Origin of the sequence: Janthinobacterium sp. FT14W, from assembly GCF_009208755.1 — a bacterium.
In the GTDB taxonomy this organism is placed as follows: domain Bacteria; phylum Pseudomonadota; class Gammaproteobacteria; order Burkholderiales; family Burkholderiaceae_D; genus Janthinobacterium; species Janthinobacterium violaceinigrum.
This window is the reverse complement of the sequence record NZ_WFLL01000020.1, coordinates 1-55,103: the sequence shown is the minus strand read 5'-3', so window position 1 is coordinate 55,103 and position 55,103 is coordinate 1. Positions and strand designations below refer to the sequence as shown.

Annotated in this window: 56 protein-coding genes and 4 tRNA genes (1 of these 60 running past the window's edge); 37 read left to right on the top strand and 23 right to left on the bottom strand. The window is 64.9% G+C overall.

Annotation, left to right across the window (positions count from 1 at the left end):
* The 11 genes from GCN74_RS15035 to GCN74_RS14985 all read left to right on the top strand — a co-directional run.
* A protein-coding gene (locus GCN74_RS15035; protein WP_152257431.1) for an NADPH-dependent FMN reductase crosses the window boundary here: on the top strand, window positions 1-84 show its 3' portion. The gene continues 474 nt to the left of window position 1, outside the view; the window shows 84 of its 558 coding nt (coding positions 475-558); its start codon lies beyond the left edge, outside the window; the stop codon is at window positions 82-84.
* Window positions 85-236: 152 nt separating this feature from the next.
* A complete protein-coding gene (locus GCN74_RS15030; protein WP_152257430.1) occupies window positions 237-1,811 on the top strand; it encodes a sensor domain-containing diguanylate cyclase in 1,575 nt (524 codons plus the stop codon).
* 134 nt (window positions 1,812-1,945) lie between these two features.
* On the top strand, window positions 1,946-2,467 hold the full coding sequence (locus GCN74_RS15025) for a hypothetical protein (RefSeq protein WP_152257429.1): 522 nt from the start codon (window positions 1,946-1,948) through the stop codon (window positions 2,465-2,467).
* Between the two features lie 55 nt (window positions 2,468-2,522).
* Window positions 2,523-2,951 carry a hypothetical protein gene (locus tag GCN74_RS15020; protein WP_152257428.1) on the top strand — a complete coding sequence of 143 codons (429 nt, stop codon included), beginning with the start codon at window positions 2,523-2,525 and terminating at the stop codon, window positions 2,949-2,951.
* 112 nt (window positions 2,952-3,063) lie between these two features.
* Window positions 3,064-3,438 (top strand): hypothetical protein, encoded by a 375-nt coding sequence (locus GCN74_RS15015; RefSeq protein ID WP_152257427.1) that lies wholly within the window; start codon window positions 3,064-3,066, stop codon window positions 3,436-3,438.
* 1 nt (window position 3,439) lies between these two features.
* Window positions 3,440-4,810, top strand: coding sequence for a TolC family protein (locus GCN74_RS15010; protein ID WP_226939053.1), 1,371 nt, complete (start codon window positions 3,440-3,442; stop codon window positions 4,808-4,810).
* 2 nt (window positions 4,811-4,812) lie between these two features.
* On the top strand, window positions 4,813-6,195 hold the full coding sequence (locus GCN74_RS15005) for a multicopper oxidase family protein (RefSeq protein ID WP_152257425.1): 1,383 nt from the start codon (window positions 4,813-4,815) through the stop codon (window positions 6,193-6,195).
* Between the two features lie 183 nt (window positions 6,196-6,378).
* The gene (locus tag GCN74_RS29645) at window positions 6,379-8,034 is read left to right on the top strand and encodes a methyl-accepting chemotaxis protein (protein ID WP_152257424.1); all 1,656 of its coding nucleotides are present in this window, start codon (window positions 6,379-6,381) and stop codon (window positions 8,032-8,034) included.
* Window positions 8,035-8,105: 71 nt separating this feature from the next.
* The gene (locus GCN74_RS14995) at window positions 8,106-8,879 is read left to right on the top strand and encodes a transporter (RefSeq protein WP_226939052.1); all 774 of its coding nucleotides are present in this window, start codon (window positions 8,106-8,108) and stop codon (window positions 8,877-8,879) included.
* 93 nt (window positions 8,880-8,972) lie between these two features.
* A complete protein-coding gene (locus tag GCN74_RS14990; RefSeq protein WP_152257423.1) occupies window positions 8,973-9,482 on the top strand; it encodes a hypothetical protein in 510 nt (169 codons plus the stop codon).
* 20 nt (window positions 9,483-9,502) lie between these two features.
* Window positions 9,503-10,801, top strand: a complete 1,299-nt coding sequence (locus GCN74_RS14985) for an NAD(P)/FAD-dependent oxidoreductase (protein WP_152257422.1) — start codon at window positions 9,503-9,505, stop codon at window positions 10,799-10,801.
* A gap of 41 nt (window positions 10,802-10,842) precedes the next feature.
* Here the strand turns inward: GCN74_RS14985 and GCN74_RS14980 are convergent, their stop codons facing one another.
* On the bottom strand, window positions 10,843-11,358 hold the full coding sequence (locus tag GCN74_RS14980) for a DUF6265 family protein (RefSeq protein WP_152257421.1): 516 nt from the start codon (window positions 11,356-11,358) through the stop codon (window positions 10,843-10,845).
* A 149-nt stretch (window positions 11,359-11,507) separates the two neighbouring features.
* On the opposite strand from GCN74_RS14980, the gene GCN74_RS14975 reads away from it, so the two are divergent.
* Entirely contained in the window at window positions 11,508-12,107 is a 600-nt protein-coding gene (locus GCN74_RS14975) for a hypothetical protein (RefSeq protein WP_152257420.1), read from the top strand.
* A gap of 27 nt (window positions 12,108-12,134) precedes the next feature.
* Here the strand turns inward: GCN74_RS14975 and GCN74_RS14970 are convergent, their stop codons facing one another.
* The gene (locus GCN74_RS14970) at window positions 12,135-12,848 is read right to left on the bottom strand and encodes a sensor histidine kinase (protein WP_152257419.1); all 714 of its coding nucleotides are present in this window, start codon (window positions 12,846-12,848) and stop codon (window positions 12,135-12,137) included.
* Window positions 12,849-13,160: 312 nt separating this feature from the next.
* Between GCN74_RS14970 and GCN74_RS14965 the strand changes: the two genes are divergently transcribed.
* The gene (locus GCN74_RS14965) at window positions 13,161-13,556 is read left to right on the top strand and encodes a hypothetical protein (protein ID WP_152257418.1); all 396 of its coding nucleotides are present in this window, start codon (window positions 13,161-13,163) and stop codon (window positions 13,554-13,556) included.
* 71 nt (window positions 13,557-13,627) lie between these two features.
* Here GCN74_RS14965 and GCN74_RS14960 read toward each other — a convergent pair whose 3' ends face one another.
* Together GCN74_RS14960 and GCN74_RS14955 are read right to left on the bottom strand one after the other, a co-directional pair.
* Window positions 13,628-14,611: a diguanylate cyclase domain-containing protein gene (locus tag GCN74_RS14960; protein ID WP_152257417.1), complete on the bottom strand. Its 984-nt coding sequence runs from the start codon at window positions 14,609-14,611 to the stop codon at window positions 13,628-13,630.
* Window positions 14,612-14,944: 333 nt separating this feature from the next.
* Entirely contained in the window at window positions 14,945-17,428 is a 2,484-nt protein-coding gene (locus GCN74_RS14955; RefSeq protein WP_152257416.1) for an ATP-binding protein, read from the bottom strand.
* Between the two features lie 483 nt (window positions 17,429-17,911).
* On the opposite strand from GCN74_RS14955, the gene GCN74_RS14950 reads away from it, so the two are divergent.
* The 3 genes from GCN74_RS14950 to GCN74_RS14940 all read left to right on the top strand — a co-directional run bounded on the left by GCN74_RS14950 (window position 17,912) and on the right by GCN74_RS14940 (window position 18,299).
* Window positions 17,912-17,988, top strand: a tRNA-Arg gene (locus GCN74_RS14950).
* Window positions 17,989-18,070: 82 nt separating this feature from the next.
* Window positions 18,071-18,147, top strand: a tRNA-Arg gene (locus GCN74_RS14945).
* A 75-nt stretch (window positions 18,148-18,222) separates the two neighbouring features.
* Window positions 18,223-18,299 (top strand) — tRNA-Arg (locus tag GCN74_RS14940).
* Window positions 18,300-18,420: 121 nt separating this feature from the next.
* Here the strand turns inward: GCN74_RS14940 and GCN74_RS14935 are convergent.
* Entirely contained in the window at window positions 18,421-20,571 is a 2,151-nt protein-coding gene (locus tag GCN74_RS14935; protein ID WP_152257415.1) for a hypothetical protein, read from the bottom strand.
* A 283-nt stretch (window positions 20,572-20,854) separates the two neighbouring features.
* Between GCN74_RS14935 and GCN74_RS14930 the strand changes: the two genes are divergently transcribed.
* Window positions 20,855-20,931 (top strand) — tRNA-Arg (locus GCN74_RS14930).
* A gap of 55 nt (window positions 20,932-20,986) precedes the next feature.
* On the opposite strand, the gene GCN74_RS14925 is transcribed toward GCN74_RS14930, so the two are convergent.
* Window positions 20,987-21,859 (bottom strand): helix-turn-helix domain-containing protein, encoded by an 873-nt coding sequence (locus GCN74_RS14925; protein ID WP_152257414.1) that lies wholly within the window; start codon window positions 21,857-21,859, stop codon window positions 20,987-20,989.
* Between the two features lie 115 nt (window positions 21,860-21,974).
* Here GCN74_RS14925 and GCN74_RS14920 point away from each other — a divergent pair, with 115 nt between their 5' ends.
* Entirely contained in the window at window positions 21,975-22,946 is a 972-nt protein-coding gene (locus GCN74_RS14920; RefSeq protein WP_152257413.1) for a phytanoyl-CoA dioxygenase family protein, read from the top strand.
* Window positions 22,947-23,040: 94 nt separating this feature from the next.
* Window positions 23,041-24,186: an alpha-hydroxy acid oxidase gene (locus tag GCN74_RS14915; protein ID WP_152257412.1), complete on the top strand. Its 1,146-nt coding sequence runs from the start codon at window positions 23,041-23,043 to the stop codon at window positions 24,184-24,186.
* Here GCN74_RS14915 and GCN74_RS14910 read toward each other — a convergent pair.
* From GCN74_RS14910 to GCN74_RS14895, 4 genes are all read right to left on the bottom strand, one after another.
* Window positions 24,183-24,695 (bottom strand): AAA family ATPase, encoded by a 513-nt coding sequence (locus GCN74_RS14910; protein WP_152257411.1) that lies wholly within the window; start codon window positions 24,693-24,695, stop codon window positions 24,183-24,185. The genes GCN74_RS14915 and GCN74_RS14910 overlap by 4 nt on opposite strands.
* Window positions 24,696-24,889: 194 nt before the next feature.
* Window positions 24,890-25,549: a hypothetical protein gene (locus GCN74_RS14905; protein WP_152257410.1), complete on the bottom strand. Its 660-nt coding sequence runs from the start codon at window positions 25,547-25,549 to the stop codon at window positions 24,890-24,892.
* 72 nt (window positions 25,550-25,621) lie between these two features.
* A complete protein-coding gene (locus GCN74_RS14900) occupies window positions 25,622-26,395 on the bottom strand; it encodes a CPBP family intramembrane glutamic endopeptidase (RefSeq protein WP_193317095.1) in 774 nt (257 codons plus the stop codon).
* Window positions 26,396-26,403: 8 nt separating this feature from the next.
* Window positions 26,404-28,002 carry a sensor domain-containing diguanylate cyclase gene (locus GCN74_RS14895; protein WP_193317094.1) on the bottom strand — a complete coding sequence of 533 codons (1,599 nt, stop codon included), beginning with the start codon at window positions 28,000-28,002 and terminating at the stop codon, window positions 26,404-26,406.
* 138 nt (window positions 28,003-28,140) lie between these two features.
* On the opposite strand from GCN74_RS14895, the gene GCN74_RS14890 reads away from it, so the two are divergent.
* The 5 genes from GCN74_RS14890 (at window position 28,141) to GCN74_RS14870 (ending at window position 30,345) form a co-directional block, all read left to right on the top strand.
* On the top strand, window positions 28,141-28,704 hold the full coding sequence (locus tag GCN74_RS14890) for a GNAT family N-acetyltransferase (RefSeq protein WP_152257407.1): 564 nt from the start codon (window positions 28,141-28,143) through the stop codon (window positions 28,702-28,704).
* A complete protein-coding gene (locus GCN74_RS14885; protein WP_193317093.1) occupies window positions 28,701-29,048 on the top strand; it encodes an SMI1/KNR4 family protein in 348 nt (115 codons plus the stop codon). The genes GCN74_RS14890 and GCN74_RS14885 overlap by 4 nt, the downstream gene beginning before the upstream one ends.
* A 15-nt stretch (window positions 29,049-29,063) precedes the next feature.
* Window positions 29,064-29,603 carry a GNAT family N-acetyltransferase gene (locus GCN74_RS14880; protein WP_152257406.1) on the top strand — a complete coding sequence of 180 codons (540 nt, stop codon included), beginning with the start codon at window positions 29,064-29,066 and terminating at the stop codon, window positions 29,601-29,603.
* Window positions 29,600-29,722 carry a hypothetical protein gene (locus GCN74_RS29550; RefSeq protein WP_264372890.1) on the top strand — a complete coding sequence of 41 codons (123 nt, stop codon included), beginning with the start codon at window positions 29,600-29,602 and terminating at the stop codon, window positions 29,720-29,722. Before GCN74_RS14880 ends, GCN74_RS29550 begins: the two co-directional genes overlap by 4 nt.
* A gap of 134 nt (window positions 29,723-29,856) precedes the next feature.
* Entirely contained in the window at window positions 29,857-30,345 is a 489-nt protein-coding gene (locus tag GCN74_RS14870; RefSeq protein WP_152257405.1) for a hypothetical protein, read from the top strand.
* Window positions 30,346-30,411: 66 nt separating this feature from the next.
* Here GCN74_RS14870 and GCN74_RS14865 read toward each other — a convergent pair whose 3' ends face one another.
* Genes GCN74_RS14865 through GCN74_RS14855 form a run of 3 tightly spaced genes read right to left on the bottom strand, consistent with a single transcriptional unit; the run spans window position 30,412 to window position 32,794 of the window.
* The gene (locus GCN74_RS14865) at window positions 30,412-30,867 is read right to left on the bottom strand and encodes a hypothetical protein (RefSeq protein WP_152257404.1); all 456 of its coding nucleotides are present in this window, start codon (window positions 30,865-30,867) and stop codon (window positions 30,412-30,414) included.
* Window positions 30,864-31,835 carry a D-2-hydroxyacid dehydrogenase gene (locus GCN74_RS14860; protein ID WP_152257403.1) on the bottom strand — a complete coding sequence of 324 codons (972 nt, stop codon included), beginning with the start codon at window positions 31,833-31,835 and terminating at the stop codon, window positions 30,864-30,866. Before GCN74_RS14860 ends, GCN74_RS14865 begins: the two co-directional genes overlap by 4 nt.
* Entirely contained in the window at window positions 31,832-32,794 is a 963-nt protein-coding gene (locus GCN74_RS14855; protein WP_152257402.1) for a LysR family transcriptional regulator, read from the bottom strand. The genes GCN74_RS14860 and GCN74_RS14855 overlap by 4 nt, the downstream gene beginning before the upstream one ends.
* Before the next feature lie 147 nt (window positions 32,795-32,941).
* Here GCN74_RS14855 and GCN74_RS14850 point away from each other — a divergent pair, with 147 nt between their 5' ends.
* The 6 genes from GCN74_RS14850 (at window position 32,942) to GCN74_RS14825 (ending at window position 40,976) form a co-directional block, all read left to right on the top strand.
* Window positions 32,942-33,154 (top strand): hypothetical protein, encoded by a 213-nt coding sequence (locus GCN74_RS14850; protein ID WP_152257401.1) that lies wholly within the window; start codon window positions 32,942-32,944, stop codon window positions 33,152-33,154.
* Window positions 33,151-34,011, top strand: a complete 861-nt coding sequence (locus GCN74_RS14845) for an alpha/beta hydrolase (RefSeq protein ID WP_152257400.1) — start codon at window positions 33,151-33,153, stop codon at window positions 34,009-34,011. The genes GCN74_RS14850 and GCN74_RS14845 overlap by 4 nt, the downstream gene beginning before the upstream one ends.
* A 282-nt stretch (window positions 34,012-34,293) precedes the next feature.
* Window positions 34,294-35,538 (top strand): efflux RND transporter periplasmic adaptor subunit, encoded by a 1,245-nt coding sequence (locus GCN74_RS14840; protein WP_152257399.1) that lies wholly within the window; start codon window positions 34,294-34,296, stop codon window positions 35,536-35,538.
* Window positions 35,539-35,540: 2 nt separating this feature from the next.
* On the top strand, window positions 35,541-38,741 hold the full coding sequence (locus GCN74_RS14835; protein WP_152257398.1) for an efflux RND transporter permease subunit: 3,201 nt from the start codon (window positions 35,541-35,543) through the stop codon (window positions 38,739-38,741).
* Between the two features lie 50 nt (window positions 38,742-38,791).
* Window positions 38,792-40,234: an efflux transporter outer membrane subunit gene (locus GCN74_RS14830; RefSeq protein ID WP_152257461.1), complete on the top strand. Its 1,443-nt coding sequence runs from the start codon at window positions 38,792-38,794 to the stop codon at window positions 40,232-40,234.
* 175 nt (window positions 40,235-40,409) lie between these two features.
* Complete coding sequence (locus GCN74_RS14825) at window positions 40,410-40,976, top strand: fasciclin domain-containing protein (protein WP_193317092.1); 567 nt, start codon at window positions 40,410-40,412, stop codon at window positions 40,974-40,976.
* A gap of 79 nt (window positions 40,977-41,055) precedes the next feature.
* On the opposite strand, the gene GCN74_RS14820 is transcribed toward GCN74_RS14825, so the two are convergent.
* From GCN74_RS14820 to GCN74_RS14780, 9 genes are all read right to left on the bottom strand, one after another.
* Entirely contained in the window at window positions 41,056-41,322 is a 267-nt protein-coding gene (locus GCN74_RS14820) for a hypothetical protein (RefSeq protein WP_152257397.1), read from the bottom strand.
* A gap of 43 nt (window positions 41,323-41,365) precedes the next feature.
* Window positions 41,366-41,710, bottom strand: a complete 345-nt coding sequence (locus GCN74_RS14815) for a hypothetical protein (protein ID WP_152257396.1) — start codon at window positions 41,708-41,710, stop codon at window positions 41,366-41,368.
* 115 nt (window positions 41,711-41,825) lie between these two features.
* The gene (locus GCN74_RS14810) at window positions 41,826-42,845 is read right to left on the bottom strand and encodes a serine hydrolase domain-containing protein (protein WP_152257395.1); all 1,020 of its coding nucleotides are present in this window, start codon (window positions 42,843-42,845) and stop codon (window positions 41,826-41,828) included.
* 228 nt (window positions 42,846-43,073) lie between these two features.
* Complete coding sequence (locus GCN74_RS14805; RefSeq protein WP_152257394.1) at window positions 43,074-43,415, bottom strand: hypothetical protein; 342 nt, start codon at window positions 43,413-43,415, stop codon at window positions 43,074-43,076.
* 39 nt (window positions 43,416-43,454) lie between these two features.
* Window positions 43,455-43,787 carry a hypothetical protein gene (locus GCN74_RS14800; protein WP_152257393.1) on the bottom strand — a complete coding sequence of 111 codons (333 nt, stop codon included), beginning with the start codon at window positions 43,785-43,787 and terminating at the stop codon, window positions 43,455-43,457.
* Between the two features lie 223 nt (window positions 43,788-44,010).
* Window positions 44,011-44,322, bottom strand: a complete 312-nt coding sequence (locus GCN74_RS14795; RefSeq protein ID WP_077406305.1) for a hypothetical protein — start codon at window positions 44,320-44,322, stop codon at window positions 44,011-44,013.
* A gap of 395 nt (window positions 44,323-44,717) precedes the next feature.
* Window positions 44,718-47,024: a PAS domain S-box protein gene (locus GCN74_RS14790; protein WP_193317091.1), complete on the bottom strand. Its 2,307-nt coding sequence runs from the start codon at window positions 47,022-47,024 to the stop codon at window positions 44,718-44,720.
* 84 nt (window positions 47,025-47,108) lie between these two features.
* Window positions 47,109-47,336 (bottom strand): hypothetical protein, encoded by a 228-nt coding sequence (locus tag GCN74_RS14785; RefSeq protein ID WP_152257392.1) that lies wholly within the window; start codon window positions 47,334-47,336, stop codon window positions 47,109-47,111.
* A gap of 57 nt (window positions 47,337-47,393) precedes the next feature.
* Window positions 47,394-48,383, bottom strand: a complete 990-nt coding sequence (locus tag GCN74_RS14780; protein WP_152257391.1) for an SDR family oxidoreductase — start codon at window positions 48,381-48,383, stop codon at window positions 47,394-47,396.
* Between the two features lie 126 nt (window positions 48,384-48,509).
* Here GCN74_RS14780 and GCN74_RS14775 point away from each other — a divergent pair, with 126 nt between their 5' ends.
* The 6 genes from GCN74_RS14775 to GCN74_RS28755 all read left to right on the top strand — a co-directional run bounded on the left by GCN74_RS14775 (window position 48,510) and on the right by GCN74_RS28755 (window position 51,991).
* Window positions 48,510-49,079: a TetR/AcrR family transcriptional regulator gene (locus tag GCN74_RS14775; protein WP_152257390.1), complete on the top strand. Its 570-nt coding sequence runs from the start codon at window positions 48,510-48,512 to the stop codon at window positions 49,077-49,079.
* Between the two features lie 78 nt (window positions 49,080-49,157).
* Window positions 49,158-50,798, top strand: coding sequence for a SulP family inorganic anion transporter (locus tag GCN74_RS14770; RefSeq protein WP_152257389.1), 1,641 nt, complete (start codon window positions 49,158-49,160; stop codon window positions 50,796-50,798).
* Window positions 50,795-51,184, top strand: a complete 390-nt coding sequence (locus tag GCN74_RS14765; protein ID WP_152257388.1) for an Imm1 family immunity protein — start codon at window positions 50,795-50,797, stop codon at window positions 51,182-51,184. Before GCN74_RS14770 ends, GCN74_RS14765 begins: the two co-directional genes overlap by 4 nt.
* Window position 51,185: 1 nt before the next feature.
* Window positions 51,186-51,458, top strand: a complete 273-nt coding sequence (locus GCN74_RS14760) for a hypothetical protein (protein WP_152257387.1) — start codon at window positions 51,186-51,188, stop codon at window positions 51,456-51,458.
* On the top strand, window positions 51,448-51,825 hold the full coding sequence (locus GCN74_RS14755) for a DUF2750 domain-containing protein (RefSeq protein ID WP_152257386.1): 378 nt from the start codon (window positions 51,448-51,450) through the stop codon (window positions 51,823-51,825). The genes GCN74_RS14760 and GCN74_RS14755 overlap by 11 nt, the downstream gene beginning before the upstream one ends.
* Window positions 51,818-51,991 (top strand): hypothetical protein, encoded by a 174-nt coding sequence (locus tag GCN74_RS28755; protein ID WP_193317090.1) that lies wholly within the window; start codon window positions 51,818-51,820, stop codon window positions 51,989-51,991. Before GCN74_RS14755 ends, GCN74_RS28755 begins: the two co-directional genes overlap by 8 nt.
* A gap of 4 nt (window positions 51,992-51,995) precedes the next feature.
* Here the strand turns inward: GCN74_RS28755 and GCN74_RS14750 are convergent, their stop codons facing one another.
* Window positions 51,996-52,475, bottom strand: coding sequence for a GNAT family N-acetyltransferase (locus GCN74_RS14750; RefSeq protein WP_152257385.1), 480 nt, complete (start codon window positions 52,473-52,475; stop codon window positions 51,996-51,998).
* Between the two features lie 203 nt (window positions 52,476-52,678).
* Between GCN74_RS14750 and GCN74_RS14745 the strand changes: the two genes are divergently transcribed.
* Window positions 52,679-55,103: PAS domain-containing hybrid sensor histidine kinase/response regulator (locus GCN74_RS14745; RefSeq protein ID WP_152257384.1), on the top strand; the 2,425-nt coding region annotated here is incomplete at its 3' end.

Genomic DNA, 55,103 nt, shown 5'->3' with positions numbered 1-55,103 from the left:
ATCGGCCCGGCCAGCCTGGGCTTCTTCCAGGGCTGGATGCAGCGCTATGTGGACTGGGTCAGGAAGCACGCCATCCACGCTTGATGCAGGTCAAGGCGGCAGCGCCCTGCGTTGCCGCTTGTACACATTCTTTGACCATTGATGCCAAGATTTCAATATTGGCACGGGTGTCTCGGTATAATGCGCCCTTTCTTTAGCGCAATACTTTCTTCCTACTCCCCATTTTTGCCGACGCCATGTGGACTAAACCTGTTCTGCGCATGAATTTGCGCCGCTTGATCGTGCTCGTGGCCTTTGCCAGCGCCCTGGTGTCCCTGGCCAATACCTTTTATGCCAGCTACAGCGTGCAGCGCCAGCTGCTGATCGATACCACCCTGGAGGCGAACCACGCGTATGCGAGCAAGCTGGCCAGCACGGCCGAGGATTTCCTGCAGTCGGCGCGCCAGCAGCTGGCCTACAGCGCGGGCGGCCTGCCGTCGCGCATGGACGACGACGCCTGGCTGACGGGCGAGGCGCAGCGCCTGCGCCTGCAGACGAACAGCTTCAATTCCGTGCTCATCGTCGATGCCCAGGGCAAGGTGCTGGGCGTGTCGCCGGAAACCCTGGCCCTCAAGCACCGCACGCTCGATTCGGCCGGCGCCGTGCAGGCGCTGCGCGAGCGGCGCCCGCTGGTGACGCAGCCCTACGTCTCCTCGGCCGGCAACCTGGTGGTCTTCATTTCGCACCCCATCGTGGGCAAGGATGGCCGCTATCTCGGTTATGTGGGCGGCAGCATCTACCTGAAACAGAAAAACATCCTGTACACCATGCTGGGCCAGCATTACTACCGCGACGGTTCCTACCTGTACGTGGTGGACCAGAAGCGGCGCCTGCTGTACCACCCGGACCCGGAGCGCCTGGGCGACCTGGCGGGCCGCAATGAAGTGATCGACGCCATCATCGCGCAGCAGGGCGGCGGCAACCGGCGCATGTACAACAGCCTGGGCGTGGACATGCTGGCCGGCTATGCCGTCATGCCGTCGACGGGCTGGGGCATCGTGGCGCAGCGGCCGACGGCCATGACCCTGGCCCCGCTGAATCAGCTGATGGCCGATACGGTGTGGCATTCCCTGCCCATCGCCTTGCTGAGCCTGCCATTCATCTGGTGGCTGGCCAGCCTGATTTCGCGGCCGCTGGTGCAGCTGGCCGAGGGCGCGCGGCGCATGGACTCTCCCGGCACGGCCGAGCACATCGCCGCCATCCGCTCCTGGTACGTGGAAGCGGCGCAGATCAAGAAAGCCTTGCTGAAGGGCCTGGCGCTGCTGCAGACCAAGATCGGCAAGCTGAAGACGGACGTGCAGACGGACCCGCTGACGGGCCTGTCGAACCGGCGCGGCATGGCGGCGGCGCTGGACGATTGGCAGGCGCAGGCGCGGCCGTTTTCCGTCATCGCCATCGATATCGACCACTTCAAGCAAGTCAACGACCGCTGGGGCCATGCCGTGGGCGACGACGTCATCCTGCGCCTGGCGCAGCTGATGCGCGCCTGTTCGCGCGATGCCGACGTGCTGTGCCGCAATGGCGGCGATGAATTCATCATGCTGCTGCCCGACGCCGACCTCGATGTGGCCATGCAGGTGGCCGAGCGCCTGCGCGCCAAGGTGGCCACCGCCGTGATTCCCGGCGCGGGCGCCATCACGGTCTCGCTGGGCGTGGTCTCGTCGTCGCACGGGGAGCGCAGCACGGATGCCGTGCTGCTGGCCGCCGACGCGGCTCTGTACGTGGCCAAGGAAAACGGCCGCAACTGCGTGGGCATCACGGAGCCTGCCTGACGGTATTGCCGTACGGCATGAACTGATCCCCTGTTTTCTGTTGCATCTGAGCCTGTCGCGTTTGCCCGCCAGCGCTTACCATGTGGCCCTACAATGCATAAGGACGGCGGCTGGCATGGCAGGGATGAATATTGATGACGTTTGAGCAAGAACCTGGCATCCGCTGCGACGTCGATGGACGGCCCCACGCGCTGGCCTTGCTCGGCTGCCGCGAACTCAACTACGGCCAGCGCAGCGAGCTGCCGCTGCGCCCGTTTCGCCTGTGCGTGCCGGAAACGGCGCTGGCGGGCCTGCTGGACGAGCCGTTCAACAGTTTTATCCAGACTTGCCGCGAAGACGACTTGCAGTACGAGCAAAGCGACTTGCCCGAACTGAAGCAGGCCGGCTACCCCGACATCACGGCCATGCTGGCGGGCCACCGGCCCCTGCTGGCCGGGATGCTGTACGACTTCATGATTTTCGACCTGATGACGGCCATCGGCCGCGCCAGCGGCTACCGCTCACCCGATGCCCGCTATTGGGGCGACGTGGAGACGGCCGACCGGCGCGCCTATTTCACCGTCAATCAAGTGCACACCGTGTCGTTTGCGGACGGCCACGCCGTGTTCGAGGGGGAAGGCTATTACGGCGCGTATGTGATCTGGCTCACGCATTGAGCGGATGGCAAATGGGACTTGACCTTCCTCATGTGGGAAGGTTTATAGTCGTGCCATGAACCGTGCCTTTTTCCGCTTTCTCGCCCGCTCGCTGCTCTGGCTGCTGGCCGTCACGCTGCCCTTGCAGGGCTTTGCGTCGGCCATGCGCAGCTGCTGCCTGGACGAGCTGGCGGTTGCCGTCGCGGCCGTGCACGCGCCCGCCCAGGCGCAAACGCCCCAATGCCATGACATGGGCGACATGGCCATGCAGGATCAGCCGATGCAGATGAAGATGGCCATGGACGATGGCGGCGCCACGCAGCATGGCCACGATTGCAGCAACCATGGCGCCTGCACCGTGGGCGCCACGGCGCCGCCCGGCATGCCCGCCTTGCAGGCCCTGACCCTGCGCGCGCCGCCTCCGGCGCTGGCGCCCGATTCCCTGTTCGCCGGGCATATCCCGTCCGGCCTGGAACGCCCCCCGAGAAGCACGCGCTCCGCCTGACCGCCCGTGAACCCGGCGGTGCGGCCGCTGCACGTCCATCCGGCCGTGCTGGCCGCGCCCCCCGTTCCACCTGCGCGCCCGCCGCGCCATCCCCCGTCATTCGAGGAATACCATGAAATACCTGTTCAGCCTTGCGCTGGCCGCCGGCGTTGCATTGCCCGCGCTGGCCGCCAGTGCCGCCAGCCCGGCCGCCGCAACGCCAAGCCCATCCGCCCCGCAAGAGGCGCAAGCGCCAGTGCCGGCCACCATTTACCGCTCCGCCTTCGCGGGCTACCGTCCCGCCGCCGACGACGAGGCCACGCCCGACCAGGCCTGGCGCGCCGTCAACGACAAGGCCGGCAAGGCCGGCGGCCACATGGGCATGATGAAGATGGAAGGCCACAAGATGCAAGGCCACAAGATGGAAGGTCATGCCATGCCGATGGATCATGCCCAGCCCAAGCCGGCGGACAAGCCCGCCCCGCAACACCAGCATGAAGGACACTGACATGGCCCGCTTTACAAAATCAACTTGTTTGACGCCGCTGGCGCTAGCGGCCGTCCTGCTGCTGGGCGGCTGCGCCAGCTTCAGCCAGGATGGCGGCATGCAGACGGTGTCCGCGCTGGCCGATGCCCGCACGGGCGCCCCTGCGGCGCTGGCCGGCGAGGGCGGCGAAGCCAAGCTGGCGCAGCTGCTGGCCCAGCCCCTGGACGCCGACAGCGCCGTGCGCATCGCCCTGATGAACAACCAGGACATGAAGGTGGCGCTGGCCCGGCTGGGCGCATCCGAGGCGGACCTGGTGCAAGCGGGGCGCTTGCGCAACCCGGGCCTGTCGTTCGGCCGTTCGCACGGCAGCCACGGCAATGAAATCGACCGCGGCGTCAGCTTCGACCTGGCTGGCTTGCTGACCATGCCGATGCGCGTGAACATCGAGCGGGGCCGTTTCGAGCAAGCCAAGCTGCAGGCCGCCAGCAGCGCCGTGCAGCTGGCGGCCGACACGCGCCGCGCCTACTTCCATGCCGTCGCCGCCGTGCAGACGGAAGCGTTCATGCAGCGGGCGCTCGTGTCGGCCGAGGCGGGCGCGGAACTGGCCACGCGCCTGCAGCAGGCGGGCAACTGGAGCCGCCTGGACCAGGCGCGCCAGCAAGTGTTCTACGCGGACGCCGTCGGCGACCTGGCCCGCGCGCGCCACCAGGCCACGGCCACGCGCGAGCACCTGACGCGCTTGCTGGGCCTGTGGGGCGGGCAGACCGGCTTTACTTTGCCGTCGCGCCTGCCCGACTTGCCGGCCCAGGCCGTTGATGCGGGCAGTATCGAGGCGCAGGCCATGGAGCAGCGCCTCGACGTGCAGATGAGTAAACTCGACGCGCACGCCACGGCCAGCGCGCTGGGCCTGTCCAGGGTGACGGGGGTCGTCAATGTGCTCGACGTGGGCTATACCAACAAGAGTACGAGCGAGGCGCCGCGCGAAAACGGCTACGAGGTGTCGCTGGAGCTGCCCCTGTTCGACTGGGGCACGGCGCGCAACGCCCGGGCGCAGGCGCTGTACGAGCAGTCGCTGCAGCGCACGGCGGGCACGGCGGTGCGTGCCCGCTCGGAAGTGCGCGAGGCGTATTCCAGCTACCGCACGGCCTACGACCTGGCGCGCCACTACCGCGATGAAGTCGTGCCGCTGCGCAAGACCATTTCGCATGAAGTATTGCTGCGCTACAACGGCATGCTGGCCAGCGTGTTCGAACTGCTGGCCGATGCGCGCGAGCAGGTCGCCAGCGTCAACGGCGCCATCGAAACCCAGCGCGATTTCTGGATCGCCCAAACGGCATTGCAATCGGCCATCAATGGCAGCGGCCCAGGTGCGGCAACTGCGGCAAAGGAATAATGATGATTACACGTAGAAACTTTTTCATGAATGCGGGCGCTGTCGCCCTCAGTGCCGCGGCTGTCAGCCGCGTGGGCGCGGCCTCGTTGCCGGAAGCCGTCAGCATGGCCGGCGCGGACACGAAGGCGCCGCCGCCCCCGCCGAACGGGCGGCCGTACAACCCCGTCGTCACCCTGAATGGCTGGTCCCTGCCTTGGCGCATGAACAACAACGTCAAGGAATTCCACCTGGTGGCCGAACCCGTCGTGCGCGAGCTGGCGCCCGGCATGATGGCCAACCTGTGGGGCTACAACGGCCAGTCGCCGGGCCCCACCATCGAAGTGGTGGAGGGTGACCGGGTGCGCATTTTCGTCACCAACAAATTGCCGGAACACACCAGCGTGCACTGGCATGGCCAGCGCTTGCCGAACGGTATGGATGGCGTCACGGGCCTGACCCAGGCGGGCATTCCTCCCGGCAAGACCTTCGTGTACGAATTCGTTGCCAAGCGCCCCGGCACCTTCATGTACCACCCGCATGCGGATGAAATGACGCAGATGGCCATGGGCATGATGGGATTCTGGGTCACGCACCCGAAAGACCCGAATTTCATGAAGGTGGACCGCGATTTCGTCTTCTTGCTCAGCAACTATGACATCGATCCGGGCAGCTACACGCCCAAGATCATGACCATGACGGATTTCAATTTGTTCACCTTCAACAGCCGCGTCTTCCCCGGCATCGACCCCATGGTGGTGCGCCAGGGCGACAAGGTGCGCGTGCGCGTGGGCAATCTCACCATGACCAACCACCCGATCCACATGCATGGCCACGAATTCGAGGTGACGGGTACGGATGGCGGCTGGACGCGCCCCGAATCGCGCTGGCCCGAAGTGACGACGGATATCGCCGTGGGCCAGATGCGCGCCGTGGAGTTCACGGCCACGGACCCGGGCGACTGGGCGTTCCACTGCCACAAGTCGCACCACACGATGAATGCCATGGGGCATGACGTGCCCACCATGATCGGCGTCGACCACCAGGGAGTGGCGGCGAAGATCAACCAGCTCGTGCCCGGCTACATGGTGATGGGCGAACGGGGCATGGCCGATATGGGCGAGATGCAGATGCCGATCCCCGACAACACCTTGCCGATGATGGCGGGCGACGGCCCGTTCGGCGCCATCGGCATGGGCGGCATGTTTACCACGGTGAAGGTGCGCAAGGACCAGAAGCCGGGCGACTACCGCGATCCGGGCTGGTACACGCACCCGGCCGGCAGCGTGGCGTATGAATGGACGGGCGCCTTGCCGGAACCCGTGCGGGGCCAGGGCGCGGGCAAAGCGTCGGCCAAGGGCAGTGTGGAAATGACGGTGCGCAAGCCGGCCGGCCACAGCGGGCATTAATTCTCCGCATTACTGGAAATCAGCGCGCGGCTTGCCTAGCACGGCAAGCCGTTGCGTATGTTGCTGTATATCAAGGAATTGTTGTTTGGTGACAATCCGAGCATTTTTTTCCCTGTTTTTTCTTTATATTCAAGCCAGTACGCTCCAGTTACATCGAGTATCGGCCAGTCTAGGGGAGAAATCATGTTGAACCGGATGAAGGTGGGAACGCGCTTGTTGGCGGCATTTTTCTGTGTGGCGCTGATGGGGGCTATCGTGGCCGGCATCGGTATCTTCAACATGGGCAAGATCGATGCCATGGCGGGGCAGATGTACCACAGCGAATTGCTGGGTCTGTCGTACATCAAGGAAGCCAATATCGCCTTGATCAAGGTGGGCCGCGCCCGTGGCAATTTCTTGCTGGCCACTAGCGCCGAGGAGCGCGCCACGCGCCAGGCGGACATCGCCAAATTCATCGACATGAATAAGCGCTATCTGGCCAAGGCGGAACCGCTGTTCGTCACGCCGGCCGCCAAGGAGCTGTTTGCCCGCTTTGCCGCCGTCGAAGCGGAATACATTACCACCATGCAGCAGGCGCTGGCCTTGGCCGCGGCCGAGCCGCTGGCCCAGCGCAGCGCGCAGCTGACGGATCTGCTCAACAAGACGCGCCTGCATGCCGACGAACTCGACGGTGTGCTGGACAAGCTGTCGCTGCAGAAGGAAGAGCGCGCCAGGGCGGCGGCCGTGCAGGCGTCCGGCGTGTACCAGGCCAGCCGCAGCTTCATGATTGCGCTGGTGCTGGGCAGCGTGGCGGCCGGCCTGGCGCTGGGAGCGCTGATCACGCGCGGACTGACGCGCCAGCTGGGCGGCGAACCGGCGTATGCCGTCAAGATCGCGGGCGCCATCGCCGAGGGCGACCTCACCGTGGATATCCGCACGGCCGGCCACGACGGCACCAGCTTGCTGTTTGCCATGAAAACCATGCGCGACAAGCTGGTGGGCATCGTCAGCCAGGTGCGTTCGGGCACGGATACCATCAACACGGCGTCCGGCGAAATCGCCCAGGGCAACCTCGACTTGTCTTCCCGCACGGAAGAGCAGGCCAGCTCGCTGGAAGAAACGGCGTCCTCGATGGAACAGCTGACGTCGGCCGTGCGCCAGAATGCGGACAATGCGCGCCAGGCCAATGTGCTGGCCGGCGCCGCCTCCGAGGTGGCCGGCAAGGGCGGCGCCGTGGTGGGGCAGGTGGTGCAGACGATGGAATCGATCAACGCGTCCTCGCGCAAGATCGTCGACATCATCAGCGTCATCGACAGCATTGCCTTCCAGACCAATATTCTGGCCTTGAACGCGGCCGTGGAAGCGGCCCGGGCAGGCGAGGAGGGGCGCGGCTTCGCCGTCGTGGCGTCCGAAGTGCGCAACCTGGCGCAGCGCTCCGCCAGTGCGGCCAAGGAAATCAAGACCCTGATCGGCGACTCCGTCGAGCAGGTGGAAATCGGCTCCAGGCTCGTGCATGACGCGGGCAGGACCATGGATGAAGTGGTTGCCAGCGTGCGCCAGGTGGCCGACATCATGCAGGAAATCACGGCCGCCAGCGCCGAGCAAAGCGCCGGCATCGAGCAAGTCAACCAGGCCGTGCTGCAAATGGACCAGGTGACGCAGCAGAATGCGGCCCTGGTGGAAGAGGCGGCGGCCGCCGCCGAATCGCTGCAGGACCAGGCGCAGACCTTGACGGAACTGGTGGGCGTGTTCCGTCTGCATGCTCAGGCGCAACAACTGGCCGTGGCGCCGGCCAGCAATGTCACGCCGCTGCGCCGGCCGGCGCCGGCCGTCAGGCAGGGTGTGCGGCGCCTGGCTTGATCGCGCGCCACGGACGCACGGGCTTGGTGGTAGGCTGTCGGTATTGCGCGTTTGCCACTTCCGGGTTTCCCATGCCGTCTTCTTACCTGCCGCTGTTTTGCTTGTCTCTGCTGTTGTCGTCCCTGGCGCCCCTGGCGCAGGCGCAGGACGGCGACCCCGTCCTGCCTTACCGGCCTTCCGTGGCCAGTCCCGCTCAGCTGCCCGTGCCGGGCCAGCTGGAATTCGAGGCTGGCGGCCTGCTGTCGAAAACGGACGGCACGCGCCGCGCCAGCCTGCCGTACACGTTCAAACTGGCGTTCACCCCCGAATGGGGCTTGCTGCTCGAAGGCGAGGGCTTTGTGCGCGCGCGCGATGACACAGGGCGCCGCGAAACGGGCGTGGGCGACACGACCATCGTGCTCAAGCGCGCCTTTGTGCTCGACAGCGCCACGGCGCTGGGCCTGGAACTGGGCTGGAAGTTGCCGACGGCCAAGGACAGCATTGGCAGCGGCAAGAGCGACGTGTCGCTGAACGGTATTTTCAGCCGCGACCTGGGCGCCGTGCACATGGACGCCAACCTGAACGCCACGCGCCTGGGGGCTGCCGACCCTGGCGCGGGCACGATGCAAACGGGCTGGGCGGCATCCTTTTCCACGCCCGTCAGCGCGCGCTGGGGCGCCACGGCGGAAGTGTCGGGCACGCGCTTGCGCGGTGCGCCGGCCACCGCGCAGCTGCTGCTGGCGGCCACCTACAGTCCCACGCCGCGGCTGGCCATCGATATCGGCATGGCGCGCGGCTTGACGGCGGCATCGCCGGACTGGTCGCTGTTCAGCGGCTTGGTCGTGCCTTTGGGCAAGCTGTGGTGAGTTTGCCACGGCCATCCCTATGTGTCCTTGCGAACAAACTAGTTGACGCGCAAGGTCTACAATGAAGGCATAACTGATAAAAGGAGTGTCCTCATGAAAAACCTGATTCTCGCCGCCGCCTTGCTGTCGGCCGCCACCGCCGCTGTTGCCCAGGTTGGCGTTTCCGTCACCGTGGGCCAGCCAGGCTTTTACGGACGCCTCGACATAGGCGACTATCCCGCGCCCCAATTGATCTACGCCCAGCCCGTCATTGTGCAGCGCCCCCAATACTATTCGGCCGCCCCGATCTACCTGCGCGTGCCGCCCGGCCATGCGAAACACTGGTCCAAGCACTGCCGCAAGTATAATGCCTGTAACCAAGAGGTATATTTCGTCCAGGATAGTTGGTATAACAACCAGTATGTGCCCCGTTACCGCCAGCAGCATGGCGACCATGGCCGTCCCGATTACGGCGACCGCGGCCGTCGTGACGACAAGCACTTTGACAAGCACTTTGACAAGCATGATGACAAGCGCGACAAGCATGAAGGCAAGCGCGACAAGCATGACGACAATCCGGGCAGGGGTCATGGCAATGGCAATGGCAACGGGCGCAGGGACTAAACACGCAAGCAGGAGGATCTTTGCATAGTAAAATCGTTATCGTAGGCGGGGGCGCAGGGGGCCTGGAGCTGGCCTGCAAACTCAGCCGCAAGCTCGGTGCCGGCCAGGTGACCCTGGTCGACAGCCGCCTGTACCATATCTGGAAGCCGTCGCTGCATGAAGTGGCAGCCGGCACCCTGGACATCCACCAGGAGGGCCTGTCGTACCAGATGCTCGCGCATGACAATGGTTTCACCTATGTCTACGGGCCCTTGATCGCGCTCGACGCGGGCTCGAACAGCCTCACCGTGGGCGCCATCGCCACCGACAAGGATGAGCTGCTGCTGCCGCAGCGGCAAGTCAGCTACGACCAGCTGGTGCTGGCCGTGGGCAGCACCTCGAATTACTTCGGCGTGCCCGGCGCCAAGGAAAACACGATTTCCCTGAATGCCACGGAAGACGCCGAACGTTTCCGTCTGACCCTGCTCAAGCTGCTGGCCATGGCCGAGCAGCGTCAGGGCGACGCTGGCCATCCGGGCGTCGACATCGTCATCATCGGCGGTGGCGCCACGGGCGTGGAACTGGCGGCCGAACTGCGCGAAGCGAGCGGCGTGTATGCCGCGTATGGTTTTCAGAATCTCAACGCCATCAAGGATGTGCGCATCACTCTGCTCGAAGGGGCGCCGCGCATCCTGGCGCCGCTGCCCGAGCGCGTCTCCATCGCCGCCTCGAAGCTGCTGTACCAGCATGGCATCACGGTGGTGACCGATACGCGCGTCACCACCATCGAGGCCGACAAGGTGACGGTGGCCAGCGGCACCAGCTATGCGGCCGACATCTGCGTGTGGGCGGCCGGCATCCGCGCGCCCGAGTTTTTGTCCACCCTGGGCTTGCCGACCAACCGCGCCGGCCAGCTGGAAGTGACGGGCATGCTCAATGTGCAGGGCCACGCGAATATCTTTGCGCTGGGCGACTGCGCCGCCTGCGCGGGACCGGACGGCAAGCTGGTGCCGCCGCGCGCCCAGGCTGCCCACCAGCAAGCCGACTACCTGCTGAAGACCTTCCTGCTGCAGGCGAAGGGCAAGCCGGCGCAAACGAAGCCGTATGAATACCTGGACTACGGTTCGCTCGTGTCCTTCGGCCGCACCACCTCGGTGGGCACCCTGATGGGTTCCCTGAAGGGCCTGAGCTGGTTCGTCGAAGGTTTCGTTGCGCGCATGATGTATGTGAGCCTGCACCTGATGCACCACAATGCCGTGCTGGGCAGCGTGCGCACGGCCGTCATGGCCATGGGCCGCTTCCTGATCAAGCGCAGCACGCCGCAGGTCAAGCTGCATTAAACCAGGCGTATCAACGTAGCAAAGGGCCGCGAGGCCCTTTTTTATTTTCCGCGCGCAGCAGGCGCCGCGTCGCAGCGGCCCCGCGTCATGGGAAAGTCGATGGCGGTGAACTTGCCCTTCAGGGTGCCGACGATGCTGGCATGCAGGATGCGCTCGCTGTCGCGGCGGTAGATGATGCGGCTCGGAAAGTCGTTGTCCAGGTTGGCGAAGATGAATTCATTCGGCTTGTCCTGGCGCAGCAGGTTGAAGATGACGGGCGGCTGGCCCGACGGCTGCACGATGTAGGCCAGCTGGCCCGGTTCCGTGAGGCGGATCTGCACGAACTCAAAGGCCGTCGTCTTGCCGCCCTTGACGGTGCGGCTGGTGCCCAGGATGGTGCCGCCGGCAGCCGTGCTCCATTGCTCCCCTGAGCCAGGTTCGGCGCCGTCGACGTTCCAGCAGCCGGCCAGCCAGGCCAGCTTGTCCACGGTTTCCGGCGGCGGCACGGTTTTTTCCGCGGCCTGGGCGGCGCCCATGGCCAGCAGCGCTGCCAGCAAGGTAGTTGCGAATCGATGCATGCCGTCTCCTGTCTTTGCGATGTGTTGGCGGTCACCAGGGCACGCCGGCGGCGCGCCTGGCCAGTGTAGCCGATGCTGGGCCGCGCACGGCAAACACTTTATACTCGGGCAAGACGCCGTCCCTCACCACCCTCACGCCAAGGACCACCATGCACGACACTTCCACGCAGCCGCACGGCGCCGCCAGGCCGGACCAGTCCGACTATCGCTACATCAGCTTGAACAGCCTGGGCCTGGACCCGGAGCAGCTCGATTTCTACCAGCTGCTGCTGGCCTGCAGGGCCAGGGGGGAAGCCGGGGAAAGCCTGCGGCAGGTGATGCGTTTCCGTACGGACGGCTATGGCAAGGCCCGCTTCATCAGCAGCCTGGACGCGTTGCCGCCCCCGCTGGCCACCTTTCCCCTGTGGCGCGCCGAGCTCGACGGCTGGCCCGGCGAGCTGGCGCGCGAAGAGTTGTTTACGCGGGCCAGTGGCCTACTGGGCCAGCCTGTCGGCACCTTCCTCGCTTCGGCCGGCTGGCGCGCGGCATTGCCCGACATTTGGCAAAGCCTGCTGGTGCTGGGGTGGCGGCAGGCGGGTTCTCCGGCCGATGCCGCGCTGGCGGCGCAATTGACGGATGTGCTGCGTGTCGTGCATTTTCTGCAGGTGCTGGAAGGCGATCGCGTTGCGCTTACCGGGCATGGCGCGCGCCGCGACGTGCTGGGGGCACAGCTGCTGTGGCCGGCAGAAGGCATGCCGTTGCCCCGTTGAGGCGGGCAGGGCGTCCGCTGCGGGAGATTATTCTTTTGGCGTAATGCGCGGCAAGACGACGGTCAGGGCCGTGCCGCCTTGCGGATTGGCCGTCAGGTTCAGGCTGCCGCCTAGGTAGTGCACGCGTTCGCGCACGGAGCGCAAGCCGTGCTTGCTCATTTCCACGGCTTCCCTGGCGGGCAGGCCCTTGCCGTTATCCTTGACGGTCATCATCAGCGCTTCATCGTTGTCGTCGATGATGATGTCCACTTCCGTGGCGTTGGCGTGCGTGGCGATGTTGCTGAGCGCCTCTTCCAGGGTGCGCAGCAGGGCCACGCCCACGTTGCGGGGGCAAATCAGTTCATCGTCGGGCAGGCTGCAGCGTACGGTGATCTTGTGCTGTTCGGCAAATTGCGCGGCCAGTTCGCCCAGCGCCACATTGACGCCCAGAAACTCCAGCTTGTCGTTCCACAGCTTCATCTGCATCTGGCGGTTGGTTTCGATCACATTCAGCAGCAGTTGCTTCATGGTCGCCGCACGGTCGAGCAGGGCCGCTTCCTGCGGCATCTTTTGCGTCAGCAGCGACAAATGCATGGTCAGCGCCGTCAGCGAGGAACCGAGGCTGTCGTGCAACTGGCGCGACAGGGCGCGCCGTTCATTGTCCCAGCTGGTATTGACATGACCCAGCAACTCGCTGAGATCGGCGGCGCGTTCCGCATCGGCCTGGGCCGCTTCCTTGTTCGGATCTGTTTGTGCGGACATAGCGCCCCGTGTGTGGTGAAAAGTAAGGACCAAAATTCCAGTGGTGGATCATACATGAGGATTTCATCGCAAGGCGCATGGATGGAAAATTTCTGTCTTTTCGGCAATTTTAATCTCCTCCCATCATTATTGTGTTATGGGCATTGTTATCGTTTGCGTCAGGCAGGGGCAGTTCCCGTCGGGCGTACGGCTGCGCACATACCGGAACTGCGCGCGCTGCCATAGTGGGACCATGCATTCTCCCGTGCAGCATAGCCGCCCCGCGGCGCAGGGCGCAGCACCGGCCCGCTTATTGAAACGAAAGGACATGCCATGAATATCGATACCATCGTCGACAAGGAATACCTCGACAAAAGCTTCCGCGACATCGTCAATGCCCCCATCAGCGCCTTGCGCGGCGTCAGCGCGAAGGATGCCAAGGCCTTGCAGCAGGCGTTTGGCGTGACCACCGTGCGCGAACTGTCCAACCTCAACTTCGTCAAATGGGCCAGTGCGCTGGCCATCCTGGCCGATGAAGAGGGCATGAGCGGCGAAGAGCGGGCCAAGGAAGAATTGCTCGATGACGCCGTGGAAATGACCTTTCCCGCCAGCGACCCGATTTCCGTCGATGCCGGCATCACGCGCATCGAGGTATCGCCGGAAACCGTCAATGCGCAGACGGACCATCAGCATGCGGGCCAGCATGAAGTGACGGCGGGTAAAAAGTAAGATATCCGGGCATAAAAAAACCGGCGGGCCCGATGGCTTGCCGGTTTTTTCACGTGCCGCGCGCCGTCAAGTCAGGCGATCGAGGGGATGCTGGTTTTCTGCATGTTCACCTGCGACGCCATCACTTCGTGGGGCGAGCAGCAAAAGCGGTTCTTGCCGGCGCGCTTGGCTTCATACAGGGCCGTGTCGGCCGCGCCCAGCAGGGACTCGACGGTGCTGGCGTCGTCCGGATAGATGGCGATGCCGATGCTGGTCGACAGGCGCAACGTCAGGTCGTTGATGAAGTACGGTTCGGAAATGACTTCGATCAGCTTGGCCGCCGGTTCGCGCGCGTCGCCCTTGCCGGCCAGGTTGCCCTGCACGATGACGAATTCGTCGCCGCCGATGCGCGCCACCGTGTCTTCCTTGCGCGAGGCGCCCACCAGGCGGGCCGCCACCATTTTCAGGATTTCATCGCCATAGCCGTGGCCGTAGCTGTCGTTGATGGCCTTGAAACCGTCCAGGTCCAGGTACAGGATGGCCGACTTGCCGCGGCTGCGGGCCGATTGCTGCAAGGTGTGCTCGATGCGGTCTTCCAGCAGGCGCCGGTTCGGCAAGCCCGTCAGGGGGTCGTGCAGGGCCAGTTCCTGCTGCTGCTTGCTGTATTGGGCCAGTTCCTTGTACAGCAGGCGTACTTCCAGCATGTTGTGGATGCGCTTGTGTACTTCCATCAGGTCGAACGGCTTGCTGATGAAGTCGCGCGCGCCCGCTTCCAGGGCGGCGATCTTGAAACTGGGCTGCGCCGTCAGTGCCAGCACGGGCAGGTAGCCGCCATGCTCGATTTCCTTCAAGCCTTTCATGACCTGGAAACCATTGAGTTCCGGCATTTGCAGATCCAGCAAGATGAGGTCGTAGCAATGTTCGCGGTGCAGGGGGCAGACCTGGGCCGGACGCATGGTAGCCGTGACATTGGTGTAGCCGGCATCGCGCAGGATTTCCAGCATCAGGTCGACATTGTCGGGTGAATCGTCGACGACCAAAATTTTGGCTTTCAAAATCTCATCTTGGCTGGGCATGTAAGGTCTCGGTTAATACGGTCTATGCAACTGGCTTTCACCGCAGCGAACGGGCTGGCGGGGCGGCTGGCGGCGGGCTGGAAAGATAGTAGCGCCTTGCAACAAGATAGGGCGCACAACAGCGCCTGAACTCGCTTCTGCCATGCGTGGCAGCCAAGGTCGACAGTCTCCAGCCCGCCGCGCAGGTATGCTTCTGCATTTCAGTGTAGCAAACTTCATCTTAGTTGCTTGTAGGACAGTGCCGCGTCTGAAAGTAGGAAGGCTAAACCATAAAATAGTCATTTTGTTCTGCACTATGTATTTCTTTGCATCATCTTTTTAAGAGGCGGGGCGTCAGGACGGGGCGGCGCTCATGCGCGCCGCCGCCAGCTGAGCCACGGCTGCCAGCAGTTCGGCTGCGTCCAGCGGTTTCGAAACCCAGGCCTGGAAGCCGCCGGCCAGCGCCCGCTGGCGATCTTGCGGCTGTGCAAACGCCGTCAGCGCCAGCGCGGGCAGCCGCGCCGCATCGTGGGAGGCGCGCGCGCGCACTTGCGCCAGCAAGTCGAAACCGTCGGCATCGGGCATGCCGATGTCGCTGACCAGCACATGCGGCGCCACCTGGTCCAGCAGTTGCAGCGCTTGCGCGGCGCTGCCGGCGCAGTGCACTTCGGCGTTGTTGCCGCGCAAGATGCGTTCCGTCAGTTCGCGCGCATCGGCCTCGTCATCGACCAGCAGCACCTTGATACCGCGCAAGTCATGGCTGGCGGCCCGCTCGCTGCCCGCCCGGCGCGCCGGCGCGGCCGGCGTTGCCAGGGGCAGGCGCACGGTGAAGCTGGCGCCCTGCATGTCGCCGGCGCTGCTGGCCGCGACCGTGCCGCCATGCTGCTCCACCAGGTGCTTGACGATGGCCAGTCCCAGTCCCAGGCCGCCATGCCGGCGCGTGGTGGAGGCGTCTGCCTGGCGGAAACGGTCGAATACGTGGGGCAGGAAGTCCTTCTTGATGCCGACGCCGTTGTCGGCCACCGTGATGGCCAGGCGCGTCGCCTCGCGGCGCACGCCGATATCGACCTGTCCTCCTTGCGGCGTGAACTTCAGGGCGTTCGACAGCAGGTTCCAGATCACTTGCTGGATGCGGCTGGGGTCGCCCGTGATGCTGCCCGCATCGCTGGTGATGCTGCTGTGGATGGCGATGTGCTTGGCGTCGGCCGCGGGGCGCAGGGTTTCGATGGCCGAGGCGATGATGCTGGCTGGCGCGAGGGTCTGCAGGTCGAGCAGCACCTTGTCGGAGGTGATGCGGCTCATGTCGAGCAAGTCTTCGATCAGCTGCGCCTGCGCGCGCGCGTTGCGCTCGATGCTTTGCAGGCCACGGTGCAGATCGGCCTGGTCGCGCGTGCCGCGCCGCAGCACCTGGGCCCAGCCCAGGATGGCCGACAGCGGCGTGCGCAGTTCGTGCGACAGGGTGGCGAGAAAATCGTCTTTCAGCTGGTTCGTGCGCTCGGCCTCGGCACGCGCCTCGCGTTCGCTGTCGAGCAGCACCTTGCGCTCCTCGGCCGCGCGCGTGGCGGCTGCGTACAGGCGCGTATTGTCGAGCGCGACGGCCGCCTGGGCCGCGATGGCCGAGACGATGCGTTCGCTGCGCGCGCTGAACATGCCCGCCTGCGGATGGCCCAGCAGCAAGCGCCCCAGCAACAGGCCCGAGCGCGAGCTGACGGGCAGGCTCAGGCAGCTGCGCAAGGTGGGCGCGCCGTCGGCGCTGGCGTCGGGCGCCGCCAGCAGGTCGTTCTGGCGCGTGGCAGGGCCCTGGCGCAGTTCCGTGGCGATGGCCTCGGCCTGGTGCAGGCTGATGCCGTTGACGGCGCGTGCCGCCGGCAGGGCGCCGGGGCTGTCGTGGACGTCGCCCGCCTCGTCGTAATAAAAGGCGCCGAAGCGCGCGCCGCTGATGCGCGTGGCCGCATCGACGGTTTCCTGCAGCAGGGCGGGCAGGTCGAGCGTGCCGGCCAGGGCCGCGCCCGTGTTGTTGAGCAGTTCGAGCACGCGCGTTTCATCGCGCAAGGCTTCCTGCGCGCGCTTGACCTGGTCGACGTCGGTGCTCGTGCCGAACCAGCGCAGCAGCTGGCCGCCCCGGTCGCGCACGGGATTGGCGCGCGTCAGGAACCAGCGGTACTGGCCGTCGGCGCCGCGGATGGGGAACTCCATCTCGAACGGCGCGCCATCGCGCAGGGCCGCCTTCCAGCCTTGCAGCATGGACGGCAGGTGCTGCGCGTCGTAGGCGATGCTCCAGCCGTCGCCCGCCATCTGTTCGGCGCTGGTGCCCGTGTAGTCGTGCCAGCGCTGGTTGTACCAGGCGATGGTGCCGTCGAAGCTGGCGATCCAGGCCAGCTGCGGAATGGAATTGGCCAGCGCGCGCAAGTCTTCCCCGCTCTGGCGCAAGCTTTCCTCGGCCGCCTTGCGCTGGCTGATGTCCTGGATATACGTGGTCAAGCCATCGCTGGAAGGGAAGATGCGCACTTCCAGCCAGCGTCCCAGCGGCGGATACGGCAGCTCGAAACTGCAGCTGTGCTGCTGCGCCATGGCGCGCCGGTACTGCACTTCCAGTTCCGTGCCCTGCAAGGAGGGGCAGGCTTGCCACAGGCTGCGGCCTGCCAGGCTGGCGTCAGGCGGCCGCTGCGGGGCGAACATGTCGGCGCCGCGCGTATTGATGTAGCGGATGGTCCAGTCGGGGTCGAGCAGGCAGAAGCCGTCGGTAATACTTTCCAGCAAGTTGGCCAGGCGCTCGTCTGACAGGCTCAGCGGCGCTGATGGGGGCAGCAGATCTTGCTTGCGGTCATGCTTGGCCATCGGAAATCCTGCACCAGTTAGTTTGCCGTACGGGCCGCCGCCTGTCGGCGCGCTGGCAGCGCGTGCTGCCGTCGCTGAGCTCATTCGAATGCGTCATGATGGGGTCTGCCAGCCGTCATGGATAAGTGGATGGAGGCGCTAGCGCAAGCGCCCCCGCCTGCCTGTTATTGTAGCCCCAAGCGGCGCGCCGCCACCGCACGCTTGCGCGCTCAGGTGCGGCCCCGGCGCCGCCACTTTGCCATTGCTTGCAGATAGCACTGGACAGGGCGGGGAGCAGTCCCTATAATCCCGCTTCTTTCGAGACAGCAACTTCTCGATGCACTGGATGCCACTGTGAAAGCGGCAGCATCCAGCGTGCAAGGCCGAAGCTTTTGGCAGTGAAAAGATGGTTGATGGTGCGGGGCGGTATTCTGCAAAATCAGCTAAGCGATTGAAAAATCGAACTTTTCAAAGCGAAATGAATACGCTATAATGTTTGCCTGCGCGGCTGTAGCTCAGCTGGATAGAGTACTTGGCTACGAACCAAGGGGTCGTGGGTTCAATTCCTGCCAGCCGCACCAGAATACTGAAAATCAGACTTTGCCTGGTTTTGTTGTAACAAGTTTCACCTCCATGTTGTTGATGGAATGTTGTAGAAGTTTTGCGGCTGTAGCTCAGCTGGATAGAGTACTTGGCTACGAACCAAGGGGTCGTGGGTTCAATTCCTGCCAGCCGCACCAGTATTGCCAGCATCGGATTTCCGTGTTGATGAAAGTTTCAAGCTTCGCGCCGTCCGGCGAAGTGTGTCAGAGTTTGCGGCTGTAGCTCAGCTGGATAGAGTACTTGGCTACGAACCAAGGGGTCGTGGGTTCAATTCCTGCCAGCCGCACCAGTATCAGCAGTAGTGAAAAAAACCCGGAAAGTTCGCTTTCCGGGTTTTTTTTCGTCCGGCGAAACGGCCGCTTGCAGCGCGCCGCCGGTATCGCGGCGCGCTGCAGTCCGCGCATGCCGCCTCAGTTCGGGTAGGGCTGGCCCGACGACGCCTGGTTGCCCAGGACGATGGTGGTCACCCACAGTCCGCCAGCCGTCACGGGGCCCGTGAACTTGAACAGCGAGGCGCCCGGTTGCGCCGGGTCCGCCACATTCGACGCCAGGGCATTCAACCCCGAGGTCGTGAACGTGCACGAGGTTTCTTGTCCAACGGCATTTTGTTCCGCGTTCAGCACGGGCGTGGCGTTATTGAACAGGTACAGGCCGCAATTATCCATTTTCGATCCGTAGGCGGCAGACTGCGTGTAGTTGAAGGTCACCACGCCGTCGAGCAGGGCCGCGGCCGCAATGGACGACAGTTTTGCCGGCGTGATGCTGGTGATCGTGGCAAACAGGCTGGCCTGGTTAGCCTTGGCAAACGCTTTCGACAGCGGCACGGCATTGATCTGGAACGGGAAGGCGCTGACGGCGCCGTTCGGCGTCTTCAGGGTCCAGACGTAGACTTTTCCGGGCGCCGCTTTCGTCTCGTCGATGCAGGCCGTGCCGGCACCCAGGCCCGGCGTGCCGGCGGGCAGGCTGGCCAGGTCCTGGCAGCTCTGGATCGCTTCGGCGTTATTGTAGAAAGCGCTGGCGGCGCCATTGCTGTCGGCAATCCGCATGTGGGTGTAACCGGTGGCCGGCAGGATCAGCTGCAGTTTGCTGCCGGCCGTGCCCGGTGTCTGGAAGTCGCCGAACGTCGTCAGGCCGGGGCCCCGCACGTCGATCCTGTTGATGGCCGGATTTTCCTGCAGCACGGTGTCGAGTTCGACGTGCGCGGCCCATTCGCGCGCAAAGCTGGCTGCACCTGCACCGTCGATGCTGCGCTGGATGCGCGCATTCATGTGCATGTCCAGGTGGCCGCTGCCGGCCAGTTTCCAGCCGCCGGCGCAGCCGCTGGTGTCGCTCGTCTTGACCAGCTTCCAGTTGAGCATGCCCGCATCCGTTCCGATGCGCAGCTGCACCCATGCGCTGCTCGGCTTGCCTGCGGTGAAGGCGATGGCCGTCGCCCCGGCGCCCAGGCGATTGCCGATGAAGTCCGCCACGCGCGTCGTCGAGGTGCTGGCCGACGAGGTCAGCGCGGCAATTTCGTCGGTGCTCAACGGTTGCATGTTGACGCTGGCCAAGCCCAGCGCTTCGATCGTCAGCCCCGCATGGGCGGCCTGGTCCGTACTGGTCAGGGCCGACACGATTTCCGCCTTGCCTACCGCCGTACCCATGTTGAACGTGCCGTCGATGAACGGCGACACGGCCGCCGCCGACGGCACGACAAAGCCCGTCTTCGGATACAGCGCGCTGAGCGAAGCCATGCAGGCGCGGATTTCCGGCAAGACGCTGGCCGCAGCGTTTGCCTTGGCCAGGTCGGCATCCGATGGCGGCGTCGCGGCGGGTATCGTCGACGCGCCGCCGGCAGCGGCAGGCAAGGTCACACTGCCCAGCGTGCTGTTGGTGGCAATCAGGGTGACCGTCGCCATGGCGCCTTGCGCTTCCGCGGGCGCGACGAGGATCTGGTCCAGCACGGCATCCATGCCCGTGCCGTTGGCAACAAAGGCGCCCGTCAGCGGATTGGTGTTGCTGGTGTTAATCGGTTTGATCATGGCGACGACTGCGGCGACGGCCGCATCGAGCCGTTGCTGGGTTGCGGCACTGGCCAGTGCCGCGGTGCAGGCGGCCGGGACGGCATTGGCAACGGGCGCGCAGACGCTGGCCAGGGCAGCGCCGCCGGGCTGGCCCGACGCCGCGGAGACGATCAGGTCCGTCAGCGGCGTGATATTGACGGTTTGCCCCGCTGCGGCGGCGATGGAATTCATGGTCACCTGCTTGCCGCCGGCCGTGCCGGTGATGCTCAGGAGAAAGGGGGGCGTCATGCCGCCCACGTCGAGCGTATAGGCGCCGCCGGCGCCGGTGCTGACGGCGACGGACACTTTGCCCTTGCTGTCGATGGCGATCACGCTGCCCGAGACGGGCGCGCCGACGGCGGCCGTGCCGCTGAGCGTCGTGGCCGGCGGCGGCACGACGGGCACGACGGGAGGAATGGGTGCAACGGGCGCAACCGGGTCGGCAGAGCTGCTGCTGCCGCCGCAGGCGGCAAGCATGAGGGCGGCGGCGCAGGCGGCGGCCAGAGGTAATTTATGCAAGTTTATTTTCATGACATCCCCTTGGTATTTTTTTTGAAATTACTGCAAGTAAACATTCTCAAAGTTTTCCATGAATTGCAATTTATTTTTCCTTGATGCATTAATAATGATGAAGAAGTAATGTGCGTGTCGGTTTTGCGCCGCAGTTGAAAAATAAATATGACTAAATAGATAACTGTGCGGCATGCGCGCGCCGCCGCAAAACAGGGGTGGCCGTCAATTGTGAAATATCGCCGCCGCGCCCTTTGCCATTCTGCAAAGCCCTGCTATAATCTTGTCTTAGGCGGCTGTAGCTCAGCTGGATAGAGTACTTGGCTACGAACCAAGGGGTCGTGGGTTCAATTCCTGCCAGCCGCACCAGAATATCGGGGGTCAGATTGTAAAATCTGATCCCCTTTTTCGTTTCCGAATGGTTTTACGCTGCGCGTTTGGCGCCGCGCCGGTATTGCAGGCGAAATGCGCGCGGCGTGACTTGCTTGGCGGCGCGGAACTGGCGGTTGAAATGCGCGAGGTTGCGGTAGCCTGCCTCCTGCGCGATGGCGGCAATGGCCAGGTCGCTTTCGATCAGCTGTTGGCAGGCGCGGCCGATGCGCAGCCGCGCCAGGTACTCGCCCGGCGTGCAATGCGCGTGGCGCTTGAAGCCGCGGTGAAAGGCGCCCAGCGACAGGGCCGCCCGCTGCGCCAGCGTTTCCAGGGCAATCTCTTCCCGAAAATGCGCGTGCATGAAGTCAAACACGCTGGCCATGCGCCTTTGCTGCCCGTCGGGCAGCGCCGCCTGCGCGGTCGAGGCCAGCGGCCGCGCGTCGCCATCGTCCGCCAGGTCCAGCAGCACGCCGAGCAGCAGCGGCAAGCGCTGCGGCACGGGCAGCGCATGCAGCTGCAGCAGCCTGGCCGCGCTGCGCGCGCTCGTGTCCGCTGAAAAATGCAGGGCCGGGCCGGCGCGGGCCGCCAGTTGCCGCAAGCTGTGCAATTCCGGAAAACAGGCCGCCAGCTGCTCCACCCATTCCAAGGAAAACCACACGACGACGGCCAGCATGGGCTGCGCGCCGTCGATGCGCTCGCTGGCCGACCACGTGTGCGGCAAATTCGGCCCCAGCAGCACCAGGTCGCCCGGTTCGAAATCGCCCAGGTGGTCGCCGATGTAGCGTTGTCCCCGGGCATTGACGGTCAAGGTCAGTTCGAACTGCGGGCGGTAATGCCAGATGAAGGGGATGGTGTCGAGTTCGCGCCACAGCAAGCCCCAGGAGTGGCCCGTCGGTATCGTGACTTGTTCGAATAAAGGCGTCATTGTGACGTTTGAAGCGTTGTGGTAGTCAGGATAGTACCAGTATTGGTTGCTGCGCACGCATTTTCTCCCGAGCTTCCGTCGCACAATCCGTCTCACACCAACACAGGAGACAGCGATGCAAAACCAGGTTCAGCACGTCAACCCGCAATACGGCGTAGGCCGTCCCGGCAACCCGTCCGTGGCTTACACGGAACAGACGCAGTTGCGCGACATCCGCAAGCAGCTGCCGCTGCGCGTGCTGTCCGACAGCGATTTCCTGCACTGGCAAACCTACGGCTACGTCATCGTCAAGGATGCCGTGCCGCCCGAACAGGTGCGCCGCACCACGGATTTTCTGTGGGAATTCCAGGGACTCGACCAGCATGATGCTTCCACCTGGAACCACGGCCAGTTGCGCGACCACGCGATGCAAGAGCTCAACGGCTCGGGCATGGTCGAGGCCTACCATAACCAGACCCTGTGGGATAACCGCCAGACCCAGCGCGTCTACGACGCCTTCGTCGACATCTGGGACCGCGAAGACCTGTGGGTGACCATCGACCGCGCCAACCTGAACACGCCCAACAATGGCAAGCGCAAGTTCGGCGGCTTCATCCACTGGGATGCCGACACCACGCTGGACCCGCTGCCCGTCAACGTGCAGGGCGTGCTGGCCCTGTCCGACACTTCGCCCGACAGCGGCGGTTTCCAGTGCTATCCGGAACTGTTCAATAATTTGCTGGCGTGGCGCAAGACCGTGCCCCTGGACCGCAACCCGTGGCAGCCGGACCTGGCGACGGTGCCGTATCCAATGGAATTCATCGCCATGAAGAAAGGGGAGTTGTTGATCTTTAACAGCCTGCTGGCGCATGGCATCCGCCCGAACACGTCCACGGACCAGGTGCGCCTGGCGCAGTACATTTCCTTTACGCCCGCCCAGGAAGACAACCAGACCTTGCGCGACTGGCGCGTGCAAAGTTGGCGCGAGCGCAGCGCGCCGCAAGGCTATGCGTTTCCCGGCGACCCCGAGGAAAAGGAAAAGCTGCGCTATCCGCAGGCGCAGTTGAGCGAACTGGGCGAGAAAATCCTCGGCGCGCGCGACTGGTAAGTGTGGCGCCAGGTCCGGCGGCATTGCCCGCCGGATAGACAATTGCGGGCAAATGCACGATCATGGTTCGACTTGCCATCGACCGAGGAAACGCATGAGTATCATCACCTGCATCGAAGACTTGCGCGTGCTGGCCCAGAAACGGGTGCCGCGCATGTTTTACGACTACGCCGATTCCGGCTCCTGGACGGAATCGACGTACCGGGCCAACAGCAGCGATTTCGCCAGGATCAAGTTCCGCCAGCGCGTGGCCGTCAACCTGGAAAACCGCAGCCTGGCCTCGACCATGGTGGGCCAGCACGTCTCGATGCCGGTGGCCCTGTCGCCCACGGGCCTGACGGGCATGCAGCATGCGGATGGCGAAATCCTCGCGGCCCAGGCCGCCGAGCGCTTCGGCGTGCCGTTCACCCTGTCGACCATGAGCATCTGCTCGATCGAGGACGTGGCGGCCAACACGACGAAACCGTTCTGGTTCCAGCTGTACGTGATGAAGGACCGCGAATTCATCAACCGCCTGATCGACCGCGCCAAGGCCGCCAAGTGCGGCGCGCTGGTGCTGACCCTGGACTTGCAGGTGCTGGGCCAGCGCCACAAGGACTTGCGCAACGGCCTGTCGGCGCCGCCGAAACTCACCATTCCCAACATCATTAACATGGCCACCAAGCCGCGCTGGGTGGCGGGCATGCTGGGCACGAAGCGGCGCGGCTTCGGCAACATCGTCGGCCACGCCACGTCCGTGTCCGACATGTCGTCGCTGTCGGCCTGGACGCAGCAGCAGTTCGACCTGAGCCTGTCGTGGGCGGACGTGGAATGGATCAAGCAGCGCTGGGGCGGCAAGCTGATCATCAAGGGCATCATGGACCCGGAAGATGCGCGCCTGGCCGTGGAAAGCGGCGCCGACGCGCTGATCGTCTCGAACCACGGCGGACGCCAGCTCGATGGCGCGCAATCGTCGATCGCAGCCTTGCCCGCCATCGTCGACGCCGTCGGCAGCCAGATCGAAGTGCACATGGACGGCGGCATCCGCTCGGGCCAGGACGTGATCAAGGCCGTGGCCCTGGGCGCCAGGGGCGTGTACATCGGCCGTCCGTTTTTGTACGGCCTGGGCGCCATGGGCGGGCCGGGCGTCACCAAGTGCCTGGACATCATCCGCAACGAGCTGGACCTGACGATGGCGTTCTGCGGCTTGCGCGACTTGCAGCGGGTGGACAAGAAGATTTTGCTGCCGGGAACGTTTTAAGCCGCCACGCGCACGATGTGAAACCCCTCCGATGCGTCGGGCGGCACGAAGTGGCGCGTGATTGCATCAAATTGCGCATCGCTGGTGGAGAACGGGTGCAGTCCGCTTTCATTGCGAAGGTGCAAGCGCGCCTTGCATGTATCGTCCGGCACGTCCAGGTAGTGCAGCACGTGCGGCGTGCCCGCCTGCTGGAACAAGTCGCGCATCCAGGCGCGGCTGGCCGGCGTATTCGCGGGGAAATCGAGGACGACGGACACGCCCGCCTGCAGCATGTGCAAGCATAGCGGCGCGATGGCTGCGCGCAGCCGCGCCGCGCATGCCACATAGTCGGCCAGGCTGGCGATCTGGCCCGGATACAGCTGCGCCAGCAAGCTGTCTTCGCTGACGCGCACCGTATGCGGCGCGCTGGCCAGCCGGGCGCTCAAGGTGGATTTGCCCGAGGCGATCTTGCCGCACACGAGGTGCAGGGTGGGGGCGGAAGGGGCGGCAGGACTGGACGTGGTATGCATGGGCGCTCGCTAGAAAGGGACATCAAGCCTGCGAGACGTTTTGACCAGTGACTGCAAATCAAAGCCGCCTCTCGGGCGGCTTTGGCAACGACACTCCTGCTAAGCCACCATCGTTGAAATGGCGGCAATAATGGAGGGCAGGGGGGTATAGGTCGGTTGCATGATGCAACGATGCCATGCGATGGGCCGCGCTGTCAAGCGGGGCCGAGGCGCGTCCACGGCTCGCTGAACGCATCCCCGTCGAGAGGGTGCGCATGCGGGTCGTCTTGCCGGAACAGGCCGCCGATCGGCATGTCCTGGATGGCGTGCGTGAAACCGCCGTACGGCGAGGCGCTGCCCCACTGGCGCCGCGTGTGGGCGAAGACGACGGCGTCTTGCTGCGCGGCCAGTTGCGCCAGCGATTGCCGCACGGTGGCGGCCGCTGCGGGACCCAGGTCCGTGGCGATGGCGCACACCAGGCGCTGGCCGAACTGCAAGGGCTTGCCGGCCAGGCCCAGCAGCGATTCGTTGACCAGGGCGAGGAACAAATCGGGCGCCTGGCCGTCCTTTTCGCAGGTGGTCCAGGCGGGCGCCCACGCTTCCAGGCTCATGAAGCGCGCCTCCGTCGTTGCCGGCCCGTGCGTCCACTTCGCATGCGATTTCTCGTCCCAGCCCAGGCGGCCAAAGGAAACCGGCTTGCCCTTGGGCGTGTATTGCAGGCTGCGCACGCCGGCCTTGCCCCGCATTCCCGCCTGTACCACGATGCCATCGAGGCTGGCGGCGAACGGCGTCCATTGCGCCGCCTCCCACAGCGGCGCGGCATCGGGCGCGGCCAGCAGCAGGAAGACTTCGTAATCACGTGAAAAAAACGCCATGCTACTCCTTCAATAAATCAAAAAAATCTTGCCGCGTCATGCGGGTGGCGTGCGCTGACCATGCCTGTTGCGCTATGCGGCCGCATCGGACAGCGTCATGGCGGCGCGCTGGCTGGGGCGCAGCAGGTAGACGCCGTACAGGCACAGGGGCAGCACGGCCAGCAGCGCGACATAGGGCAGGATCGAGGCGCCGTCTTCGGCCGGGTGCGGCAAGGTGGCCGTCACGAGCGCGTAGTCCCACAGCCCATGCACGAGCACCATCGGCCATACCGAGCGCGTGCGCAGGCGGATGGCCGCATAGCCGACACCCTGCAAGGTGGCGGCGATGGCTTGCCACACGGCGCCGCTGACGTCGCCCGTGGCCAGGCCGTTGGCCGTGTGGGCCAGGCCGAACAGCGCCGACGACATCAGGACGGCCGGCCAGACGGCGTAGCGGTCCAGCATGCCTTGCAGCAAAATGGCGCGGAACATCAGTTCTTCCGAGATGGCCACCAGCGCCGCATTGCAGGCGACGATCAGCAGCACGCGCGGCTGGGGCCAGCCGCCGGCCCAGGCCAGCAACAGCATCAGCAAGGCATACAGCAGGGGCGGCCAGACGAGCCACAGCGTTTTCAGCGGCGGCGCGCACAGGCCAGCCGCGCGGCGCCGGCTTGACGCCAGCAGCAGCGCCAGCGCGAACACGGCGGCCAGCGCCCACGACAGGCCGATGCCGCCGGTCACCGTTGCCCCCAGGGGCGCGCGGCCGGCCGATTCCAGCCAGCGGCCGCCCACGGTCAGGCCCAGCCAGACGGCCAGCGCGGCGATGGCGAGCGGCATGCTGAGGTGGATTTTTTTAGGGATGGACATGGCTGGCCTCATGTTGCCGGCGCGTCGCTGCTGACGCGATTGCGGCCGCTGTTTTTCGACTGGTACAGCAAGGCGTCGGCCTGGCGTATCAGCGCGCTGCTGTCGGTGGGGTGGTCCTGTTCCGGATGGAGCGTGGCGGCGCCCAGGCTGACGGTGACGACGCCGTTGGCGCTGGCCGCATGCGGGATCTGCAACGCTTCCACGGCCGCCCGGATGGCTTCGGCAACTTCCCGCGCGCCCGCGGCGCCGGTGCCGGGCATGATGACGGCGAACTCTTCGCCGCCGTAGCGGGCCGCCAGGTCTTCGGTCCGCCCGACGCTGTGCGCCACGGCGCCCGCAACGGCTTGCAGGCAACCGTCGCCCGCCACGTGGCCATACTGGTCGTTAAATTTTTTAAAGAAATCCACGTCGAGCATGATCAGCGACACCCCGTTCCCGCTGCGCTGGGCGCGCTTCAATTCCAGGGCCAGCGTTTCATCGAAACAACGGCGGTTGGCCAGCCCCGTCAAGCCGTCCTGCGAGGCCCGCGCTGCCAGGTCCGCATTGGCGCGCTGCAACTGCGTTGTGGCCAGGCGCAGGCTGGCCTCGATACGGTCGCGCAGCGCAAGCTGGCGCATCAGCTTGCGGAACAGGTAGATCAGCGCCGCCCCCGCCGCCAGCGACGCCAGCACGATTTGAATGCTCAGCCTTTGCCATTCGGCAAAGATATCTTCCCTGGACAAGCCCGCCGCCACGATGAGGGGAAAGCGCTGCAGGTGGCGATAGCTGTACAGCCGCTCGATTTCGTCCACTTTCGCCGTCATCATCGCCGTGCCGGCAGGCCCTTTTTCGCGGTAGGCGCGCAAGAGTGCGCCCGAAGAGATATCCATGCCGATGACGTCGGCCTGGAAGGGCCGCCGGTAGATCAGCGTGCCGTCATCGAGGGCAAAGAAGGCCGTGCCCGTATTGCCGAGATTGAGCGTGGCGTAGACGCGCTCGAAGGAATCGAGCCCCAAGGTGATCAGCACCACGCCGGCAAACGAGCCGTCCGCCGCTTCGACCCGGCGCGACACGGGCAAGACCCATTGCCCGCTTGATTTGCTGAGCACGGGGGCACTGATGTGGCTGCTTAACCCTGTATGCGTCTTGTGATAGATAAAGTAATTGCGGTCGGCATTGTTGCCGTCCTGCTGGACACCGGACGAGGCGGCAAGCCACTCTCCCTGGCGGTCAAAAATGTAGACGCCGTTAATTTCCACGATATTCCGCGACAGCTGCTGCAGATGCGATTGCAGGCGCGCGCCCGTCGCGTCGCTATTGCCTTCGCGCCGGATCTGTTCGACGATATCTTCCAGCATGACGTCGGCGATTTCCAGTTCCATATACGCTTGCGTGGCCAGGGTGCCCGCCATGTGTTCCGTCGTCGCCCTGGCTTCGCGCAGGCGCACTTCGCGCGAAGACCAGACGATCCAGATGGTCATGCCCAGCAGCATGGCGCACATGCAAAAGAAGGCGATGCTGGCCCACACGATCAGCGGCCGTCTATGGCTGCCCGAGGCCCCGGGCTGCGCCGGGAGGGCGCCGGTATCCCGTGCATTGTGATTGGCGGCGTCCTTTATTGCGTCCATGGGCGTATCATGAAGTTGCATCTATGATATGTGGAAAATATTGCCATACTACATTAAAAGCACGCGCACAAAGTTGCCACATCGTTATAGTTGCATGGAATAATAGGCATCGATCATTTGAATCCAGATTGGAGTGGCATGGCCTACACGAAAATCCTCACCACTGAGCGCCTGATCCTGCGCAAACCGCAGGCATCGGATGAGGCGGACTTGTTCGCCATGCATTCCGACCCGGAAGTGATGCGCTATTTCAGCGAACCGCCCTGGCAAGACGCCAGCATCGCCGCAAGCAAGCTTGCCGAGGATATCGCCGCCTTCGAGAGGGAAGACTATTTCCGCTTCGCCGTCACGCTGAAGGCGACGGGCGGATACATCGGCAGCTGCAGCCTGTTTTCCGAGCACCGCCAGAACCGCCGCGCCGAAATCGGCTATGCGCTGGCGCGCCCGCACTGGGGCAAGGGCTATATGCAGGAAGCGCTGACGGCGCTGCTGGAATATGCATTCATCGAGCGCGACCTGAACCGCCTGGAAGCCGATATCGACCCGTTCAATACGGGGTCGGCCAGCGCGCTGGAGCGGCAGGGTTTTAACAAGGAAGGTTTCTTGCCCGAACGGTGGATCGTCGGCGGCCAGGTCAGCGATACGGCCCTGTACGGCTTGCTGCGGCGCGAGTGGGAAGCGCGGCGCAAGGCCGCCGGGTGAGCGGGCAAGCCATCGATGCGCTCCAGCGCTGGCTGGGCCACGCCTTGCCGGCGCACTACCTGGGTTTTATCGAGGACGGGCACGAGGGCATGCGCGGCGAACAGGTATTGCTGTACGGCGCAGAGAGCTTGCGGGAGCGTAACGAAACCTATGACACGCAGCAAGCCTGCCCCGGCTACGTGACCATCGGCGACGACAGCGGCGGGCGCGCCGTCATGCTGGCGCTCGATGGCGGCGACCGCGCCGTGTACCTGGTGGGGCACGGCTCCATGCAGCGCGACGATTTCGAGTGGGTCGCCGATGATTTTCACGCCTGGCTGGCCGATGGCTGCCCGCTCGGCTGACGCGGGGGCAACGCGATGAAAACCGCCGATCTGCCTGTTTCCCCCCATGCCCTGGTAACCGTGCGCCACCTGCAGCGCGACGATGCGCGCGCCTGGTATGCGTACCTGGCCGATCCCGCCGTCGTGGAGCACACGAGCTGGGATTTGCGGGGCATCGGCGACCTGCTGCCGAATTTCGATGCCTATGCATCGGCCGAGCCTGCGTCGCCCATGCGCCTTGCCGTGGTGCTGCGCGATGGCGGCCAGCTGGTGGGCACCATCGGTTTCAATGCGATTTCCCCGCAGCACCGCACGGCGGAGATCGCGTACGACCTGGCGCCCGCCGTGTGGGGGCAGGGCGTGGCTACGTCCCTCGTGAACGCTGTCGCGGACTGGGGCTTGCAGCGCCACGGCTTCGTGCGCATCCAGGCGGCCGTACTGGAGAGCAATGAACGTTCGATCCGCGTGCTCGAACGCTGCGCTTTCGCGCGGGAAGGCTATTTGCGCTGCTACCGCCAGATCCGTGGAAAATCCGGCAACTTCTGGCTGTATGCGCGCATTGCCGGCAATCCATGAACAAGCCTCGCTTGAGCATCTTGCTGGTGGAAGACCACCTGGCCATCGCGCGCCAGGTGCTCGCTTTCCTCGCTGGCTTGCGCTGGCAGGCCGACCATGCGCGCCACCGACGCGAATGAGGTGATCTGGGAATTTTTCAGCAGGCCCCGGCGCTGATCCGCGTGCCTGCGCGCACGGGCAAGCTGCCATGCTAGGATGGCGGCCATCGCCGCAGGTATTGCGGCAAATCAAGGAAAAGGGTAGCGTTGTGGCAATGTCAGAAGCAGGTATCGCGGCCATGGCCGAGGCGATCTTTGCCAAGCCCGGCGTGGCCGTGGCGCAAGCCTATTCGGAGCCGGAACGGGAAACGCTGTACTTCCGGTCGCCTGCGGAGCTGTGTGCGTTTGCGGCCAGGCTGGAGCGGGAAGGCGACAGCTGCGTGCTGCTGGCCGTCCACTATCCTGACATGGCCGGGCCGTTCGCTCCGCGCCGTATCGCGCTCGATCCTGCCAAGTGCGCTGGCCGCACGTATCGTTATGTCTGCGAAGGCTGGGGCGTCATCCGCGTGTATCTGCGCCTGTCCGGCGGCAAGGGCCTGGCGTCGAACGTGGGCGCCAATTCGCAAAAACGCGCGGAAAAATGGCAGTCCCATTATCCGGAATTCGGCTCGCCCGATGCCTGGGACTGGGATGCCGTGGGCCGCCATGAACGCCGGCTGGTCCGCGTGCTGAAGAAGGTCGCCGCCCAGGAGGGCTTGTCATGACGGAAGCGATGCAGGTCAGCCCCGCCGCAATCTTTTGCCGTCCGCTGGCGGGGCTGGCCGTGGCCGCTACAGCCCCGCATCCTTCCAGGCAGACAGCCCCAGCCGCTTCAACAGCCGGCCCGACAGTCCGCAGCTCCAGCAGCTCATCTGGATTTGCCGGTGCCGTGCCGGGTCTGCATGCCAGGCTTGCTCGGCGTAGGCGAGCAGGGCGTCGCTGAGGGCAGATTTGTCGGCGACGGGCGGCAGGCGCGACATCAATTCAAGCACGCCGTGGTTGGACTCCCTGATCTGCAGCAAACCGGCCAGCAGGGCGCGCAGCACGGCGCCGTCGATGCCGGTGCTCGCCTGCGTGTAGCGTTGCTGCCAGTTCAGGCTGCGCTGCGGCCACAGGGCCAGCAGCGGCGGCACGTCGGCCGGCTGCAGTTCCCCGATCAGCTCGTCCGCTTCGAGGAACAGGTCGAGGCGGTCGTATTCGTCGCCGTCCAGGCCCAGCAGTGCATCGAGCTCGTTCAAGACGCTCATGCCACCACGTTCGTGGGCGCGCCCCGTTCAAATGCTTCCACGTTGGCGATCAGGATGTCGGCCAGCTTCTGCATGGCTTCGCCGCTGGCCCAGGCCGTATGGGGCGTGAGGAGGAAGTTGGGCAGGCGCAAATTTAAAAGCGGGTTGTCGGGCGGCGGCGGTTCCTTGGACAGCACGTCGAAGCCGGCGCCGGCGATGACGCCGCGTGTCAGGGCGTCGGCCAGCGCCGCCTCGTCGACGAGGCCGCCCCGCGCCGTGTTGATCAATAGCGACGTGGGCTGCATGCGCGCCAGTTCCTGTGCCCCGATGATGTTGCGCGTCTTGTCCGTCAGCGGCAGGTGCAGGCTCAGCACGTCGGACGTGGCCAGCAAAGCGTCGAAGCCCACTTCCTGCACGCCATCCTCATTGATGGGCGAACGGTTGTGCACGATCACCTGCATGCCGAAGGCGCGTCCCAGCTGGGCCACGGACTTGCCCAGCGCGCCATAACCGAGCAAGCCCAGGCGGCTGCCCGCCAGATCGCGGATGGGGTGGCCGAACAGGCAGAAGCGGTCGGACGCTTGCCACAGTCCCGCTTCCACGTCGGCGCGGTAGGCAACGAGCTGGCGGCGCAGGGCCAGCATCAGGGCCAGCGTATGTTCGGGCACGGTGGCGCGCGCGTAGTCGCGGATATTCGCCACCACGATGCCCCGCTCGCGGCAGGCGGCCAGGTCGAGGATATCCGTGCCCGTGGCGGCCACGGCGATCATTTGCAGGTCCGGCAATTGCGCCAGCTCGGCTGCGCGCAGCGGCACCTTGTTCGTGATGGCGATGGTGGCGCCCTGCAGGCGTTGCACCGTCTGTGCGCTGCCCCGGGTGTGCGCATGCTCTTCCCAGCGGTGCGCGAAGGCGGGCGGGCGCACGGTGGCGATCAGGCTGTCGCGGTCGAGGAAGACGATGCGGTGGGACGATGTGCTTGCTGCGGTCATGGCTGGGCCTCGGTCTGGGTGGCGCGCGCGCCGGGAAGGCTGCTCTTGCCTTTCAGTTGCGTGGCCGGGTGGTTGGTAAACATGTCGGCAACCCATTCGACAAACACGCGCACCTTGGCGGACAGGTGGCGGTTGGGCGGATAGATCACGTGGATGGGCAGCGGGTCGGATTCCCAATCGCCCAGCAATTCCACCATTTTGCCCTGTTCCATCAGCGGCGCAAGCATGAAATGCGTCATCTGCACGATGCCCAGGCCCGCCAGGCCGGCGGCCGCGTAGGCGTTCGAGTCGTTCAGGGCGATATGGCTGGGCATGGACATCTGGATGCGTTCGCCGGCGCGCGTGAAATCCCAGTCGAAGGTCTTGCCCGTCTTGGCGGAGAAGAAATTCACGCCCCGGTGCTGCGCCAGGTCGTTCGGGTGCAGCGGCGTGCCGTACCGCGCCAGGTAGCCGGGCGCGGCGCAGGTGATGAAATGCAGCACGCCGACGCGGCGCGCGATCAGGTTCAGGTCGCCCAGCTCGCCGCCGCGCACGGCGCAATCGACGCCTTCCTCGATCAGGTCGACGGGGCGGTCGCTGCAGCCCAGTTCCAGCGAGATGTCGGGGTAGCGGGCGAAGAAGTCGGGCAGGGCGGGGATGATCAGTTCGCTGGCCAGGGCCGTGGGCGCGTCCACGCGCAGCCGCCCGCTGGGGCTCAGGCGCGTGCGCGACAGCGATTCCTCCGCCTCGCGCACGTCCGACAGGATGCGCACGCAGCGTTCGTAATAGGCGGCGCCGTCGGAGGTGATGCTGACGTGGCGCGTGGTGCGGTTGAGCAACTTAACCGACAGGCTCGTTTCCAGCGACTGGATCAGGGTCGAGACGGTGGCTTTCGGCAACTGCATGTTTTCCGCCGCCCGCGTAAAGCCGCCCGCATCGACGACTTGGATGAAAACTTCCATGGCTTGCAGCTTGTTCACTTGATTCCTTATCACTTTTTGCGCGATTATTCAGAATTCTGAACAATCAATTCGCCATTGCACTCTTTATCAGATTGTAGATCAAGTCTATAGTTGTTGTACTGCAGCATAAAATGATTGCCGCAGGAAGTTCACAGGAGAAAAATCATGGGTCATCGGAATGGAAACTTTGCAGTACCCGCACTGGTTGCGGTTGCGCTTGCTCTGGCCGCGATGGTTTCGACGGATGCATATTCACTGGCGGCGCAAAGCGAAGCCAGCGGTTATAGCGCCCTGACCCATGAAGTGGGCGGCACCGCCCTGTTGTGCCTGAACGACACCATGCTCGATGCTGCGGTGCAGCCCGTGGTGGCGCAATGAGCGTTGCCGACACTGCGGTCGAAGTGGCGCCTGAGCAGTCGCTGACGATACGCGACATCCAGGTGCAGGGCGCGCAGGATGCGCTGGGCGCGCGCCTCTACACGGCCGGCGTGGCGGGCGCCAAGCAGCCGAACCTGATGGTCTTCTTCCATGGCGGCGGCTTTGTCGACGGCGACCTGGACGATGCGGACGACTTCCTGCGCTGCCTCGTGCTGAGCAACCCCGACCACGTGGTGCTGGCCGCGAACTACACGCTGGCCAAGGTGCGGCCATTCCCCGCCGCCGTGGAAGACGCGCATGCCGTGCTGCTGTGGGCAAAGAAGAACAAGTCCAAGCTGGGCTGGACGGGCAAGCAGATGGTGGTCTCGGGCATCGAGGCGGGCGCCAACCTGGCCGCCGTATGCGCGATGATGTCGCGCGACCGGGGCGGACCGCCCCTCGCGGGCCAGGTGCTGATCATGCCGATGCTCGATCCCGGCCTGTCGACGTGCTCGATGCGCACCTTGCCGACATGCCCTGACCTGGCGGAAGTGGCCGACCAGTGCGCCGCCGCCTACCGCGGCTACCTGCCGAATGCCGCAGACCGTACCCATCCGTACGCGTCGCCATTGCAGTCGAGCCGCCTGAAGAACCTGCCGCCAGCCTTGATCTTGTCCAGCGAAGACGATCCATTGCGCGACGAGGCTGAACAATACGGCAGTAAATTGATCGCCTGCGGCATCAAGACCACCGTGCGGCGCATGGCCGCCGCGCCGCTGCAAGACGCCACCGCCCGCAATGAGTGCGCGTGCAAGGTGCAAGTATTGAGCGAAATTAGCAGTTTCGTCGCCGGACTGGGGCAGGAGCCCGAGTCATGACGCCGCCATCCGCGGCACCGCAAAAAAACTTACACTAATCAGTTTACTTTTTGAGTTTTGGTTTCTACACTACGCAGTGTAGTTCCCTTCCTGCCTGAGTTGTGCGTTCGCACAGCCAGCTTCGTCGTCCCCGTCCGCTTTTAAGCAGCTGGCGGCCTGTTTACCTTTGATCGAGCGCCGTCGGGCGCCATGGCAACACCATTCACTGCAGTTTCCACTTTTAAGCTGGGTTGCTTCCTGCCGCCCATACCATTAGAAATTTTCATAAAACAGGGAAATAAAATGAAAAACGTTCAACAATTTTCCACTCTGCTGAAGCCCCTGGCTGCCTCGCTGGCGCTGGCAGGACTGGTGGCAGTGAGCCTGGCCGGCTGCGATTCGGCCAACAGCAAGGTGCCCGACGCGCCAGCGGCCGGCGGCCCGCCCATCTCGGCCGCCGCCGTGGTGGAAAAACAGATCACGGAAACGCAGGAATTCTCGGGCCGCCTGGAGGCGATCGAGCGCGTGGAAATCCGCTCCCGTGTCGGCGGCTTCATCACGGCCGTCAACTTCAAGCCGGGCAGCGAAGTCAAAAAAGGCGACGTGCTGTTCGTCATCGATCCGCGTCCATTCCAGGCCGAAGTGTCGCGCGCCGAAGGCACGGCCGCCTCGGCCCGCGCCAAGGCGGAACTGGCCAAGCTGGAACTGTCGCGCGCCGAAAAGCTGCTGGCCGAAAAAGCCATCGCCCAGCGCGAATTCGATGAAAAGGCCTCGGGCCTGAAAGAGCTGGACGCCAACGCCCGCTCGGCGCAAGCGGCGTATGAAGCGGCCAGGCTGAACCTGTCGTACACGCAGGTGCAGGCGCCGATCAGCGGCCGCGTCAGCAAGGCGGAAATCACCGTCGGCAACCTGATCGACGCTTCCGCCATCCTCACCTCCGTGGTGTCGACGGACCGCATCTACGCCAGCTTCGACGGCGATGAAGATACGTATCTGCGCGTGGCCGGCACGGCGCAAAAGGGCACGCCCGTCACCGTCAAGGTGGGCCTGGCCAACGAAACGGGCTTCCCGCATGAAGGCAAGCTGGAATTCGTCGACAACCAGCTCGATCCGGCCACGGGCAGCGTGCGCATGCGCGCCACCTTCGCCAATGCCGAGCGCCAGCTGGTGCCGGGCCTGTTCGCGCGCATCCAGCTCGACGGCGGCAACGGCCCGCAGGCGCAAAGCACGGCGCTGCTGATCTCCGACCGCGCCGTCGGCACGGACCAGAGCCGCAAATACGTGTACGTGGTGGGCGCCGACAACAAGGCCGAATACCGCGCCGTCAAGCTGGGCCCGAATTCGGACGGCTTGCGCGTGGTGCGCGAAGGCCTCAAGGCCGGCGAGAAGATCGTCGTCAACGGCTTGCAGCGCGTGCGTCCCGGCGCGCCCGTGACGCCGCAGATGGTGGCCATGGACTTCGACCCGACCGCACCTGTCGCCCCGGCGAAACCTGAAGCAAAAGACGCCAAGATCGCCGCGAAAGCAGCATCGACTTCCAAGGAATAAACATGAATTTTTCCCGCTTTTTCATCGACAAGCCGATTTTCGCGGCGGTGCTGTCGATTGTCATATTCGTGGCCGGGCTGCTGTCGATTTTCGGCCTGCCCATCTCCGAATATCCCGACGTCGTGCCGCCATCCGTGGTGGTGCGCGCGCAATACCCGGGCGCCAACCCGAAAGTGATCGCCGAAACCGTGGCCGCGCCGCTCGAAGAGCAGATCAACGGCGTCGAGAACATGCTCTACATGTCCTCGCAAAACACGTCCGATGGCGCGATGATGCTGACCGTGACCTTCAAGATCGGCACCAACGTCGAGCAGGCCGAGACGCAGGTGCAGAACCGCGTGCAGCGCGCCTTGCCGCGCCTGCCCGAGGAAGTGCGCCAGATCGGCGTGACGACCGTCAAGTCCTCGCCCAACCTGACCATGGTGGTGCACCTGGTCTCGCCGAACAAGCGCTATGACGACATGTACCTGCGTAATTACGCGGTGCTGAACGTCAAGGACCAACTGGCGCGCCTGCCCGGCATGGGCGACATCCAGATCTTCGGCGCCGGCGACTATGCCATGCGCATCTGGCTGGACCCGCAGAAAGTGGCGGCGCGCGGCATGACGGCCAATGACGTCGTCGACGCCATCCGCGAGCAGAACGTGCAGGTGGCTGCCGGTGTGATCGGCGCTTCGCCGGCGAAGAACTCGGACTTCCAGCTGACCGTCAACACCCAGGGCCGTCTGCAGACGCCCGAGGAATTCGGCGCCATCATCGTGCGCACGAATGCCGACGGCGCCGTCACGCACCTGAAGGACGTGGCGCGCGTGGAAATGGGCGCCAACAGCTACTCGCTGCGTTCGCTGCTGAACAATAATCCGGCCGTCGGCATGGGTATTTTCGAAGCCCCGAATGCCAACGCGCTGCAATTGTCGTCCGACGTGCGCGCCAAGATGGATGAACTGAAAAAAGACTTCCCGCAAGGCGTGGAATACCGCATCGAGTACGACCCCACGCAGTTCGTGCGCTCGTCCATCGAAGCGGTGATCCATACCTTGCTGGAGGCCATCGCCCTGGTGGTGCTGGTGGTGATCATCTTCCTGCAAACCTGGCGCGCATCGATCATTCCGCTGCTGGCCGTTCCCGTGTCGATTGTCGGTACCTTTGCCGTGATGCTGGGCTTTGGCTTCTCGATCAACACCCTGTCGCTGTTCGGCCTCGTGCTGGCCATCGGTATCGTCGTCGATGACGCCATCGTGGTGGTGGAAAACGTCGAGCGCAACATCGAGGAAGGCTTGTCGCCGCGCGACGCCACCATCCAGGCCATGAAAGAGGTCAGCGGTCCTATCATCGCCATCGCCCTGGTGCTGTGCGCCGTGTTCGTGCCGATCGCCTTCGTGCCGGGCTTGTCCGGCGAGTTCTACCGCCAGTTCGCGCTGACGATCGCCATTTCGACGGTGATCTCCGCTTTCAGCTCGCTGACCCTGGCGCCAGCCCTGTCGGCCGCGCTGCTGAAACCGCACGATGCGCCGAAAGACGCGCTGACGCGCGGCATGGACATGGTCTTCGGCCGCTTCTTCGCCTGGTTCAACCGCTTCTTCGGCCGCGCTTCGCACCGTTATGAAGCGGGCGTGAAGGGCGTGTTGGGCCGCAAGAGCGCGTCGCTGGGCGTGTATGCGCTGCTGGTCGTTGCCGCCATCTTCACCTTCAAGTCCGTGCCGGCCGGCTTCGTGCCGGCGCAGGACAAGCAATACCTGGTGGGCTTTGCGCAATTGCCCGACGCCGCTTCGCTGGACCGCACGGAAGATGTCGTGCGCCGCATGTCCGACGTCATCAAGTCGGTGCCTGGCGTCGAATCGACGATCGCCTTCCCCGGCCTGTCGATCAACGACTTCACCAATGCGCCGAACGCCGGCATCGTGTTCGCCACCCTGAAACCGTTCGACGAACGCACCACCAAGGAGCTGTCCGGCGGCGCCATCGCGGCCGAGATCAACAAGCGCCTGGGCGGCATCCAGGACGCCTTCATCATGGTCTTCCCGCCGCCGCCCGTCAACGGCCTCGGTACCATCGGCGGCTTCAAGATGATGATCGAAGACCGCGGCAACCTCGGTTACGACGCGCTGTACAACGCCACCCAGGCGCTGGCCGCCAAGGCATACCAGACGCCGGAGCTGGCGGGCGTGTTCTCGGGCTACCAGATCAACGTGCCGCAGCTGTTTGCCGACGTCGACCGCGTGAAGGCCAAGCAGATGGGGGTGCAGCTGCAAACGATCTACCAGACCTTGCAGATCAACCTCGGTTCGCTGTACGTGAATGACTTCAACCAGTTTGGCCGCACCTACCAGGTGCGCGTGCAGGCCGATGCGGCGTTCCGTTCGCATGCGCAGGATATCGCGCAGCTGAAGGTACGCAACGACAAGGGCGAAATGATCCCGCTGTCGTCGCTGATGCGCGTCAAGGACAGCTATGGCCCGGACCGCGTGCAGCGCTACAACGCCTACGCCGCAGCCGACTTTAATGGCGGCGCCGCACCTGGCGTCTCGAGCGGCCAGGCGCAGGTCGCGCTGGAGCGCATCGCCAAGGAAGTGCTGCCGCAGGGCATTTCGTATGAATGGACGGAGCTGACCTACCAGGACATCTTGTCCGGCAATACGATGATCTATGTGTTCCCGCTGTGCGTGCTGCTGGTGTTCCTGGTGCTGGCCGCCCAGTACGAAAGCTGGACCCTGCCGCTGGCCGTGATCCTGATCGTGCCGATGTCCATCCTGTGCGCCTTGCTGGGCGTCAAATTGACCGGTGGCGACAACAACGTGTTTACCCAGATCGCGCTGTTCGTGCTGGTGGGGCTGGCGTCGAAGAATGCGATCCTGATCGTGGAATTTGCCCGCGAACTGGAAGAGCATGGCCGCACCGTCGTGCAAGCGGCGCTGGAAGCCTGCCGTCTGCGTCTGCGTCCGATTCTGATGACGTCGATCGCCTTCATCATGGGCGTGGTGCCCCTGGTGTTCTCGCACGGCGCCGGTTCGGAAATGCGCCATGCGATGGGCGTGGCGGTGTTCGCCGGCATGCTGGGCGTGACCTTCTTCGGCCTGTTCCTGACGCCCGTGTTCTATGTATTGCTGCGCACCCTGGCGCAGCGTTTTGAGAAAAAACCAGCCGATGCCGCCGCCAAGCCTGCCGCCGCGCCAGCATTGAACCTGGAAGGAGATATATATTGAAAACCAACGCAACTAAGCGGGTCGCCGTGCTGCGCACGGCCTTGACCGCGATGGCCGCCGCCGTACTGCTGGCCGCCTGCGCGGCGCCCGAATTCAAGCAGCCGCAGATCGAAACGCCGGTGGCGTTCAAGGAAGCGCAAACGCCTGCCGTGCAGACGGCGGCGGACGGTACGCGCTGGAAGCAGGGCGTGCCGGCCGAGCGCCAGGCGCGCGGCGAGTGGTGGCTGGCCTTCAATGACCCGGCCCTCACCAGCCTGATCAGCGAAGCCACGCAGGCGAATGCCAACCTGGCCGTGGCCGCCGCCCGCGTCAAGCAGGCGAGGGCCATTGCCGGCATCGCCGAAGCGGACCGCATCCCGCAAGTGGGCGTGAACGTGGGCGGCCAGCGCAACCGCGCCTCGGCCGTGTCGCTGGGCTTGCCGAACGGCGCGCCGGTGGCGGCCACGAATGTCTACCAGGCCAACCTGACGGCCAGCTACGAAGTCGACCTGTTCGGCCGCGTGGCATCGAACGTCAGCGCCTCGCGCAGCGATGCGCTGGCCGTGGAAGCGACCTACCGCTCGGTGCTGCTGTCCCTGCAGGCCGACGTGGCGCAAACCTACTTCCAGCTGCGCGCCACGGATGCCGAACTGGCGACCCTGGAGCAGACGGTGCGCCTGCGCGAGGAAAGCGTGCATGTGAACCAGCGCCGCTATGACCTGGGCGACATCGGCGAATTCGATCTGTCCCGTGCCCGCACGGAACTGTCGACGACGCGCGCCGAAGCCATCGGCCTGCAGCGCCAGCGCGCCACCAGCGAGCATGCGCTGGCCGTCCTCTTGGGTAAACCGGCCGCCAGCTTCACGGCGACCGTCAACCCGCTGCTGGACAGCGGCTTCCTGCCCGTGATCCCGGCCGGCATGCCGTCGTCGCTGCTGGAGCGCCGTCCCGACATCGCGTCGGCGCAGCGCACCATGGAGGCGTCGAATGCCCGCATCGGCGTGGCGAAATCGGCCATGTTCCCCGCGCTGGCCCTGAATGCGTCCGGCGGGGGCGCGTCCGACACCTTCTCGGACATCTTCAAGTGGAGCAGCCGCTCCTGGCTGCTGGGCGCCCTGATGTCGATGCCGATCATCGACGGCGGCCGCAACAAGGCGGCCGTGAGCCGCAGCGAAGCGCAGCTGGAAGAATCGGTGGCGACGTATCGCCAGAGCGTGCTGGTGGCCTTCGCCGAGGTGGAAGACAACCTGGCCGGCCTGCGCATCCTGTCTGGCCAGACGCAGCAGATCGACGAAGCCGTCATCTCGGCGCGCCGTTCGGCCGACCTGGCGCAAAAGCTGTACGACGCGGGCCGTTCCAGCTACCTGGACCTGCTCGACGCGCAGCGCAACCTGGCGTCCATCGAGCGCAATGCCGTGCAGCTGCGCGGCAACCGCGCCGTCACCACCGTGGCGCTGATCCGCGCCCTGGGCGGCGGCTGGGGCGAGACGGAGCCGCAGGTGGCGGCCAACTGATTTCCGGCACCGCGGGCTGGCATGTCCGGCCCGCGGCAAGGAAAACATCGTTAAAACGGCGTCGTGCGCTTGCACGGCGCCGTTTTTTTGTTTTCAGCGAATTGAATCCGTTTGCGGCAAGGCCGCGTAAATACTCCTGCAATCATGCAGACGCAGTCATCCAGGAGATACCATCATGCGCACCTTTATTCCCGCAGCACTGTTTGTCACCGCCTTTACTTCCCTGCTGGCCGCCAGCGCCCCGTTTGCCGCCGACATGACGACCATGGTGGGCGGCCAGAGCATGTATCCCAGCAAGGACATCGTCGACAACGCCGTCAATTCGGCCGACCACACGACCCTGGTCGCTGCCGTCAAGGCTGCCGGCCTGGTCGATACCCTGAAAGGCAAGGGCCCGTTCACCGTGTTCGCGCCGACGAATGCGGCGTTCGGCAAACTGCCGGCCGGCACCGTCGACACCCTGGTCAAGCCGGAAAACAAGGCGACCCTGACGAAAATCCTCACCTACCACGTGGTGCCCGGCAAGTACGACTTCAAGGCGCTGGCCCGGGAAATCAAGATGCACGACGGCAAAGCCACCTTGCCCACGGCCAGCGGCGGCAAGCTGATGTTCGCCATGAACGGCATGCACAACATCGTCGTGATGGATGAGAGCGGCAACAGTGCCAACGTCAGCACCTATGACGTGTATCAATCGAATGGCGTGATCAATGTCATCGATACGGTCCTGATGCCGAAATAAGCGGACGAAAGAAAGTACGAAATAGCGGACGAAAAAAAAGACAGGGAAGACCCTGTCTTTTTTGCCTGCATGGCGCCGATTATTTGGCTGGCGCTGCTGCTGGTGCGGAAGCTGCCGCTGCGGCCGGAGCTGCTGGCGTTGCCGGTGCTGCTTTCTTCGCCTTGTGGTGCTTGGCTTTCTTGTGCGCTGCCGGTTTGACGGCGGCTGGCGCTTCAGCCTTGGCTGCTGGTGCAACGGCGGCGGCAGAAGCTGCCGGAGCGGCCGGTGCTGCAGGCGCGGCTGGCGTCTGGGCGAAAGCGGCGGTGGCGAACAGGCTGGCGATCAGGGTAGCGATAACTTTTTTCATGATGAATTCCTAGGTATGGTGAGGTCGGTAAAGTGTGCGGGAATTACTTGGCTGCTGCCGCTTCGGCGCTGGCCGATGCCAGTTTCGCATCTGCCTTGGCCTTGGTTTTTTTCGCCGTGTGGTGGGCCTTGGCCTTGGTCGCGGCAGCGTCGGTTTTGGCGCTGGCTACTTCCGTTTTCGCGGCGACGACTGCCTTGGCTTCCTTGGCGTCCGCTTTGACGACGGCTTGCGCTTCCTTGGCATCCGCTTTCACGACGGCCTTGGTGTGGGCCGCTTCCACTTTGGCAGGAACCGAGGCTGCCGGAGCTGCCGGCGTTTGAGCAAAGGCAGCGGTGGCGAACAGGCCGGCGATCAGGGTAGCGCTCAGGTTGAAAATGCGTTTTTTCATGGTGCAGTCCTCAGTGGTGGTTTGTCTGGTATGTCTGTTGGTGCCGGGATGATTCCCGTGTCACTGAGCATAAAACGCGGCCCCGGGCGCTTGCGTTGACGGTCATTACAAACGCTTACATCTGCGCTGCATCCACGGCCAAAATGGCTTTCAGGATGTCTTCCGAACGGCGCTGCCCGTAACCCTTGCCGTAGGCGCTGGAAGCCACGCTCACCACCATGCGGCGCGCGGGGATGACATAGATCTTGTTGCCGCCATTGCCCGAGGCGAAATACACGGCAATCTTCCGGCCGCCGACGTCCTGCGTCTTCGCATACCAGAAATAGCCGTAGCTGTCCGCGTAGCGGTCCGCGGCGCCGATGGCCACGCGCGGCGCCAGCGCGGCCTTGATCCATGCCGCATCGATCACGGGCCGGCCGTCAACCTTGCCGTCGTCGAGCACCAGCTGGCCAATTCTTGCCGTGTCGCGCGCGCGCAGCGACAGATTGCCCTGGCCTTTCGGGTGGTTTGCCACGTCGCGGCCCCAGCTCCAGCGCGTGATGCCCAGCGGCGCGAACAATACCTTGGCGGCGTAGGCTTCCAGGTCGGCGCCGCTGGCGTTTTCCACCACGCGCCCGGCGATGTAGGACCCCAGCGAGTTGTAGCGGTAGACGCTGCCCGGCGCCGCGGCCGCCGGCACGCCGCGCACGAAGGCGGCGGGGTCGGACGCTTCATCGAGCTTGTCTTCGTTGCCCGGCGAGTGTTCGTCTTCGTCGAAGGCGGCCAGGCCCGAACGCATGGTCAGCAAGTCGTCGAGCACCACCTTGCCCGCGGGGCTGCCCGCCACGTCGGGCCAGTAGCCGCCCACCGTTCCTGTTGTCGCCAGTTGGCCGCGCGCCACGGCCGCGCCCACCAGCAGCGCGGTGATGCTCTTGCCGGCCGAGCGGATGTCGTGCAGGGTATCGGCCGTCTCGCCGTTGTAATAGCGTTCGGCGACGATGGCGCCGTCGCGCAGCACGACGACGGCGCGCAGGTCGCCATGGCTGTCGCGGTCCTGGGCTTGCAGCACTTGCGCCAGGGTGGCGGGGGCCTCTTGCGCGCTGGCGGCGCAGGGCAGGGACAGGGTGGCAAGCAGCAGCAAGGACAGGTGGCGCATGGACAGCTTTCGTGGCGATGGCGGGAGTGCCAGTGTCGCCCATGTGCGCCGCTTTGTCGCGTGCAAGCTGGCCTGTTCGATGAAGTTCGCATGAAGGCGCGGCGAAACAGGCGATCTTTGGCGCCCCGGCATGCAAAAAGGACAGCCGAAGCTGTCCTTTGTACTGCAGGCGAAGGTAGCCACGCAAGCGCGGACCCGGCGGACGCGCTGCCGTGGCCGGGTTCGCGCTTACTTCGCTGGCGCGGCCGCTTCTGCCGGAGCGGTTTCCGCCGCTTTTGCCGCATCCGCTTTTACCTTGGCCTTGCCTGCCTTGTGATGGGCCTTGGCCTTGGCGGCTTTGGCGTCGGCCTTGGCGCTGGCGACGTCGGCTTTCGCGTCGGCGGCGGCAACCGCTTCTTTCGCATCGGCTTTCACGACAGCCTTGGTTTCCTTGGCTTCTGCCTTGGCGACGGCTTTCGTGTGGACTGCTTCCGCCTTGGCGGGAACCGACGCTGCCGGGGCGGCAGGGGTTTGGGCGAAGGCTGCGGTAGCGAACAGGCCGGCGATGAGGGTGGCGATAACTTTTTTCATTTTATTTTCCTGGCGAGTGGTAAGCGATTGTGTGGGGGATTACTTGGCTGCTGCTGGAGCGGCTTCTGCGGTGGCCGAAGCCAGTTTCGCATCTGCCTTGGCCTTGGTTTTCTTGGCTGCGTGGTGTGCCTTGGCCTTGGTGGCCGCCGCTTCCGTTTTTGCGCTGGCGACTTCCGTTTTCGCGGCGACGACGGCTTTCGCTTCTTTCGCGTCCGCTTTCACGGCCGTTTGCGCTTCCTTGGCGTCGGCTTTCACGACGGCCTTGGTGTGGGCTGCTTCCACTTTGGCGGGCGCTGCCGGAGCTGCGGGCGTTTGAGCGAAGGCAGCGGTAGCGAACAGGCCGGCGATCAGGGTAGCGATAACTTTTTTCATGGTGCAGTCCTCAGTGGTGGTTTGTCTGGTATGTCTGTCGGTGCCGGGATGATTCCCGTGTCACTGAGCATAAAACGCGTCCCAGGATGAGTTCGTTGACCTTGTTTACACTTTCTTACAATCAGGTGTTTTATCGGCTGTTGCTGCGAGATGCGGGCATGAAAATGCAAAAAGACAGCCGAAGCTGTCTTTTTGTGTGGCGCAAAAAAATGCGCGGAACTGATTATTTGGCTGCTGCTGCGGTCGCTTCAGTTTTGGCTTCGTCAGCCTTGGCCTTGGCTTTTTTCGCTTTGTGATGGGCTTTGGCCTTGGTGGCGGCTGCGTCAGCCTTGGCGCTGGCGACATCGGCCTTGGCATCGGCAGCGACGGCGGCTTCTTTGGCATCGGCTTTGACGACGGCTTTGGTTTCCTTGGCTTCCGCTTTAGCCACTTCCTTGGTGTGCTTGGCTTCGGCCTTGGCAGGCACGGCTGGCGTTTGAGCAAAGGCTGCGGTAGCGAACAAGCCGGCGATCAGAGTAGCGATTACTTTTTTCATGGTGCAGTTCCTCGAGAAGTGGGTTGTAGTTCAGGAGATGCATTTCCCCTGTCACTGAGCCAAAAACGCGCCACGCGCCAATACCGTTGACAGGTAATTACAAATACTTACACTTGTCGCGTAAGCGCCTTGCGTGACCAACGCGCGCGGCGTGCTCTGTTAGCTGGCGCACGGCGCCACGGCCCGCGGCGGCCTGGACTCGAGGCTATCGTCACCGCATGGGTTCGCCATGAAAGCTGCCTTGCAAGCCTTTCAAGCCAGGCCGGGCTTGCACGTGGTCGTGCCGATCCGCCCCAGGCACGGGTGGGAGGCGGTCAAGGCGTTTTCGCAAAATATCCCATGGGCGGGCTCGGCGCGCAGCGCCAGGGGAATTGGGGGCATGAAGAAACCGGGATTCACGGCGCCCGCTTGACGGGCAGGGTGGCGCGCGCCAGCTGCAGCGCTTCCTCGATGGCTGCGGTGAGCTGGGCAATCTCGACGGGTTTGGTCAGGTAGCGGAAAAACCCCGCGGCCAGGCCATGCCGGATGTCGCCCTTCATGGCGTTGGCCGTCAGCGCGATGATGGGGATGTGCGCCGTGCGCGTATCGTTGCGCAGGATGCGCTGCGCCTGGTTGCCATTCATGCCGGGCAGGTTGATATCCATCAAGATGACATCGGGATGGCGTTCCAGCGCCAGCGCGATGCCCTGGCGCGCGTCCGTGGCCGAGATCATGCGCAGGTGGGGCAGGAAGCTGACGATGTCTTCCACCAGCTGCAGGCTGGCCGGGTTGTCTTCCACATACAGCAGCAGCGCCTGGCCTTGGGCGGCGTCGCCGGCACCGGCGGCAGGCCCGGACAGCTCTTCCTGCTGCAGGCTGGCGGGCGGCACGGCCATGGTGTCCACTTCGATCCAGAACACGCTGCCCACGCCAAGGCAGCTGTGCACGCCCATGCAGCCGCCCATCAATTCGACCAGGCGCTTGGTGACGACCAGGCCGATGCCCGTGCCTTCTTCGCTGCCCGCCTCCTGCCCCAGGCGGTTAAATGGCTGGAACAGTTCCGTCATCTGCGTGGCGTCCAGGCCCTTGCCCGTGTCGCGGATGGCGATGCGCACGCGTTGCGCATCGGGCTGCGAGACTTCCAGCTCCACCTTGCCGGCCGGGCGGTTGTATTTGATGGCATTCGACAGCAGGTTCAGCAGCACTTGCTTGAGGCGCGTATGGTCGGCCCTGACCGTCAGCGGCGCGCAGGCCGGAACGACCAGCAGGATCTGGCGCTGCAGCGCCTGTTCTTCCACCATCACGCGCACTTCCTCGATCAGCGGGGGCAGGGCCACCGCTTCCATCGACAGGCTCAGGCTGCCTGATTCGATCTTTGCCAGGTCGAGGATTTCATTGATCAGGGTGAGCAGATGGCGGCCCGAAGTGACGATGTTTTGCACGAACGCCCGTTTTTGCAGCGAGGTGGCGGGCAGGGCTTCGTTGGCCAGCAGCTGGGCAAAGCCGAGAATGGCGTTCAGCGGCGTGCGCAGCTCGTGCGACATACTGGTGAGAAAGCGGTCCTTGGCCAGGCTGGCCCGCTCCAGTTCGATTTTCTGTTCGTTGAGCGTGTGCTCGATGTGCTTGCGTTCCGTGATGTCGCGGATGGCCGCTGAAACGAGCACGCCTTCGTCCGTGTCCAGCGGCGACAGGCTGATTTCCACGGGAAATTCGCTGCCGTCGCGGCGCAAGCCGTATAGTTCCAGGCCCGCGCCCATGGAGCGGGCGCGCGGCGCCGCGGAAAAAGCCTGGCGGTGGCGCGGATGCTCTTGCGCGTAGCGGGCGGGGATCAGCACTTCCACATTGCGCCCCAGCAACTCCGCGCGCGAGTAGCCGAACAGCCGTTCCGTCTGCGAATTGACGAGCACGACCTCGCCGTCGCCATTCACGATGACGATGGCATCGGGCGCCGATTCGAGCAGGCCGCGGAACTTCTGCTCGGCCCGGCGCCGGTCGCTGACGTCGCGGATGGCGCTGATGACGAAGGTGCCGATTTCCGTCTGGATGGGCGAGAGGCTGATTTCGACGGGGAACTCGATATTGTCCTTGCGCAAGCCGAGCAATTCCAGGTCGGCGCCCATGGTGCGCGTGCGGGGCTGGTCGAAATAGCGCGCGCGGTGCGCCACATGCGCGTGGCGCAGGCGCTGCGGCAGCAGGCTATCGATTTGCCTGCCGCTCAATTCGCCTTCCCCGTAGCCGAACAGGCGCTGCGCCTGCTGGTTGGCCAGCACGATGGCGCCCGTGGCATTGACCATGATGACGCTGTCCGGCGTCGATTCGAACAGCACGCGGTAGCGCACGTCGACGAACTGGGCGTCGCGCGCCGCTTTCAGCAAGGTCGTATCTTTCATGGTGGAAATCAGGTAGCGGGGGCCGTCCGCCCCCGTCTGCGCCAGCTGGCAGGCCACGTCGACATAGATGAGTTCACCATCCTTGCGCCGCCGCAGCGATTCGCGGTCGTAGCTGCCGTGCAAGGCCAGCTGCTCGTCGATCAGCGGAGCCGCCTCGGCCTGACCCGGCAGCGAGATCAGTTCCCACAGCGTGCGGCCCAGCGCCTCGTCGCCGGTATAGCCGAAGATGCGCTGCGCCCCGGCCGTCCAGCGCACGACGGCGTGGTCTTCGCTCGTGACGACCACGCCGCCAGGGGCGCCGCTGAGGATAAGCTGATCTAACTCGGCATCCATTTCGTTCCCGCACGCATGACTGGGCTTGCCGGGCGGCAGGCTGTGTGCATAAGCTAGCGAGAAGATTGATCAAAGTCAACTTCTTTAGTTTCTTGCAGGCCCGGCAGGCAGGCTACAGGCCGCCTTGCGCGAGACGGCCCTGGCCGCCCGCTTGCGCGCCGGCGGGGCAGGCGCCTTCTTGCCCAGGCATTGCAGCAGCAGGGCGCCCAGGTCGATCGCATTGCTGCCGCGCGCTTCTTCCGGCGCCGGCGCGGGCGGCGTGATGGTCTTGGCCTGCCTGGCCTTGATTTTCCTCTTGAGCAGCGCCAGCACGTCTTCACGGCAGCTGTGGGGGTATTGCTCGGGTTGCTACAGTGCGCGCGCCATCGCCTATTCCCCCACTTTGCCGGCGACGGGCAGCACGATGCCCGTGATGTAGCTGGAACAGGCGGGCGAGGCCAGGAAGACGTAGGCGGGCGACAATTCCTCGGGCTGGGCCGGGCGGTGCATGTCCGTGTCCGCGCCGAAATGCTGGATTGCTTCCTGCGGTTTGTCGGCCCGCTTGAGGGGCGTCCAGACGGGGCCCGGCGCAATGGCGTTGACGCGGATGCCCTTGTCCAGCAGGTTGCCGGCCAGCGCCATGGTGAAGGCATGGATGGCGCCCTTGGTGGTGGAATAGTCGAGCAAGTGTTTCGACCCTTGCAAGCCCGTCACGGAGCCCGTGTTGATGATGGAGGCGCCGCGCTGCAAATGGGGCAGCACGGCCTTGGCCATGTGAAAGTAGCCGTAGACATTGGTTTTCATGGCGAGGTCGAAGCGTTCCTCGCTCAGGTCCAGCAAGGACTCCGCATGTTGCTGGAAGGCGGCGTTGTTCACCAGCACGTCGATATGGCTGAACTTTTCCATCACCTGGCTGACGGCTTGCTGGCAAAAGCCCTGTTCGCGCACGTCGCCGGGGATCAGCAGGCAGCTTTGGCCTTCCGCTTCCACGTAGCGCTTCGTTTCGTTGGCGTCCGCATGTTCGTTCAGGTAAATGATGGCCACGTCCGCCCCTTCGCGCGCGTACAGCACGGCCACGGAGCGGCCGATGCCCGAATCGCCGCCCGTGATGACGGCCACCATGCCGGCCAGCTTGCCGCTGCCGCAGTAGGCGGGGGCCAGGAAGCGGGGTTTCAGCTGCATCTGCGCTTCGATGCCGGGCTGGGCCAGGTGCCGGGCGGGCAGGGGCGGCGCCGGCTGGCTGCGGCTGCCCGTCAGCACGGGCTGCCTGCTGTCCCGTTTGTCCGGCTTGGCGGCATCGCGCCGCTTGTCTTCCTGATCCTGCTCCTGCTGCAGGCTGCGCTGCAGGTTGCCGGCGAACTGGTCCTTGTTTTCGTTCATGCTGGCCTCCGTATCAACGAAGATCCAGTATCGGCGCGGCAAAAGCATCCAACGGTGCGCTTGCTAACAGAGTGGCGCAAACAGGCGTAAAGTTATATGATGATTGACATTATTGTGGGAGGCAGCATGAAGGTGAGCAGAGAGCAGGCGGCGCTGAACCGCGAGCGCATCGTCGAAGTGGCGGCACGGTTGTTCCGCGAAAAGGGCTACGACGGCATCGGCGTGGCCGACCTGATGAAGAATGCGGGCCTCACGCATGGGGGCTTTTATGGCCATTTTGCGTCGAAGGAAGACCTGATGGTCGAGGCATGCCAGCATGCGCTGGAGAAATCGCTGGACGGCTGGCGCGCGAAGATCGCCAGTCACCCGCAGCGGGCGCTGCCCGCCATTGTCGACAGTTATCTGACGGCCCGGCACCGCGACGCGCCCGGCACGGGCTGCCCGGCGGCGGCCATGGGCGTCGACGTGGCGCGCATGTCGCCCGGCGCGCGTCCCGCCTTTGCGCAGGCGACGCGGCAGCAGTTTGCGCTGCTGGAAGGCTTGATGCCGGACGGTAAGCCAGAAGAGCAGCGCCAGCAGGCCATCACTACCTTTGCCGCCATGGTGGGCGCCATGGTGCTGGCCCGCGCCGTCGATGACGGGGCGCTGTCGCAGGAAATCCTCGATGCCGTGAAGGCGCAATTGCTGCAAGACTGATCGCTGCGGCCACAGTACCCCCTGTCAGCCGGCCTCGTCGCATGATAGGCTTCGGTTTTCAGATTTTGGGATTTCATCATGCTGCTTTGGCTCAGGCAATACCGGCGTCCTCTGTTGGCCGGGGACATCACTGCCGGTATCGTTGTCGCCATGATGATGGTGCCGCAAGGCATGGCCTATGCGCTGGTGGCCGGCTTGCCGCCCGTGGTGGGCATCTACGCCAGCATCCTGCCGCCCGTGCTGTACGCCTTGTTCGGCAGCAGCATGACGCAATCGGTGGGCCCCATGGCCATCGTGTCGCTGATGACGGCCGCGGCGCTGGCGCCGCTGGCCGATCCCGGCTCTTCGCTGTACATCGTGCTGGCCGCCCAGCTGGCCTTCATCAGCGGCCTGGTCCTGCTGCTGTGCGGCGTGCTGCGCCTGGGCTTCATGGCCAGTTTCCTGTCGCGTCCCGTGATCAGCGGTTTCAGCAATGGCGCCGCCATCCTGATCATCTGGGGCCAGATCACGCCCTTGCTGGGCGCAAGCCTTCCCCACTGGCATCTGCCCAGCCTCGTGCTGGGGCTGTCCAGCCTGCTGTTCCTGTGGCTGGCCAAGCGCTATCTGGCGCGCCTGCTGCAGCGCTGCGGCTTGAACAAGGTGGCGGCCGACGTGGGCGCGCGCCTGGCGCCCATGGCGCTGGTGCTGGCCGGTATCGCGCTGGTCGCCTGTTGCGGCCTGGAAGCCATGGGGGTGCAGACGACGGGCCACGTGCCCAGCGGCTTGCCGGGCCTGAACCTGGCTACCTCCGGCGCCCATTGGCGTACCCTGCTGTCGCCGGCGCTGCTGATCGCCTTCATCATCTTTCTGATGAGCATGTCCGCCGCCCAGACCCTGGCGCAGAAGCGCGGCGAAAAACTGCACACCAACCGCGAACTGCTGGGCCTGGGCGCGGCCAACGTGGCCAGCGCGCTGTCGGGCGGCTTTCCCGTCACGGGCTCGATTTCGCGTTCGGCCGTCAATTTCCAGGCGGGCGCCAACACGCCGCTGGCCAGCATCATCACGGCCGGCCTGCTGGCGCTGGCGCTGGTGGCGCCCACGGGCTGGCTGGCCCTGCTGCCCCTGCCCGTGCTGGCGGCGACCATCATCTTTGCCGTGGCCAGCCTGCTGGACTGGGACACCTTGAAACTGTCGTGGCGCTACGACCGCAGCGATGCGCTGGCCCTGCTGGCGACGACGGCCGGCGTGCTGGTGCTGGGCGTGGAAGCGGGCGTGGTGATCGGCGTGCTGCTGTCGATGGGCACCCTGATCTGGCGCGCCAGCCGTCCGCACATCGCCGTGCTGGGACGTATCCCGAATAGCGAGCACTTCCGCAACGTGGAGCGCTATGAAGCGCAGACCCTGCCGGACGTCTTGCTGCTGCGCATAGATGCGGGCCTGTTCTTCGGCAATGTCGAGGCGGTGACGGAACGCGTGGAAGAAGAGTTGCGCGCCCATCCGACGGCGCGCCACCTGGTGCTGGTGCTGTCGGCCGTCAACCAGATCGACAGCACGGCCCTGCTGGGCTTGATCGAGCTCAATGGCGCGCTGGGCAAGCGCGGCATCAGCCTGAACCTGGCCGAAGTGAAGGGCCCCGTGATGGACCGCCTGCGCCAGAGCAGTTTATTGAAGGACCTGAGCGGCAAGCTGTACCTGAGCACGGCGCTGGCGACAAACGATTTGAGCGGGAGCAAAGCATGAGCATGGAATTGAATCTGCACGGCGAAGCGCGCGCGCTTGACAGCATCGTTGCGCTGGAACAAGCGCTGCAGGAGGCGCGCGCGCTGGCCCAGTGCGAGCTGTGGCTGACGCAGGCCACAGATGCGGAGCAGGGGCCGGCCCTGTGCATGCTGCGCAACGGCGGCAATGCCTGGCTGATGTATCTGTCGGGACAGGACGATCTCAGTTACCACTCGCTGGGCGATGAGGAGGCGGAGGGCGCCTGCAGCTACCTGCTGGCGAATGGCCAGGTGGATGCGTATCCGGAAGCGTGGTGCGTGGACGTGAACTTGTGCGAGCGCGCGATTGTCGCGTTTTTCAGGACGGGCGGCGCGCAGCCGGCCGTCATCGCCTGGGAAGCCGATTGACATGCCGCACACCATCATCGCCGATATCGACAAGGACTTGTTCGCTGCGCTGGACGCCAGGGCAGGTTTATTGACGCTGCGCGCCATCCTGCTGCGCTACCAGGCCAGCGGCGTGACGGACGCGCAAGTGGCCGCTTGGCTGCAGGAACTGCGCGCCGCCACGCCGGATGAGGCGCTGGAAGACGCGATACTGGACGCCCTCGACATGGTGACGGGCTGGAGCGGTCCGGAATTACGGGTGTGGGACGGGGCAGGGGACAAGCATGCATCCTGAAAAGTTCAAGCAGGTGGCGGCGCTGCCGACCGCCGAACGCCATGCCTACTTCGTGCGCAAGGCGGCCGATACGCAAGAAGTGTGGGGCTTGCACCATGACGGCTGGGCCACGGCGCAGCTTGACGGCAAGGTGGCGATACCGTTCTGGCCGGAAGCGGCGTTTGCACAGGCGTGCGCCAGCGGCGACTGGGAACATTTCCAACCGCGCGCCATCGCGCTCGACGATTTTCTGGCCAAGTGGCTGCCCGGCATGGCGGAGAATCACCAGCTGGCGTTCGTCTTTCCCGTGCCGCAAGGCAGCGCCAGCGTCGCGGCGCCTGGCGATTTGCTGGCGGACTTGCAGCAGGAGGCAGAACAGTATGAATAATCAGGAAGAACGCCTGGACGCCTGGTACGACGGCTCGGCCATCTGCCTGATCGCCGTCGGTGCGCAAGGCAACCCGCTGGACCTGGGCGACGACGAAGTGCGCGCCCTGATTGCGAAGCTGCAGCAATGCCCGGCCGAGTCCGAAGCGGGCGCGGTGCCCGACTGAAGGTTCAGGCGGGCGTCAGCGCTTTTTCCATCGCCACGCTGGCCAGGCTGATGCCGCTGGGATGCGCATATGCTTCCTCGCGCAAGGCCGTAAAACCGGCCGCCGCGTAAAACGGCACGGCATTGAGCGAGGCGGACAGGTGCAGGCGGGCAATGCCGCGTCCACGCGCCAATTGCTCCAGCGCCGCCAGCAAGCGCTTGCCGATACCGAGGCCCGCGCGCGCGGGATCGACAAACACGGCATCGACTTCGTGTGTATTGACGTCCAGCATGGCATAGCCGGCGATGGCCGCGTCCTGCATCGCCACGATGCCGCCACCGGCAGCCAGCATGGCGGCATAGCCGTCCGGCACGGGCGAGGCCGTCCACGCGGCAATCTGCTCCGGCGCATAGTGCGTGGCGCAACTGACGCGCACAGCCACCGTGCGCAGCGCCCACAGGGCGGCTACGTCAAAGGGCAGGGCGGGGCGCAGGGTGATGGTCATGGAGGCTTTCCGGGCAAAAGGATCATGCTAGCGCACGATGCGGTGGCTGGCCAGTACAGCGCCGTCATATGACAAAAGATTGCCCGAAGGAATAGACTTGCCCCTGCAGTTGACGTTATCATGTTTTTGTAAGTGTCGGTGGCTGATCCGTCGGCGCATAGTTGAAACATGGTGACAGGCGAGAGTGAGCATGGGCATGGCGAATGATGCGTGATGTGTCGGGCGGCTTGCGGCCTGGCGGCGGGATGGGCAGGGCGGTGCGCCGCTGCGGCCGCGCCTTGCTGCTGGCGTTCTGTGTCGCCGCGCCGCCTGTGGCCTTGCCGGCCGCGGCACCGCCGCAGCACGGCCAGCGCGTGCTGTTCCTCAATGCTTACGATTATGGCCGCGCCGGCGTGGAATCGTACACCCGCACCTATGTGGCCGCCATGGTGGCCGCGGGCCTGGCCAGCGAAGACATCATGGTCGAGCACCTGAACCTCAATACCCAGGGCGACCCGGCGCTGCGCAATGAGATGCGCGATTTGTTGCTTTTAAGATACACCCAGATGATGGGGCGCAAGGCCGACCTGATCATCGCCATGCAGCAGCCGGCGCTCGATTTCCTGTTGTCGGACCTGGCGCCGCTGGCGCGCGGCGTGCCTGTGCTGGCGATTAACACCTCGGGCAAGGCCTTGCCGGCCGGCAGTCCGCTGGCCATCTGGCAGCAAAAGGCGAATGTGGATTTTCCCGGCACCCTGGCGCAGGCCATGGCGCTGTTCCCGGAGACCAAGACCATCGTCATGGCCGTCGGCGCCAGCGAAGCCGACCAGGCCCTGAAGCGCAGCATGCAGCAGGCGGCGCAGGCGTGGCAGGGCAAGGTGGCCATGCGCTACCTCGACGACCTGAGCCTGGAACAGATGCGCGCGGCGGTGGCGCACCTGCCCGCCGACACGCTGCTGGTGGCGGGCAATGTCAACCGCGACGTGGACGGCGCCATCGCCACGCCCGTGCAGTTTTCCGCGCAACTGGCGCAGCTGGCCAACGTCCCCACCTTCGGCATGTATAACGCGACGGTCGGCAAGGGCATCCTGGGCGGCTCCATCCTGCACATCGAACGGGCCGCGCAGCAGGTGGCGCAGATGTCGCTGGCCGTGCTGGCGGGCAAGGCGCCTGTCGCACGGGGCGCCTTGCTGCCGCCGGCCCGTCCGCTGCCCATGTATGACTGGGAACAGTTGCAACGCTGGGATGCCGATATCAGCCGCCTGCCGCCGCACACCCTGTTCCTCAACCGTCCGCCGCAGCTGTGGCACGAACACCGCGTCGCCGTGCTGCTGGTGGGCGGCGTCTTCATCGTGATGGCCGGCTTGCTGAGCGCCTTGCTGCTGCAGCGGCGGCGCCTGCGCCGCGCCGAGAGCGAGGCGCGCGAGAGCGAGCAGCGTTTTCGCATCCTGGTCGAGCATGCGCCGGAAGCCATCGTCGTGTACGACCTGGACCTGGACCGTTTCATCGACGCCAACAGCAGCGCGCAGCGCATGCTGGGCCTGTCGCGCGAAGCATTGCTGCGCAAGGGACCCTTCGACCTGTACAGCGCGGAGCAGCCCGACGCCTTGCCGCTGGGCCTGATGGTGGAAGAACATTTGCGCCGCGCCATGCTGGGCGAACCCATCCTCGTCGAGCGCAACGTGCGGCGCGCCGACGGCAGCGTCTTTCCCTGCGAGGTGCGGCTGGTCAAGCTGCCCATGGAAGGGCGGCGCCTGGTGCGCAGCGGCATCGTCGACATTTCCGAGCGCAAGCACAGCGAGCAGGAATTGCTGGGCTACCGCGATCACCTGGAAGAGCTGGTGCAGCAGCGCACGGCCGCCCTGTCCGTGGCCGTCACCGAGGCCGAATCGGCGAACCGCGCGAAGAGCGTGTTCCTGGCCAACATGAGCCACGAATTGCGCACGCCCTTGAATTCCGTGATCGGTTTTTCGCAGATGATGGCCGATTCGAGCAGCATGTTCGAGGAAGAAAAGCATAACCTGGCCATCATCAACCGCGCCGGCCACCATTTGCTCACCCTGATCAACGACATCCTGGAACTGTCGAAAATCGAGGCGGGCCGCATGCAGCTGCAAGCGGGGCCCGTGGACTTGAATGGCTTGCTCGACGAGGTGCTGGAAATGGTGCGCATGCGTTCGCGCGACCAGGGCATCGCGCTGCGCCTCGAGCGCTCCGGCGTGCCGCCGCTGGTGCGCCTCGATGGCGCCAAGCTGCGCCAGGTGCTGCTCAATTTGCTGTCGAACGCGCTCAAGTTCATCGAGCAGGGCAGCGTGACCCTGTCGCTGGCCTGCCAGGCGGCAGACGATGGGCAGGCGGCGCTGGCGTTCGCCGTGCGCGATACGGGCAGCGGCATCGCGGAAGAAGACCTGGAGCGCATCTTTGAACCGTTCGTGCAGGCCGACAGCGCCGTGGCGCAGGCCGGCACGGGGCTGGGCCTGACGATTTCGCGCGAATTCGTGCGCCTGATGAGCGGCGAACTGCGCGTCGATTCCACCTTGGGAGAGGGCTCCGTCTTCCGCTTCGACCTGCGCGCGCCGGTGCTGCAGCAGCCGGCCATCGCGGCGCTGGCGCCGGGCCGCGTGGCGCGCGCAGGTCGAAGCGGAAGAC

Coding starts and splice junctions, on each gene's coding strand:
- GCN74_RS15030 (WP_152257430.1), top strand. CDS start 237: ATGTGGACTAAACCTGTTCTGCGCATGAATTTGCGCCGCTTGATCGTG.
- GCN74_RS15025 (WP_152257429.1), top strand. CDS start 1,946: ATGACGTTTGAGCAAGAACCTGGCATCCGCTGCGACGTCGATGGACGG.
- GCN74_RS15020 (WP_152257428.1), top strand. CDS start 2,523: ATGAACCGTGCCTTTTTCCGCTTTCTCGCCCGCTCGCTGCTCTGGCTG.
- GCN74_RS15015 (WP_152257427.1), top strand. CDS start 3,064: ATGAAATACCTGTTCAGCCTTGCGCTGGCCGCCGGCGTTGCATTGCCC.
- GCN74_RS15010 (WP_226939053.1), top strand. CDS start 3,440: ATGGCCCGCTTTACAAAATCAACTTGTTTGACGCCGCTGGCGCTAGCG.
- GCN74_RS15005 (WP_152257425.1), top strand. CDS start 4,813: ATGATTACACGTAGAAACTTTTTCATGAATGCGGGCGCTGTCGCCCTC.
- GCN74_RS29645 (WP_152257424.1), top strand. CDS start 6,379: ATGTTGAACCGGATGAAGGTGGGAACGCGCTTGTTGGCGGCATTTTTC.
- GCN74_RS14995 (WP_226939052.1), top strand. CDS start 8,106: ATGCCGTCTTCTTACCTGCCGCTGTTTTGCTTGTCTCTGCTGTTGTCG.
- GCN74_RS14990 (WP_152257423.1), top strand. CDS start 8,973: ATGAAAAACCTGATTCTCGCCGCCGCCTTGCTGTCGGCCGCCACCGCC.
- GCN74_RS14980 (WP_152257421.1), bottom strand. CDS start 11,358: ATGCATCGATTCGCAACTACCTTGCTGGCAGCGCTGCTGGCCATGGGC.
- GCN74_RS14975 (WP_152257420.1), top strand. CDS start 11,508: ATGCACGACACTTCCACGCAGCCGCACGGCGCCGCCAGGCCGGACCAG.
- GCN74_RS14970 (WP_152257419.1), bottom strand. CDS start 12,848: ATGTCCGCACAAACAGATCCGAACAAGGAAGCGGCCCAGGCCGATGCG.
- GCN74_RS14965 (WP_152257418.1), top strand. CDS start 13,161: ATGAATATCGATACCATCGTCGACAAGGAATACCTCGACAAAAGCTTC.
- GCN74_RS14960 (WP_152257417.1), bottom strand. CDS start 14,611: ATGCCCAGCCAAGATGAGATTTTGAAAGCCAAAATTTTGGTCGTCGAC.
- GCN74_RS14955 (WP_152257416.1), bottom strand. CDS start 17,428: ATGGCCAAGCATGACCGCAAGCAAGATCTGCTGCCCCCATCAGCGCCG.
- GCN74_RS14925 (WP_152257414.1), bottom strand. CDS start 21,859: ATGACGCCTTTATTCGAACAAGTCACGATACCGACGGGCCACTCCTGG.
- GCN74_RS14920 (WP_152257413.1), top strand. CDS start 21,975: ATGCAAAACCAGGTTCAGCACGTCAACCCGCAATACGGCGTAGGCCGT.
- GCN74_RS14915 (WP_152257412.1), top strand. CDS start 23,041: ATGAGTATCATCACCTGCATCGAAGACTTGCGCGTGCTGGCCCAGAAA.
- GCN74_RS14910 (WP_152257411.1), bottom strand. CDS start 24,695: ATGCATACCACGTCCAGTCCTGCCGCCCCTTCCGCCCCCACCCTGCAC.
- GCN74_RS14905 (WP_152257410.1), bottom strand. CDS start 25,549: ATGGCGTTTTTTTCACGTGATTACGAAGTCTTCCTGCTGCTGGCCGCG.
- GCN74_RS14900 (WP_193317095.1), bottom strand. CDS start 26,395: ATGTCCATCCCTAAAAAAATCCACCTCAGCATGCCGCTCGCCATCGCC.
- GCN74_RS14895 (WP_193317094.1), bottom strand. CDS start 28,002: ATGGACGCAATAAAGGACGCCGCCAATCACAATGCACGGGATACCGGC.
- GCN74_RS14890 (WP_152257407.1), top strand. CDS start 28,141: ATGGCCTACACGAAAATCCTCACCACTGAGCGCCTGATCCTGCGCAAA.
- GCN74_RS14880 (WP_152257406.1), top strand. CDS start 29,064: ATGAAAACCGCCGATCTGCCTGTTTCCCCCCATGCCCTGGTAACCGTG.
- GCN74_RS29550 (WP_264372890.1), top strand. CDS start 29,600: ATGAACAAGCCTCGCTTGAGCATCTTGCTGGTGGAAGACCACCTGGCC.
- GCN74_RS14870 (WP_152257405.1), top strand. CDS start 29,857: ATGTCAGAAGCAGGTATCGCGGCCATGGCCGAGGCGATCTTTGCCAAG.
- GCN74_RS14865 (WP_152257404.1), bottom strand. CDS start 30,867: ATGAGCGTCTTGAACGAGCTCGATGCACTGCTGGGCCTGGACGGCGAC.
- GCN74_RS14860 (WP_152257403.1), bottom strand. CDS start 31,835: ATGACCGCAGCAAGCACATCGTCCCACCGCATCGTCTTCCTCGACCGC.
- GCN74_RS14850 (WP_152257401.1), top strand. CDS start 32,942: ATGGGTCATCGGAATGGAAACTTTGCAGTACCCGCACTGGTTGCGGTT.
- GCN74_RS14845 (WP_152257400.1), top strand. CDS start 33,151: ATGAGCGTTGCCGACACTGCGGTCGAAGTGGCGCCTGAGCAGTCGCTG.
- GCN74_RS14840 (WP_152257399.1), top strand. CDS start 34,294: ATGAAAAACGTTCAACAATTTTCCACTCTGCTGAAGCCCCTGGCTGCC.
- GCN74_RS14835 (WP_152257398.1), top strand. CDS start 35,541: ATGAATTTTTCCCGCTTTTTCATCGACAAGCCGATTTTCGCGGCGGTG.
- GCN74_RS14830 (WP_152257461.1), top strand. CDS start 38,792: ATGGCCGCCGCCGTACTGCTGGCCGCCTGCGCGGCGCCCGAATTCAAG.
- GCN74_RS14825 (WP_193317092.1), top strand. CDS start 40,410: ATGCGCACCTTTATTCCCGCAGCACTGTTTGTCACCGCCTTTACTTCC.
- GCN74_RS14820 (WP_152257397.1), bottom strand. CDS start 41,322: ATGAAAAAAGTTATCGCTACCCTGATCGCCAGCCTGTTCGCCACCGCC.
- GCN74_RS14815 (WP_152257396.1), bottom strand. CDS start 41,710: ATGAAAAAACGCATTTTCAACCTGAGCGCTACCCTGATCGCCGGCCTG.
- GCN74_RS14810 (WP_152257395.1), bottom strand. CDS start 42,845: ATGCGCCACCTGTCCTTGCTGCTGCTTGCCACCCTGTCCCTGCCCTGC.
- GCN74_RS14805 (WP_152257394.1), bottom strand. CDS start 43,415: ATGAAAAAAGTTATCGCCACCCTCATCGCCGGCCTGTTCGCTACCGCA.
- GCN74_RS14800 (WP_152257393.1), bottom strand. CDS start 43,787: ATGAAAAAAGTTATCGCTACCCTGATCGCCGGCCTGTTCGCTACCGCT.
- GCN74_RS14795 (WP_077406305.1), bottom strand. CDS start 44,322: ATGAAAAAAGTAATCGCTACTCTGATCGCCGGCTTGTTCGCTACCGCA.
- GCN74_RS14790 (WP_193317091.1), bottom strand. CDS start 47,024: ATGGATGCCGAGTTAGATCAGCTTATCCTCAGCGGCGCCCCTGGCGGC.
- GCN74_RS14780 (WP_152257391.1), bottom strand. CDS start 48,383: ATGAACGAAAACAAGGACCAGTTCGCCGGCAACCTGCAGCGCAGCCTG.
- GCN74_RS14775 (WP_152257390.1), top strand. CDS start 48,510: ATGAAGGTGAGCAGAGAGCAGGCGGCGCTGAACCGCGAGCGCATCGTC.
- GCN74_RS14770 (WP_152257389.1), top strand. CDS start 49,158: ATGCTGCTTTGGCTCAGGCAATACCGGCGTCCTCTGTTGGCCGGGGAC.
- GCN74_RS14765 (WP_152257388.1), top strand. CDS start 50,795: ATGAGCATGGAATTGAATCTGCACGGCGAAGCGCGCGCGCTTGACAGC.
- GCN74_RS14760 (WP_152257387.1), top strand. CDS start 51,186: ATGCCGCACACCATCATCGCCGATATCGACAAGGACTTGTTCGCTGCG.
- GCN74_RS14755 (WP_152257386.1), top strand. CDS start 51,448: ATGCATCCTGAAAAGTTCAAGCAGGTGGCGGCGCTGCCGACCGCCGAA.
- GCN74_RS28755 (WP_193317090.1), top strand. CDS start 51,818: ATGAATAATCAGGAAGAACGCCTGGACGCCTGGTACGACGGCTCGGCC.
- GCN74_RS14750 (WP_152257385.1), bottom strand. CDS start 52,475: ATGACCATCACCCTGCGCCCCGCCCTGCCCTTTGACGTAGCCGCCCTG.